The sequence below is a fragment of the Streptomyces lydicamycinicus genome, assembly GCF_000829715.2.
In the GTDB taxonomy this organism is placed as follows: Bacteria; Actinomycetota; Actinomycetes; order Streptomycetales; family Streptomycetaceae; genus Streptomyces; species Streptomyces lydicamycinicus.
In genome coordinates this window covers 286,270-342,345 of sequence record NZ_BBNO01000010.1, presented here as the reverse complement: position 1 = coordinate 342,345, position 56,076 = coordinate 286,270, and the positions used below count along the sequence as shown (strand labels likewise).

The window sequence follows — 56,076 nt, the reverse complement described above, 5'->3', positions numbered from 1 at the left end:
AAACGAAAATATTTCGTTTCGTAATGGAGGCCGGTAGACTCCCGACGTGGCCGAACGCACCGAGAGCAACCAGACCGCGCCCGCCGAGCGGCAGCCGTCCCGCGGCCGGCCGCGGGACGCCGAACGCGACCGGGCGCTGCTGGCGGCCACCCTCCAGGTGCTTCAGGAGAGCGGCTACGGCGGGCTGACCACCGCGGCCGTCGCCAAGCGGGCCGGGGTGTCCACCGCGACCCTCTACCGCCGCTGGCGCTCCAAGGAAGACCTGGTCGTGGGCACCGCCGTCAGCTGGGCCAGCGACCTCGGCCCGCAGCCGGACACCGGCAGCCTCCGAGGCGACCTCGCCGTCCTGCTCCGCGACAAGGCGGAGACGCTGGAGGGCCCCGGCGGCCGGCTGCTGCACATCCTGATCGGTGAGGCCGCGCACAACGAGGCGCTGGCCCGGGTCCTGGACTCCGCGATCGTCCAGCCGGTCCGCGACCGGGCCGCCGAGGTCGTGCGCCGCGCGGTCGCCCGCGGCGACATCCCGCCGCTGGAGAACGCCCATGTACTGGCCGATCTCGTCGTCGGCTCCATGGTCAGCCGCCTCTTCCTGACGCCCGACGTGACGTACCAGGGCGCGACGGACGGGCCCACGTCCGGCGAGGCGGCGATCGGCGAACTCCTGCCGTTCCTGCTGCGCGCCCTGGGGGCACCGCCCGGCTGAGGCCGTCCGGGCCGCCTCCCCGCCGGGAGCGGCGTCCGTCGCCCCGCTCGTCCGGATCTCAGGAGACCGCGGCGATACGGGTGAGAGCCTCGGTGAGCGTCTCCGGTGCGCAGCCGAAGTTCAGCCGCGCGAAGCCGTTGCCCGAAGGGCCGTAACGGTGACCGGCGTTGAGGGCGACCCGGGCGGCGGTGAGGAGATGCGCGCTGGGGTCGTCGCCCCGGCCGAGCGCGCGGAAGTCGAGCCAGGCCAGAAAGCCCGCCTGCGGCTGCCGGTAGCTCACCTCGGGCAGCAGCTTCCCCAACAGGTCCGCCAGCAGCCGCCGGTTGTGATCGAGCGCCTCCAGGACATCGGCGAGCCAGGGGCCACCGTCGTTGAGCGCGGCCACCGTGGCGAGCACGCCCAGGTGCCCGGTGCGGTACAGCGAGTGTGGCGACAGCCGGTCCACATACCGCTTCGGCGCCGGATCGGCGGTGACGACGACGGCGGCCTTGAGCCCGGCCAGATTCCAGCCCTTGCTGGCCGACAGGAACGAGAACCCCCAGCGCCTCGCCTCCTCCGACACCGACAGGAACGGCACGAACTCGGCGCCCGGCAGGACGAGCGGGGCATGGATCTCGTCGGACAGCACATGGACGCCGTACCTGTCGGCCAGCTCGGCGAGCGCCACCAGCTCCTCGCGCCGGTGCACCAGGCCCATGGGGTTGTGCGGATTGCACAGCACATAAGCCGTGGCGTGATCGGCGAAGGCCCGTTCCAGGGCGTCCGGGTCGAGCCGCCATCCTCCTGGACCCTCGATCAACGGCGCCTCCACGACATGCGCCCCGACCTCACGTATCCACCAGGAGAACGGCTCGTACACCGGCGGGCTGATCACCACCCGGTCGCCCGCGCTGACGACCCGGCGCAGCACCTCGACGACACCGATGCCGACGTCGGCGACGGTGCGCACGCCATCGGCGTCGATGTGCCAGCCCCAGCTGCGCCGGGCGTAGTTGCGCACCGCCTCCGCCAGTTCGCGGGTCGGCGCCGCATAACCGGTGTCCGACCGGTCGACCGCCTCATGGAGGGCCTCGGCGACCGGCTCCGCCAGCGGGAAGTCCATCTCCGCGACAGGGAGGGGCAGTACGTCGTCCGGGAAGGTCCGCCATTTCGCACTCCGGCGCTTCCTCAGTTCGGTGAGCGGGGGGATCGAGAGGTTGCCCATGGGGACTCCTGAAGGTGGCCTGGTCTGCCGTCGCCCCTCGATGATCGGCCGGGCGGGAGGCCGTCCGCTTCCGATAAATTGCCGAGCAATGCCGAAAAACCGCCACGCCCCGCGCCTGGTCACCGGCCTGCGGCCGCTGCCCGCCGGTACCGGCGTCGACGCGCACCGCCATGACGAGCACCAGATCGTCTACGCGGGCCGTGGCGTACTGTCCGTCACCACCGGGGCGGGCAGCTGGATCGCCCCCGCCACGCGGGCCCTCTGGATCCCGGCCGGAACCGTTCACGAGCACCGCGCCCATGGCGACACCGACCTCCACCTGGTGGGACTGCCGGTGCGGGACAACCCGCTGCGCCTGGACCGGCCCGCGGTCCTCAAGGTCGGCCCGCTGCTGCGCGAGCTGATCCTCGCCTACACCGAGCGGCCCGACGGCCGCGGCGCCGAACGCCGCCGCCTGCGGGCCGTCCTGCTCGACGAGCTCCGCCGCTCGCCCGAGCAGCCGCTCCACGTGCCCGCCGCCACCGATCCGCGTCTGGTCGCGGTGTGCGCCCTGCTCCGCGCCGACCCGGCCGACCAGCGGACCCTGGCACAACTCGGCGCCACCGCCGGGGTCAGCGACCGCACCCTCACCCGGCTCTGCCGCACCGAATTCGGTATGAGCTTCCCGCAGTGGCGCACCCAGCTGCGCCTGCACCACGCCCTGCGCCTGCTGGCCGAGGACACCCCCGTCACCGTCGTGGCACACCGCTGCGGCTGGGCCTCCAGCAGCGCCTTCATCGACGTGTTCCGCCGGGCCTTCGGCCACACCCCCGGCGCCCACCGCGACCGGCACTGACCACCTGGACCGAGCCGGTCCCGCCCCGGCCCCCGCACGCCTCGTACGCCATTCCGGTGACCGTCCGCGCGACCGTGGAATGAACCCCGGCCGTCACGCGTTGTAGCGGATCATGAAGGCAATCATCGCGAACAGCTACGGCGGCCCCGAAGTCCTCACCTACACCGACCACCCCGATCCGAAGGTGGGCCCGGACTCGTTCCTGATCCGGGTCAAGGCGGCCGGGGTCAATCCGGTGGACTGGAAGATCCTCGCGGGCTATCTGGACCCGATGATGGACGGGCACTTCCCGCTCATCCCCGGGTGGGACGTGGCGGGCGTGGTCGAGGCGGTCGGCGCGGACGCCACCGAGTACGCGGTCGGTGACGAGGTCATCGGCTATGTCCGCAAGGACGAGGTGCAGCACGGCACCTTCGCGGAACTGGTCGCCGCACCGGTCCGGACCCTGGCACCCAAGCCGGCGTCGCTCAACTGGCAGCAGGCGGCCGGGCTCCCGCTCGCCGGACTGACGGCCTATCAGGCACTCGACCGGGTCGGTGTGACGGCCGGCGAGACCGTGCTGGTGCACGCCGCCGCGGGCGGTGTCGGCTCCCTCGCCGTCCAGATCGCGGTCGCCCGGGGAGCCCGCGTCATCGGCACGGCCAGCGAGCGCAACCACGAGTTCCTGCGGTCCCTGGGCGCCGATCCGGTCACATACGGTGACGGCCTCGCCGCCCGGGTCCGGGAGCTCGCCCCCGAAGGCGTCGACGCGGCCGTGGACTTCGTAGGCGGTGGCGTCGTCGACGTCTCGCAGGAACTCCTCAAGGACCGCGGCCGGGTGGCCTCCATCGCCGACGGCGAGGTCAAGGTCAAGGGCGGCCACATGGTGTGGGTCCGCCCGGACACCGCCGACCTGACCGCCCTCGGCGCCCTCGCCGACGCCGGCAAGCTGACCGTGCCGGTCGCGTCCGCCTTCCCCCTGTCCGAGGCCGCCGAGGCCTTCCGCCAGAGCATGACGGGCCGCACCCGCGGCAAGATCGTGCTGGACGTGTCCTGAGGTGAACCGTCGACCGGCCCTACCCCTCCCCGTCCTGCCTCCGGTCCACGTACTCGAAGACCGAACCGTCCGGGTGGCGGGCGACCAGGTTGCGGCCGATCGGGGTGGGGAGGGGGCCGGCGATGATGTCGGCGCCGACCGCCTTCAGGTCGGCCACCGCTTCATCGACGTCCTTGACGGCGAGGGTTGCCGTGATCTTGCGCAGCACCGACAACTCCGCCTCGGGGCCGCTCATCAGGAAGAAGCATCCGACGGCCGCGACGGCCACCCCGCCGCGCTGGAAGCGGATCGCCTCGGCGCCGGTCAGGCGTTCGTAGACGCCGATCGCGGAATCGAGATCACCGACGCACACCCGCAATGAGGTCCCCAGAATGTCCATACGGGCCACCCTAGTTGGGGGACCTGCCGGGACGCGATCACTTGGCCATGATCAGACCGCTCTTCGCCGCCCCCCGGGACAGCACGATCTCCCGGATGCTGTCCCGGGCCCGTGCGTAGTCGCTGCGTCCGGGCCGGTCGGCCAGCGCCGCATTGAGGTTGACGATGTGGAAGCCGTCGTTCACATCGGTGAGTTGGGGGAGGAACTCCGCCTTGCGGACCGTCCAGCGCCCGCCGGGAGTGGTGGGACCGGCGAAGGTGAAGCGGGCCATCGAGCTCTGGTTGCCGCGGCCGTCCGGCTGGTCGCTGTGGTTGAACATGTGGCCCGCGAGCTGGTCGCCCATCCCGTAGACGACCCAGGTGCCATTGACCTTCTCGTAGGGCTGCGGGACATGGGCGTGGGTGCCCAGGATCAGATCGATGTCAGGCCGTCCGCCGGTGCGTGCGGCGGTCAGCGCGCGGGCCAGGGTGCGCTGTTGCTCGTCCGGCGGCTGCTGCCACTCCGTGCCCCAGTGGATGCTGACGACCACCACGTCCGCACCGGCCCGGCGGGCCGCGCGGGCGTCGGTGAGGATCTTCTCGCGGTCGATCAGATTGACCGTCCAGGGCGCCTTGCCGGGCAGGGGTATGCCGTTGGTGCCGTAGGTGTACGAGAGCTGGGCGACCTTCGCGGGACCGGCCCGCAGCAGCGTGACCCGGGAGGCCTCGGCGGCGGAGCGGGCCGAGCCGGCATGGCGCAGACCGACCGCGTCCATGGCGCCGAGGGTGCGGTGCACCCCGTCGACCCCGTCGTCGAGGGTGTGGTTGGAGGCGGTGGAGCAGGAGTCGTAGCCGGCGTCCTTGAGGGCGGCGGCGACCTGGGGCGGGGACTTGAAGCTGGGGTAGCCGGTGAACGGCCCGCCGTCCCTGCCGTAGATCGTCTCCATATGGCAGATCGCCAGGTCGGCGCCGGAGACCACCGGCTTCACCCCGGCGAACATGGCACGGAAGTCATGGCCGTTGCCGTGCGCGTCGTCGCCGGACCGCCGGATGATCTCGCCGTGCGGCAGTACGTCGCCGGTGGCCAGGAGGGTGAAGCCGGCCGCGGCGGAGGCCCGGGCGCCGCCGGGTGGGGCGGACGGCGCGGAGCGGGTGGGGCCGGTGGACTGCTGGGTTCCGCAGCCCACCGCCAGGAGGGTCAGCGCCGCTATCGCGGCCAGGCGTCGTTGAGGGGTCACGCCCCATCCATATCGGGATTAATAGGATTTATCTGCCGGGGAGGGGGTGCGGCTGGGCCGTCGGAGGGAGGGGCGGAGGGGGGGCGGACCCGGCCCGGCGGCGAGCCGGCCGGCCGGGCCCCGCCGTCAGACCCGGCAGAGGATCTCGCCGTGCAGGACGCCGAACCAGCCGTCCTCGTCGGCGCCCCAGGACCGCCAGGCCCGCGCGATCCGTTGCAGCTCCGCCGCTGTGGCGTGTCCGCCGGCCACCGCGAGCTGCGCATACGAGGAGCTGACCGTGCGGTCCGCCCACAGCTCGCTCCACCAGGACCGCTCCGCGGGGGTGCGGAAGAGCCAGGTGGCGGCCGTGGCGGTGATCGCGTCGGGGGTGAAGCCGGCCTGCCGTGCCCAGGCGTGCAGCCGGCGTCCGGCGTCCGGCTCGCCCCCGTTGGCGCGGGCCACCCGCTGGTACAGCCGCTGCCAGTCGGTCATCCCGTCGGACTCCGGGTACCAGGTCATGGCCGCGTAGTCCGAATCGCGGACGGCGACGATCCCGCCCGGCTTGGTGACGCGGCGCATCTCGCGCAGTGCCTGGACGGGATCGCCCACGTGCTGGAGGACTTGATGGGCGTGCACCACGCAGAAGGTGTCATCGGGGTAGTCCAGTGCGTGGACATCCCCGACCGCGAAGTGGACGTTCGTCAGCCCGCGGCCGGCGGCCGTGGCGCGCGCCTGCTCCAGGATCTCCGGGGCGTACTCCAGGCCGGTGACCTGGCCGTCCGGCACCAGTGCGGCCAGGTCGGCGGTGATGGTGCCGGGGCCGCAGCCGATGTCCAGGATCCGCATGTGCGGACGCAGTGCGCCGAGCAGGTAGCCGGCCGAGTTGGCGGCGGTGCGCCAGGTGTGGGAGCGCAGTACGGACTCGTGGTGGCCATGGGTGTAGACGGCGGATTCCTGCGGCATGGTCGGCTCCTTCGCATGCGTCGGAGGGCGACCGGACGGCGCGCGGCGGCACCCCCGGTCGCCGTCCGGGCGACCGCCCGCACCGCGCTGCGGCCGCCCCTCGGCGTGGTGATCACACCGTACGCCGCCATCCCGAATGATGAGAGTGGGGTCTCATTATTCGGGCAGCAGGCGGTAGACCGTCAGCGCCTCCTTCTGCTTGTCGATCGTCAACTCGCTCGGCGCGTGGGCCACTTCGCCGTCGAAGGCCAGCGTGGTGCCCGCCGGAAGGTCGCTGATCCGCAGCCGGGAAAGCCGCGCCTCACCGAGCACCGGGGTGCTGCGCGGGGTGCCCGACAGGGCCGCGAGGAGTAGCCGGGTGCGGGCCAGCCGGCCGCCGTGCACCACCCGTACATCGAGCACGCCGTCCGCCAGATCGTGCCGCCGCACCGGCGCGAACCCCAGCCCCCGGTACTGGCAGTTGCCGACGAACAGCAGCCATACGGCGCGCCGCTCACCATTGATCCGCAGGGTCAGCGGCTCGGCGGTGCGCAGCACCTCCCAGGCCGCCAGCACCCCGGCCGGCCAGGCCCCGATCCGGCCCGCCCACCGCTCGCGGATCCGCACCAGCTCCGGATACGCGCCGATCGAGAAGGTGTTGAGGAACTGCCGCCCCTCCAGATGCGGCCCGGCCCGGAAGCGCGCCGCATCCACCGCGACGGCCTCCCCGGTCTCCACGGCGCGGGCCGCCGCCGCATAGGTCTCGATCCCCAGGTCGTACGCGAAGTGGTTCAGCGTGCCGCCGGGCAGCACCGCGAGCGGCAGCCCGTGCCGTACCGCGACCGCCGCCGCGGCGTTGACGGTGCCGTCCCCGCCGAGCACGCCCAGCGCACCACCCAGCGCTCTGGCCCGTTCCGCGGCGTCTTCGAGGGCCTTGTCCAGCGACGGCCCGTCCGGCTCGCCGCACACCGTCACCTCGGCCTGCGGCAGCACCCCGTGCACCTCCTCGGCCCGGTCCGGGCGGGGGCCGGAACGCTGCCCCGCCCCCTGGTTCGCCACCACGACCAGTCCGCGGCCGCCCGGCAGCGCGGGCGCCTCCGCACGCGGCCGGGCGGGCGGTGCCAGCTGGGCGCGGGTCGGTGCGAAACCGCGCACTGCGAACGCGGCGCCGGCCCCCAGCGCGGCCCCCGCCAGCACATCACCCGGATAGTGCACGCCCGTATAGACGCGGGAGAACGCCACCGACGCGGCGACCGGCGCCAGCGCCAGCCCCCACCACTTGTTCTCCATGGCCACCCCGGTCGCGAACGCCACCGCCGAGGCCGCGTGCCCGGAAGGGAAGGACGAGGTGAGGGGCTGGCGGTGCAGCTGCCGAATCACCGGCACCGTGTCCAGCAGCGGGCGCTGCCGCCGGACCGAACGCTTGCCGAGGGTGTTCACCGTCGCCGAGGCCACGGCCAGCGAGGCCACTCCGCGCAGCGCGGCCCGGCGCATCGGCCGGCCCCCCAGCGCGGCCGCACCGGCCGCGAGGCCGAACCACAGCAGCCCATGGTTGGCGCTCCGGGTCAGCCGGGGCAGCACCCGCTGCGCGCCCGGCCATTCGCGCGCCGCAATCAGGTCGAAGGTCCGCCGGTCGAGATGGGTCAGTAGCGATCGCATGCGCCACCTTGTACCCCAGACTGCCTGGAACAGGCAGGATCCCGCAGCGGAGGCCCCGCGCGCGGCGCCGCGGAGCGTCCGGCCCCGGGCGGCACACCGGCTGCCGGGCCCCGGCGGGCTGTGCTTCCATGCCCGGATGATCAGGAGACGCCATGACAGCGACCTCGACGCCTGTGTGGCCGTCCTGGCCGAGGTGCACACCCACAGCGGCTATCCGCACCACTGGCCGGACGACCCGGCGCGCTGGCTGACCCCCGACGGGCTGACCGCCGCCTGGGTCGCCGTGGCGGACGGCACGGTCGCCGGTCATGCGGTGCTGTGCGGCCACGAGGTGAGCCGGCTCTATGTCGCACCCGCCGCACGCGGTGCGGGCCTCGGCGGCAGGCTGCTGCGCGCCGTCGAGGCGGAGGCGGCGGCCCGCGGCCTGCGGCCCGTACTGGAGGTGAAGACCACCGACACTGCGGCCATCGCCCTCTACGAGCGGCTGGGCTGGCTGCGCCGCGGCACCGAGCGGCAGGACTGGGGCGGCGGCGAGGTGGTGACGGTGCATCGCTACGCGGCGCCGCCGGCACACCCGGCGGATTGAGCAGCGGTCCCACCCTCCGCTGACGTGTCGCCCCCCGTCGCCACCCCCGGGATCTGCCAAGGTGGACGTGCCGCCCTTCATGTGATGGGCCCATGATCGACCCGCAGTCGTGGAGTGGAGGTACGGATGCAGCGGACCGCCCGGGATCCGCGGCACGAGCCGGACCCGGATCCGCCGGTGGGCCTGCCGGTCCTCCCGGAACTCGCCGCACACCTCTCCGCGGCCGCCGACCGCAGCGAAGCCGAACCCCTGGGCGGCGCCGCGCCGCTGCGCACCGCCGCCTGCGGCTACTGGGAACGCCGCGGTCTGATCACCACCCCCGACCGGGTGCTCGCCGCCCCCGGCGCGCCGGCCCTGCTCCTCGCGCTGTACGCGGCGGCCGGCGGGGCGGTGGTGCTCCCGCGGCCCTGCTCCGCGTCGTACGCACCCCCCGCCCGGCTGCTCGGCCGGCCGCTGCACCTCGCCCCCGTACCGGCGGAATCGGGCGGGGTGCCCGACCCGTTCGCGCTGCTGGAGACCGTCCGCCGGGCCCGGATGGACGGCGACACCCCCCGCGTGCTGGTCCTGTCCGTCGCCGACGACCCGACCGGCACCTGCCCCGCGCCGGAACAACTGCACGAGGTCTGTGAGGCGGCGGCGGACGAAGGGCTGTGGGTCATCAGCGACGAGACCCGTCGCGATCTGCTGCACGATCCGCATGACACCGTGGTGCTCAGCCCCGCCGAGATGCTGCCCGACGGGGTCGTGGTGCTCACCGACCTGCGGGCCACCCTGGTGCCCGACTCCTGGCCCGCCGCGCTGGCCCGCTTCCCCGGCACCGACCGGGGCGCCGCCCTCCAGGCCGCCGTGCTGGACGCGCTCGCCGCAGTCCGTACACCGCTTCCGGGGCCGCTGGGCTGCGCCGTCGCCCATGCACTCGGCGAGCCCGAAGAGGTGCGCGCCCGGACGGCCACCGTCGCCCGGGTGTACGGCGTACTCGCCGCGGCGCTCCACCACACCGTCTCCGAGGCCGGCGCGGTCTGCCGTCCGCCGCATTCCGGCAGCCATCTGTACGCCGACTTCGAACCGTTGCGCCGCCCCCTCGGGGCCCGCGGGATCGTGGAATCGCACGCGCTGGAACGGAAGTTGGCGCCCTGGGCGGCGCGCGGCGGACACCGTTTCGGTGACGCGCCGGGCGCCCTGCGGGTACGGCTCGGCGCCGAGGTGCTGCTGGGCGCCGACCGGGAGCAGCGACGGCGTGCCCTGGCGGCCCCCGATCCGCTGGAACTCCCGCACATCACCGAGGCGTTGACCGCCTTGTCCCGCGCCCTGGCCGGACTCACGACGTCCGCGGGCGGCTGACCGCCGCCGCCCGGCGCCCGCCCGCGCCGCCACCTCGCTCCCACTCCGCCCCGGTTCCGTCCACCGAAAGGAGCCCCTCGATGACCGAACAGACCGAGCGCTCCCTCGCCGAGCAGCCCTCCGACACCGAGCGACTCCCGCCCGCCGCTCCCGGCGACGGCGGTGGACCGGGCGGCGGAGGGGCCGGGGGAGCAGCCGGGGGAGCGGCCGGAGGAGCGGGCAACCCCGCGGGCCCGGCCACCGGTCAGGCCACCGCAGAGGGGCCGGTCCTCCCACACGCCACCGCGGACGCGTCGGTCCTCCCGCACGCCACCCCGCCCCCGTTGGCCCCGCCCCGCCCGCTGGGCGAACCCCGCACCTGGCCACGCGACTTCACCGACCGGCTGACCGCGCCGCTGCCCGGCGTCCGTGCCCTGGCCCGGATCGCCCGGGAGGGCAAACTCCGCCCGCCCCCCGAGACGCTCCCCGAGATCCAGCAACTCCCCTTCGCACCGGGCCCGATGCCGGCCGCCGGCCCCACCACCCTCGCCCTCACCTGGGCCGGGCACGCCAGCTGGATCATCCGCGTCGGCGGGCTGACCGTACTGACCGACCCGGTCTGGTCCCGCAAGATCCTCGGCACGCCCGCCCGGGTCACCCCCGTGGGCGTCCGTTGGGAGGACCTGCCGCCGGTCGACGCCGTCGTCATCAGCCACAACCACTACGACCACCTCGACGCCCCGACCCTCAAGCGGCTGCCGCGGCACACCCCGCTGCTGCTCCCCGCCGGACTGGCGCCCTGGGCCCGCCGGCGCGGCTTCACCCAGGTCACCGACCTCGACTGGTGGGAAGCGGTCGAACTGCCCGCCCCCGGCGGCCCCGTACGCTTCGACTTCGTCCCCGCCCACCACTGGAGCAAGCGGACCCTGACCGACACCTGCCGCTCCCTGTGGGGCGGCTGGCTGCTGACCGCGCCCGACGGGCGGCGGATCCACTTCGCGGGGGACACCGGCTACGGCCACTGGTTCGAGGAGATCGGCCGCCGCTACCCCGGTATCGACCTGGCGCTGCTGCCCATCGGCGCGTATGACCCGCGCTGGATGCTGCGGCCGGTGCACACCGACCCCGAGGAGGCGGTCAAGGCCTGTCAGGACCTGGGCGCCCGCGCCCTGGCCCCGATGCACTGGTCGACCTTTCTGCTCTCCGGCGAGCCGCCCCTGGAACCGCTGCACCGGGTCCGCGCCGCCTGGGCCACCACCGGCCGCCCCCGCGAGGACCTCTGGGACCTGCCCGTCGGCGCCTCGCGGGTGCTGGCCGAAAGCTGAGCGCCGCCGCCGGGCGGAACGGGCGGCCCGCGGACGGGCCTTCGGACGACGGGACCTACGACCCGCCCTCGCCACCGGCCGGCCGGATGCGCCGCCAGACGGTCGGCGCCGCGCCCAGCAGCACGGTCAGCGCGATCGCCATGGCCACGCCCTGCCACGCACTGCGGAACAGCGACCCGCTCAGCAGCCCGATGAGCTGATACGTCGCCGCCCATGCCAGACATGCCGGAAGGTCACCACGGACGAACCGCCGCAGCGGCATCGCCGCGAGCAGACACGCCAGCATGACCGGGATCCGCCCGGCGGGCACCAGACGGGACAGCACCAGCACCAGCACCCCGTGCGCCCGCAGCTGGTGCTGCGCACGGGCCAGCCGGTCCGGCGCGGCGCGGGCGCGCAGCCGCGCCAGCCAGCGCGAACCGTGGGGGGAGTGGCTGCCGCGCCGCCCGAGTGAATAGAGACCCACATCGCCGAGGAACGCCGCGGACGACGCCACCACGAAGACCATCAGCAGGGCGAACGGCGCGGTGTGATGGAAGGCGACCACCGCCGCCGAGCTGACCAGCGCGCCCGTCGGCACCACGGGCACCAGCGACCCGAGCACCACCAGCAGGAACAGCGACGGATAGCCGACCACCTGCTGGGTCGACTCCGGCGGCACGCTCCGCACCAGCTCACCGACGAGCGTCATCACACGACCTTCGGCCGGACCGACTCGCCGTGCCCGAGCCGGTGCACCGTCACCTCCGGCGCCAGCCGCGCCAGCTGCCGCTCGAACTCCTGGCCCGGTGCGTGGAATTCATGCGGCCGGACGGCATCCAGCCCGATCGGCCAGTACGTGCCGTAGTGCACCGGGACCGCGCAGCACGGCGCCAGCCGCGCCGCCGCCTGCGCCGCCCGCCGTGCGTCGAGATGCCCGTGCCCGAGGAACGGCCCCCAGCCGCCCACCGGCAGCAGCGCCACCTCACACGGCCCGACCTCCGCCGCCATCCCCTCGAACAGCCCGGTGTCGCCCGCGAAGTACGTCCGGGCCGCGCCCCGTACGACATAGCCGAGCGCCGGGACCCGGCGCGGTCCGTAGGGCAGCCGCCGCCCGTCGTGCGCGGCGGACACCGCACGGACCGTCACCGCACCGGCCGCGCACTCCTCGCCCGCCCGCAGCTCGGTGACCCGCAGCGCCCGGGCCGCCGCCACCCGCCGCAGCCCCGGCACCGCGGCCGTCGCCCCGCGCGGCACCACCAGCCGGGTCCCCGGCGCGAGCCGGGCCAGTGAGGCGGGGTGCAGATGGTCGGCGTGCAGATGCGAGACCAGGACGACATCGGCCCGCGCGGCCTCGGCCGGCGGCAGCGCGCCCCGCCGGCGCCGCAGATGCGCCAGCCGCCGCGCGAACAGCGGATCCGTCAGCACCCGAACCCCGGAGTCCTCGACCGTCACAGTGGCATGCCCCCACCAGGTGACCTCCACCGACACCGAGCACCTCCCGTCCCGACACGCCGGCCCGTTCCGCGGGCGGCCGTCTCGCTTCCCGTGTGCGGTTCTCCTGCTTCCCGTGTGCAGTCCCCTCGATCTTGCACCCTCCGGCCCGGAATCCGGCCGACGGGGGAGCGGCCGGCCGGGCGCACCTCTGGCACTGACCTTCCCCCGGCACCTGGTGCCATGCTGGCGGCAGGCCCGTGGAGCCGGGCGGGCCGGAGGGTGAGGTGGCACGGCGTGCGGATGCCGAGGTGGAGAGCGCTCAGCGGTGCCCTGTTCCGGGTGCTCGCGGTCTGGCTCGTGTCCAGCCTCACCCTGCTCGTGCTCGCCGGGCTGCTGCCCGACTTCCGGCTCCAGTCGCCGGGCGGTGACAGCCTCACCCGCACCGCCGTCACCGCCGCACTGGGCGCCGGCGCGTTCGGCCTGCTCAGCGCCCTGGTGTGGCCTCTTCTCGTCCGCGCCCTGCTGCTGGTGCCGGCCCTCTTCCTCGGACTGCTGGTCTTCTTCCTCAACGGCTCCCTGCTGCTGCTCGCCCTCGATCTGATCCCCGAGGGGCGCGGACAGGCCGCACCGGAGACCGCGGTGATCGTGGCGGCCGCGATGTCCGCGGCCTCCTCGGCCACCTCCGCCTTCCTCGCGGTACGCAACGACGAGGCCTACCACCGCCGACTGGTCCGGCTCGCCGGCCGCCGCGGCCGCCGGGCCCGCCCCGCCGCCGGCCCGGCCACCCCCGGCACGGTCTTCCTCCAGCTCGACGGCGTCGGCCACGACCTGCTGCGCGAGGCCGTCCGGGGCGAGCGGCCGCTGATGCCGACCCTCGCCCGCTGGACCCGCGACAGTCACCGCCTCACCCCCTGGCGCACCGACTGGTCCAGCCAGACCGGCGCCAGCCAGCTCGCCCTCCTGCACGGCAGCAACGAGGATCTGCCGGCCTTCCGCTGGTACGAGAAGGACACCCGCACCGTCATCGTCAGCAACCGGCCCAGCAGCGCCGCCGCACTCCAGCGCCGCGCCATCGAGCGCACCGGCGACGGCGGACTGCTCGCCTACGACGGCGCCAGCCGGGGCAACCTCTTCAGCGGCGGCGCCGACCAGGTCGCCCTGGTGATGTCGGTGGCGGCCAGGCGCGGCAGACACAACCGTTCCCGGGCCGGCTACTTCGCCTACTTCTCCGACCCGGCCAATGCCACCCGTACCGCCGTCTCCTTCGTCGCCGAGGTCGTCCGCGAGATCGTCCAGTCGCTGCGCACCCGTTTCCGACGCGAACTGCCGCGCGTCAAGCGCGGCGGCCTCTATCCCGTCATCCGGGCCTTCGCCACGGTCGTCGAGCGCGATGTGGTGGTCGCGGCCGTCATCGGTGACCTGCTCGCCGGCCGCACCGCCATCTACGCCGACCTCGTCGCCTACGACGAGGTGGCCCACCACTCCGGACCCGCCCACCGGGATGCGCTCCAGGTCCTGCGCAGCCTCGACCGGGCCCTCGCGCTGATCGCCGGGGCCGCCCGGCACGCACCGCGCCCGTACCGCATCGTGGTGCTCTCCGATCACGGTCAGAGCCACGGCCCGACGTTCCTGGAGCGCTACGGGCTGAGCCTGGGCGATCTCGTCCGCGCCGGATGCGGGCTGCCGGTGCCGCGCCGCGCGGGACGTACGCCGAGCGGAGCCGAGGCCAGGGCGGCGGCGCGGGCCGCACTGCACCGGCCCGAGGAGGCGGCGGGGCAGGGCCGGGAGCGGACGGCCGGGCCGGGCTCGTCCCACCCCCTCGTGCTGGCCTCCGGAAATCTCGGTCTGGTGTCGTTCCCCGATGTGCCCGGCCGGATCACCCGCGAGGAACTGGACCGCAGACACCCCGCCCTGCTCGCCACCCTCGCCAACCACCCCGGTATCGGCTTTCTGCTGGTCCGCTCCGCGGTGCACGGCCCCGTGGTGCTCGGCCCGGCCGGTACCGAGCACCATCTCGACACCGGCCGCGTCATCGGCGCCGACCCCCTGGCACCGTTCGGCGAGGGCGCGGCCGACGCGGTACGCCGTACCGACCGCTTCCCGCATGTCGCCGACCTCATGGTCAACTCCGCCTGCGACCCGGCGACCGGCGCGGTACACGCCTTCGAGGAGCAGATCGGCTCGCACGGCGGGCTGGGCGGCGCCCAGAGCCACCCCTTCCTGCTGTGGCCGGTCGAGCTGACCCCGCCGGCTCCGGACGGCGAGCCGCTGACCGGCGCCGAACAGGTGCACCGGGTGCTGCGCCGCTGGCTGGAGGAGGCCGAGGGGCCCCAACTGCCCCTCGGGCCCGCCGCGGACGAACTCCGGCACGGGGTGCGTCCGCCCGAAGGTTTTTCACCCCAGGGCCCCGCGGCGCAGGACAAATCCCGTTGATTTTGGCGGACGCCACCGATCGCCGACGATGAACCCCGCTCGGTAACCCCGGGTGCACAGCGCACGACGAGAGGCCCACCACGCCATGGACGACCGGCACACGCGCCGCTTCGGTCTGGGAACCGCCACCTGCCTAGTGATGGGCAACATCATCGGTGGCGGCATCTTTCTGCTGCCGGCATCGGTGGCCCCGTTCGGCACCGTCAGCCTCGTCGCCTTCGGCGTACTGACCGTCGGTGCCGTCGCCCTCGCCCTGGTCTTCGGACGGCTGGCCGAGCGCCACCCGGACACCGGTGGCCCCTACGTCTACGCGCGCGAGGCGTTCGGCGACTTCGCCGGATTCCTCTCCGCCTGGTCGTACTGGACCATGACCTGGGTGAGCAACGCCGCGCTCGCGGTCGCCATCGTCGGCTATGTCCATGTGCTCGTGCCGGGCCGCCCGTCCGACACCACCGACCTCGCGATCGCCCTCGGTGCGCTCTGGCTGCCGGCCCTCGCCAACTTCGCCGGCACCCGCTACATCGGCCTGGTCCAGACGGTCTCCACCGTCCTCAAGTTCATCCCGCTGCTCTTCATCGCCGTCGTCGGGCTGTTCTTCTTCGACCCGGCCAACCTCGGCTCGTTCCACGAGGGCAGCGGCAGCGCGCTCGGCGGGATGTCCGCGGCCGCCGCGATCCTGCTCTACTCCTACGTCGGTGTGGAGTCCGCCGCGATGAGCGCGGGCGAGGTCCGCGACCCGGAGCGGAACGTCGGCCGGGCCACCGTCCTCGGCACCATCGGCTCCGCGGTGGTCTACCTCCTGGGCACCGTCGCCGTCTTCGGCACCGTCGCCCACGACAAGCTGGTGAAGTCCCAGGCGCCGTTCTCCGACGCGGTGAACGCGATGTTCGGCGGCCACTGGGGCGGTACCGTCGTCGCCCTCGCCGCGGTCGTCTCGATCATCGGCGCGCTCAACGGCTGGACCCTGATGAGCGCGCAGTCCCCGTACGCCGCGGCCAAGGACGGGCTGTTCCCCGCACCGTTCCTGACCAAGCGGCGCGGGGTGCCGACCTTCGGCGTCGTCGCCGCCGGGGTGCTGGCCAGCGCCCTCACGGTGATCAACTACCTGCTCGGCTCCGGCGGCGTCTTCGAGATCCTGGTACTGATCACCACCTTCTCGGCGACCGTGCCCTACCTCCTCGCCGCCGGTGCCCAGGTCTACTTCCTGCTCAGCGGCCGCCGCGACAAGGTCCGCCCGGCCCGCTTCGCCCGCGATCTGACCCTCGCCCTGACCGCCTTCGGCTTCACCTTCTGGCTCGTCGCCGGCGCCGGCTACGCCGCGATCTACCAGGGCGTGCTCTTCCTGTTCGCCGGCATCCTCGTCTACGCCTGGATGGCGGCCCGTCGTACCGCGCGCCGGGAGGAGGCGGAAACCGCGACGACGCCGCCTACGCCCGCGGACCACGAAGCGGTTCCCCCGCCCGCCGCAAGTGCCGCAGCGCCTCCGCATACGACCTGATCAGCCCCGTCTCGTGGTACGGGACACCGATCTCGGCGCAGTACGCCCGCACGATCGTCCGCGCACGCCGCAGATGCGGTGTCGGCATGCTGGGGAAGAGATGGTGCTCGATCTGGTAATTGAGCCCACCGAGCAGGACGTCGGTCAGCGGCCCGCCCCGGATGTTCCGCGAGGTCAGCACCTGCCGGCGCAGAAAGTCGGGCCGGGCGCCGCCCGTCAGCGTCGGCATCCCCTTGTGATTCGGCGCGAAGGTGCATCCCAGATAGACGCCGAACAGTGCCTGGTGGACGAGCAGAAAGGCGAGCGCCTTACCGGGCGACAGCACCAGGAACAGCGCGCCGAGATACAGCACGATATGCGCCAGCAGCAGCCCTGCCTCGCTGCCCCAGTGCTTCATGGTGGGGGACCGCAGCGCCCGGATGCTCGACACCCGGAGGTTGAACCCCTCCAGTGTGAGCAGCGGAAAGAACAGCTGCGCCTGATAGCGGCCGATGAAGCGGGGCAGCCCCTTGGCGGCCCGTGCCTGGTCCCGTGACCACACCAGGATGTCCGGCGCGACATCCGGGTCCAGCTCCTCGTGGTTGGGGTTGGCGTGATGCCGGGTGTGCTTGTTCATCCACCAGCCGTACGACATCCCCACCCCGAGGTTGCCGAACAGCAGCCCGCCGATCACACTCGGCCGCCGCCCGCGGAACACCTGCCGGTGCGCCACATCATGGGTGACCAGCGCGACCTGCGCGAACACCACAGCCAGGAACGCGGCCACGGTCAGCTGCCACCAGCTGTCACCCAGCGCGAAGAACGCCACCCACCCCCCGGCGAACGCCAGCGTCACCAGCGCGAGCCGCACCGCGTAGTAGCCGGGCCGGCGCTGCAACAGCCCCGCCGCCACGATGCGCCGCGACAGCCGTGCGAAGTCGCTGCCCGGGGCCCCCGCCGGACCGGCAGCCGAACGGGCCGCCGGACCGGCAGCCGAACGGAAGAATTCCACCCTCGTCGTCATACCGCCGAGTCTTCTGACCCGGCCCCCGCCCCGACAGCCGGTCCACCCCCGCACCGGACCGGGGGCCAGCACCACCTAGAGGGGTGTGGCTGCCCTCTGGCGGGGCTGCTACCTGGCCGGTCGTGGCGCGCGTGCCATCGGCCCGTTCTTCACCCGGCCGGTATCGACCCGGGCCCGGCGCGGACAGTATCGGCCCGGCCCACGCCAGGCCCCGGCGTGGGGCGGTATCGGCCAGGGCCCGACGCGACCGGTGTGGGCCTGGGCCCGACGCGACCGGCGTGGGCCGGGGCCCGGCGTGCCGGCCACGGGCCCGTGCCCCGGCGGCCGCGCTATCCGCCCGGGGGCCCGCCGGGCTGCCCGGCCGCGCCACCGCCCTCCGCGCCCGCCTGGCTGAAGACGGGCAGTGCCCGTACCAGGTCGGGAGGAAGGGCGAGGCCCTCCTCGGTGGACGGGTTGACCGCCAGCCACAGATCGTCCGCCGGCCAGTTCGCGGCCAGCTCGACGACGGGGATGCTGAGCGCGGCGCCGGGATCTCCCCCGGCCGCCACCAGCGCGTCCTCGGTCGTGAAGACGGGGATGTAGCGATTGCCGTCCTGCTCGATGACCGGCAGCGAGACGGCGCCCTCCGGACGCGGCTCCTCGCCCTCGACCGGCGGCGCCTGCGGCAGCAGGGCCATGCTGTTCGCCAGCTCGACCAGGGCGGCCTGGGTGTCCGCCTCCGTCGCGGACCGCGCTCCCTCGGCGGACGATGCCTCGCTCGGGGGCGCGTTTTCGTCGGGTGTCGGGGTGCTCATGGCGTGTCCTCTCGTCGGTGTTGCTCACCGACCACCCGCTCGGCACGGGCGGACCCGGGTTTGCCGCGGTCGCCGCCGGATGCCGCCCAGCGGCACGGGGCCGGGGCAAGCGTGGCAATACCCCCCAGGCTAGGCCGCCCCCCGTTCTGTGCAACGTCCACCACCAGCGAGGCGGCGGCCCGGCAAGTGAGCAGTGGTGACAGCGAGAGACACAGCCCTCACCGACCGCCTGACGGGCCTTCCCGATCCCGTCCCCGACGGTCACCCGAATGGCGGATCCCCGACCACCGACCGGATCCTGGGGCTACCCCCGCCATGCCCTCTGAGCTGCACGGATACCAGCCGGTCCGGCCGTGCACAGCACCGCTACGGCCGGCGGGCGGCAGCGCACTGGTCCCGCATGACCGCATCACTGGATCCCGCATGACCGCATCAAACAGACCCGCCCATACTGACCCCTGAGGTATCAGGGGATCTCACTGACTGGGTGCCCTGTTCGGCTGTGTGGCCTTCCATGTGGTGGTGCAGATCCCGTCAGGGCTGCTGGGGAGTTGGCTCGGGAGGAGGGGTGGAGTGTTTGCGAGCTATGCGGGCGCCGTGGCGGTGGCCGGCGTGCTCACGCTCGTCTTCTTGTGGGGAGTTGTCGGAGTGGCCGATGCCGTCGAACTCGGCTCCTTGTGGCTCGACTACATGGCGCGCGGCGCAGTGGACCTGGCCGGGTATATCGGCCTGACGTCCGCCCTTTGGCCCCGGCCTGCGCGCCCGTTCCACGACGTTGAGGGCTGACGCCTCCTGTCGGTCCGGTCCCTGCCGTCCTGGGCTGGAGCGGGGCCTGAACGATCCCTTCCGGTCGTGTTCGGTCGTTGTTGTTCAGCGTGCAACCATCACCTCCCGTTGCAAGTCCTCCACATGCAACACGAGTTCATCAGACTGTGGAGGGGATCTCTCTTGCGTAAGCGTCCTGCTGTCGCCGCTGCCGCCGTCCTTGCCGGCGCGCTGTCCTTTCTCGCCGCCGCGCCGGCTCAAGCCGCGGAGTATCACTCGGCGTTGAAGATCCGGGGGGTCCAGTACGACGCGCCCGGTCGGGACTCCAACAGCTGCTCCTCGGGCAACACTCACCAGGAGTACCTGACGATCAAGAACTACTCGTCGTCGGCGACCATCAACCTCAAGGGGTACGTCGTCAAGGACGCCACCGGAAACCGCTTCACCTTCACCGCCAGTCACTACCTTGAGCCCGGGGACTACGTGAAGCTCCGGGGCGGCCACGGCACCGATTCCGACCGGTACAACGTGGTCTACCGCGACAACTGCAACTTCCTGTGGAACAACGACCGCGACACGATCTACCTGTACAAGCCCTCCGGCAGTCGCTCGGACGTCCACTCCTACACGAAGAGCGGGTCGGACTCCGACGGCGACGGCTACATCCGCTATCACCGCTGAGCGCTCATTACCTCGTAGGTAATCGACCCCCACCCCGCCGCCCGGCAAGGTGAAGCCATCGGTTCACGGGCCGGCGCACTCCGGCCCGTGAACCGGTGTCAGGCCGCGATGCCGTTCAGTCGGCACTCGGCACATCAGGCGAGAAGCGGGGAGTTCGAAATGACGCAGCATCAGGAGCAGGTCGTGCAGCAGGCCGCCGTTGCGGGGGACCGGTACGCGGCGGCCGTTGCGCGGTACTTCGAGGCGTGGAACGAGCGGGAGGAGGGGGCGCTGGGGAAGGCCGTGGAGGCGGCGTTCGGGGCGGACGTGACGTATACCGATCCGCTGGCCGATGTCGCGGGGCAGGACGGGCTGGCGGCTGCGATCGCCGGGGCCCATGCGCAGTTCCCCGGTTATGTGTTCCGGCAGGTGGGCGAGGTGGACGGGCACCACGACATCGCGCGGTTCGGGTGGGAGCTGGTCAACCTGGCGGACGGGTCGGCGCCGGTGGCCGGGTTCGATGTGGTGCGGCTGGGGGAGGACGGGCGGATCCGGTCCGTCCTCGGGTTCCTGGACCGGGTGCCGGCTGTGTGAGCCAGCCGGTGGCGCCCGCCCCCTATAGTCCCGCCTTCCGCAGATACGCGGCAGTCTCCGGATCGGCCGGCAGGAAAGTCTCCACCGCCAGTTCGGAGACCGTCACATCCATGGGGGTGTTGAAGGTGGCGATGGTGGAGACGAAGGACAGCACGGTGTGCTTGTGCTCGATCATCATGGGGAGGGCGAAGGGGACGTGCTCACCGAGGGCTGCCGTCTCGCGGCCGCCCGGTGGCAGGGGGTATGCGCTCACCTCGTCGTAGAGCGCGCGCAGGGGAGCGGAGCGCATCAGGGCCAACTGTCGCTCCATCTGGGAGAGAAGGTGGCCGCGCCACTCCCGGTAGTTGCGGATGCGCGGGGCCAGGCCCTCGGGGTGCATGGTGATCCGCATGGCGTTCAGCGGTGGCTCCAGCAGCGCCGGGGCGACGCCCTCCAGCAGCGTGGTGATCCCGCGGTTCGCCGCCTGGACCTGGTAGGTCCCGTCGACCACCAGCGCGGGGAACGGTTCGTAGCCGGTCAGCAGCCGTTCCATGCCGGCGCGCAGGGCGGTCATCGACGGGTCGTCCAGCGGGGTCTCCGGGAAGGTCGGAGCGTAGCCCGCCGCGATCAGCAGGGCGTTGCGCTCCCGTACGGGGACGTCGAGATGTTCGGCGAGCCGGAGCACCATCTCCTGGCTGGGACGGGAGCGGCCGGTCTCGATGAAGCTGATGTGGCGGGCGGAGGAGTCGGCGCGCAGCGCCAGTTCCAGCTGGCTGATCCGGCGCCGGTCGCGCCATTCGCGCAACAGCGCGCCCACACCCGTGGTCGTCTCCGGCGACGACGCCGCAGCAGTTGTCATGGGAGGGACGGTAGCCGAGGGGCGGGAGGTGGCGAGCCGGCCGACCCCTACGGGAGGGCCGGAGTGTCCAGGGGCGGCGGGCCCCACCCCTACGGGAGAGGTGTCTGCCGTGCCGCCGATCCGCGCGAAAGGGCCCCCGGCGTGACACGCTGGGAACGGCGCGGCCGCCGCGGCAGCGGGGGGCTGCCCGAACCGCGCGACGTATCGGAAGCCGGCTCCTCGGCGGCCGGCCCACACGGCGAGAGGTGAGCGTGATGAATGCTCAGGTGGAACCGCTCAGTGACAAGGAGATCGAGGAGCGTCTCGCGGAGCTGCCCGGGTGGTCCGTGGAGGGGGACTCGCTGCGCCGTCACTATCTCTTCCACGGGCATGTCCCGGCCGTCGCCATGGTCGTCCATATCGCGCAGATCCAGGAGGAGTTGGGGCACCATGCCGATCTCACCCTGGGCTACAACCGGGTCGGCGTCGCGGTGAACACCCACAGCATCGGCGGCCGGGTCACCCACCTCGACTTCGGTCTCGCCCGCCGTATCGAGGACATCGCGCCGGGCCACGGAGTGCGCTGACCCCGCAGCCGCTCAGCCGGCGCTGCGGGGCCGCACCACTCGCCCGGCGCGGGCCAGCTCCACATTGAACTGGGCGCCGGACAGCAGCGACAGGTGGGAGAACCACAGCCAGATCAGGAACACCACCGGGCCGGCGAGCGAGCCGTAGAGCCGGTTGAAGGTGCCGACGTACGAGGCATAGAGGGCGAATCCGGCGGAGGAGATCAGCCAGAGAAGCACGGCCACCACACCGCCGGGGGCCGCCCGCCGCACCCCGCGGGAACTGGGCGGCCCGGAACGGAACAGCACCATCGCCAGCACCGTGGCCAGGAGCAGCAGCAGCGGCCACTTCAGCAGGTTCCAGGTCGCCTCGCCCGCCTCGCCGAGCCCCACGGCCCGGCCCAGCGCGGTCGCGATCGGGCCGCTCACCAGCAGCGCCACCGCACTGCTGATCAGCAGCGCCATCAGCAGCAGCGCCGTGCACAGGATGCGCGGCGCCTTGCGCCACGGCGGCCGGTCGTCCTTCGTGCGGTGCATGGCGTGCAGCGCGCGGCGGAACACCGCCAGATAGCTGCACGAGGACCACAGCGCACTGATCAGGGCGCCGCCCAGCACCACCCACGCCGCGGTCTGCTGGTGCGCCATCCCGGCCAGCGCCCGGTGGACGGTCGGGCCCGAGTCGGCCGGGGCGATCGAACTGATCTGGTTGATGAGCTGTTCGGTGGCCGGCGGATCGGCGAGACCGATCAGCGACACCGTGACGATCAGCGACGGCAGCAGCGCCAGCACCGAGTAGTACGTCAGGCTCGCGGCCCAGTCCGTCACATCGTCGTGCCACACGGACAGTGGCGTACGGCGCAGCGCGGTACGGATCTGGGCCCAGGTCGGCAGTGCGGCCGGCTTCCTCGGCCCCGCCGCCCCGAGTGCCCGGTCCAGCTGTGTCGGGTCCAGCCCGCGGCGCATACCGCTCCCGCCCATGTCGTATCCGTCCTCTCCGTCGGTCCGCCCTGCATCATCTCCCGTCCCGGACGCCGCCCACGACACACGGCCGGCCGGTGCCACGCTCAGTCCAGCCCGCGCGCCCGCTTGAACCGCACCAGCCCGTCCGCCAGGTCCAGCACCGGATCCGGGTAGTCGTACGCCGCCCGCTCGGGCCCGGACAGCTTCCAGGGCTGGTGCACCGCCGGGCCCGCGAGACCCGCGAGCTCCGGCACCCAGCGCCGTACATAGTCACCCCGGGGATCGAACCGCCGGGCCTGGACGAGCGGATTCAGCACCCGGTTGGGCCGGGTATCGGTGCCGGTGCCGGCCACCCACTGCCAGTTGAGCTGGTTGTTCGCCATATCGCCGTCCACCAGCAGATCCAGGAAGTGCCGCGCGCCCACCCGCCAGTCCACATACAGCGTCTTGGTCAGAAAGCTCGCCACCAGCATCCGGGCCCGGTTGTGCAGCCACCCCTCGTGCAGCAGCTGCCGCATCCCCGCGTCGACCACCGGATAGCCGGTACGGCCCTCCTTCCAGGCCGTCACCTCGGCGCGGTCGAAGCGCCAGCGGTCGCCCCTCGCGCGGTAGTCGGCACGCGCCGCGTCGGGACGGGCCGCCAGCACCTGATGGTGGAAGTCCCGCCAGGCCAGCTGGCGTACGAACGCCTCGGCACCGGCGTCCCGGCGGGCCGACGCCTTGTGCACCAGCTCCACCGGCGACAGACACCCGAAGTGCAGATACGGCGACAGCCGCGAGGTGGCGTCGCCCGGCAGATCGTCCTGCCGGTCCTGGTAGTCGGCCATGCCCGACCGCTGCCAGGCCCCGAACCGGCGGCGCCCCGCCCGTTCGCCGCCCTCCGGCAGCGCGGGCGACGGCGTGCCGTCCGGGCACAGAACCCGCGCGGACGGCAGCTCCTCGGACCGCACCCCGGCGGGGACCCGTACGGAGCGGGGCGCGGGCAGCACCGACCGCCGCCCCGCCGCCTGCCAGCGCCGGAAGTACGGGGTGAAGACCGCGAAGTGGTCCTTGCCCGGCCCGGAGGGCAGCACCGCGCCGGGCGGCAGCGCCGTGATCACCGCGTCATGGACCACCAGGGCGCGCCCCGCCGACGCCAGCTCCGCCCGCAACCGCCGCTCCCTGCGCAGCGCATAGCCGCTCACCCCGGCCGCGAGATGCACCTCCCCGGCCCCGGTCTCCGCCGCCACCCGGCAGGTCTCGGTGACCACATCCCCCGTACGGATGACCAGCCGACCGCCCCGTTCGCGCAGTCCCGCATCGAGATCCGCCAGCGCATCGGCCAGAAAGGCGGCCCGGTTGGGCACCATGAACCCGGCGTCGGCGATGCCCGTGTCGACGACGAACAGCGGTACCACCCGGGGCGCGGCGCGCAGTGCGGCATGCAGCACCGGCTGGTCGTGCAGCCGCAGGTCGGAGCTGAACAGGCAGATCGCTGCATCCATGCCCTACGTCTACACCGAACGGCGCCGCGCGGGGCGCCGGTCGGGGGCGCCCGCCTGTCGGCCGGGCGGCCCGGCCGTCAGGCGAAGGGCAGTCCGCGCCACGGCGAGGACGGGTCCTGGGTGAGCACGCGGTGCAGATGCACCGCCTCCGCGTACTGCGGCCCGAACCAGCCGTTGTCGAACGCCAGCATCCGGCCCAGGGCATAGCCCGCGGCGAACTCCTCCCACGAGCCGTACACCTCCCGGGCCCGCGCGGCGACCTGCTGCACGGCCTGTTCGGCCTGGTGCGGTGCGCACAGCCGGGCGCCCAGGCCCCAGCGGACGAGACTGACGGCATGCGCATGGTCCAGCGCCACCAGGGACACCACCCGGCCGTCGGGCGGCAGCAGCCCGTCCGTGCGGAACCGCTCCTCGTACCGGGTCACGAGCTCGGGGACGGCCGGCGATTCCGCGGCGTCCCGGGAGCCCGCGCTCGCCGGCTGCTCGCCGGCCGCGTCCTCCGGGTCCCCGGCATCCCGGGCGCGGGCCCGCAGCGCCGTCTCGGTCTCCGCAGGTACGAACTGACCGCCCATCAACTGGTCCAGCCGCTGCTGCCAGGTGGCGGGATCGGTCACCGACCACTGGTCGCGCAGGGTCTGGGCGTCCGCGGCGTGGTCGAGGAAGGCCGTACCGAGTTCGTTCCACGGCACGCTGTGGTGCACCGCGATCGGCGCACCGCACGCCAGCCCCTGCGCGACGGGGCCGTGCAGCGGACCCCCGTAGTGCGTGACGAGCAGTCCGCCGGGCCGCACCCCGACCTGGGCACGGACCCGCAGCCAGCCGGCGCGGTGGCCGGGTGACGCGGCCAGATACGCGGCGCACGGCGTCCCGGGGTTCACCGCGAGGCGCCACTTGTCGTTGGGCCAGTCCTGCGCCAGTTCCTCGACGGAGACACGGTCGAAGAACTGCTGCGGCTGCCACGGCGGCAGCATGCCGCGGGTCAGGACGGGAATGCATTTCGCACCCGCCGTCGGGTCGTCGTAGACGGGCAGCGGGTCCTGACCCTGCTGGGGTACCGCCAGATACAGATCCTCACCGGCGATAGCCGCGACCTGACCGTCCCAGTCCCCACGCGCCGTTGCTTCGCACAGCCGCCGCTCGGTATCCGTCGGCGGCATCCATCCCGGAGTAGCCACAGGCCAAGACCCTACGATCACCCCTTCTCCCGGGGGAACGTGGGGCCGTCGGCCCGCAGGATTGCACGCGCACCACCCGTCACGGAGGCTCGACGCATGAGCGACCACGACCGTCCCGGACCCGGGCACCACCACCGGCACGACAGCGTCCACCCCGACTGGGAGGTGCTCGGCCCGGACCTCGAACGGGCCGCCGAGCTGTACACGCCGGTCTACGAACAGGCCGCGTCCTGGCTGCGCGAGGCCGCTCCCGGCGGAGTGGGCAGAGTGCTCGACATCGGCAGCGGTCCGGGCGTCGTCAGCTGTCTGCTGGCCCGCGCCTTCCCGGACGCCGAGGTGGTCGCGGTGGATGCCACCGGGGCACTCCTGGAGCGGGCCCGCGACCGGGCCGCGCGCCTCGGCCTCGCCGACCGGGTCCACACGCAACTCGCCGAGGTCCCGGACGGGCTCGACGCCCTCGGCGGCGCCGACCTCATCTGGTCGAGCAAGGCCCTGCACCATGTCGGTGACCAGCGTGCCGCGGTCGCCGCCCTGGCCGGTCATCTGCGGCCCGGCGGACTGCTCGCCCTCGCCGAGGGCGGCCTCACCCCGCGCTTTCTGCCGCGCGACCTCGGCATCGGCCGCCCGGGACTTCAGTCCCGGCTCGACGCCGCCGGTGAGGAGTGGTTCAGCGAGATGCGTGCGGCACTGCCGGACACCGTCGAGGAGACCGAGGACTGGCCCGCCTTCCTCGCCGACGCCGGTCTGCGCGCGCCGGGCACCCGCAGCTTCCTGCTGGATCTGCCGGCCCCGCTGTCCGCCGACGCCCGCGCCTATGTCGTGACCACCCTGACCCGTGCGCGCGACATGTACGGCGACCGCCTCGACGAGGACGACCGCACCGCCCTGGCCCGCCTCACCGACCCCGAGGACGCCGCCGGGATCACCCGCCGCCCCGATGTCTTCTTCCTGTCGGCGCAGACCGTCCACACGGCGCGGGCGTAGCGGAGCCGGTTCGGTGGGCCAGGGGCGGAAAGCCCCTGGCCACCGGCCGTGCCGGCCCGGATCAGCCCTGATTCATCGGCTTGGGAGTGATGACGGCGAAGGTCGCGCCCTGCGGGTCGCTCACCACGGCCATCCGGCCGGCGATCATGTCGAAGGGCCGCTGTAGCGCCGCGCCGCCGGCCGCGGTCACCTTCTCGACCGTCTCATCGGTGTCCGCCACCGAGAAGTACGCCAGCCAGTGCGAGGGGGTGTCGGCCGGCATCTGCTCGGACATCGGCTGCATCCCGCCCACCGGACGGTCGTTCACCTGGAGGGAGTAGTAGTTGTCGGCGCCCTCCATGGGGGTGCTCTCGATGCCGAGGGCCGACTTGTAGAACGCGGCGGCGGCCGACGGGTCGGTGGTGTTGAGCTCGTTCCAGATCAGTGCGCCGTGTTCGTTGACGATGCCGGCGCCGGGGAAGTCCCTGGGCTGCCAGACACCGAACACCGCTCCCGTGGGGTCGGCCGCGATACACATCCGGCCGAGCGTCATCACGTCCATGACCGGCATCAGGACCGTGCCGTCGGCTCCCCGCACCGCTTCGGAGGTGGCGTCCGCGTCGGCGGCCGCCAGGTAGGTGGTCCACACGGTCGGCGGTGCGGGCTGGCCGCCCATCTCGACCGCGGCCATGATTCCGGCGACCGGCTTGCCGTTGAGCTCACAGACCGCATAGCCACCGGTCTCCGGGGGCCCGATCTCTCCGGTCCACCCGAAGACCTGCGAATAGAAGTCGATGGCCGCTTGCTGGTCAGGGGCCGCGAGGTCGATCCAGCAGGGCGTCCCGGGCTGATAGGGAGCTGTGACTTCGGGCATCAAGGCCTCCTCGATGGGGCGCCTCCCGCCGTTGGGGCATACGGGAGGAGCAGAACGCGGAGGGGTCGCGGCCCCGGTCGGCACGCCTCGGGAGCCACCCCACACTCACCCTCCACAGTCACCGCCGTCCGCCGAGCCCGCCACTCGGGTACGACTCGGCGCCGCCCGGAGCAGCCGGGCGGCGCCGATACGGGCGGCGGATCAGCCCACGTCGAAGGTGGCCGGGTCCGGGCCGAGGCGGGTGCCGGAGTCGAGGCCGGCGAGCGCGGTGAGGTCCGTGTCGTCCAGCTCGAAGTCGAAGATGTCGATGTTCTCGGCGATGCGCGAGGGGGTGACGGACTTCGGGATGGCGACATTGCCGAGCTGGACGTGCCAGCGCAGCACGATCTGAGCCGGGGTCTTGCCGTGCTTGGCGGCGAGCTCCACGAGCGTCGGGTTCTCCAGGAGCCCCTTGCCCTGGCCGATCGGCGACCAGGCCTCGGTGACGATGTTGTGCCGGGCGTGGAAGGCACGGGAGGCGGCCTGCGGGAACAGCGGGTGCAGCTCGATCTGGTTGACGGCCGGGACGACGGAGGTCTCGCCCAGCAGCCGCTCCAGATGCTCGGGCAGGAAGTTGGAGACACCGATGGCCTTGGCGCGGCCGTCCGCGTAGATCTTCTCAAGGGCCCGGTACGTCTCGATGTACGTGTCCCGGGACGGGAGCGGCCAGTGGATCAGATACAGGTCCACGTACTCCAGGCCGAGCTTGGCGAGGGAGGTGTCGAACGCGCGCAGCGTCGCGTCGTGTCCCTGGTCGGCGTTCCAGAGCTTGGTCGTGACGAAGAGCTCGTCACGGGCGATCCCGGAGGCGGCGAGCGCCTTGCCGGTGCCCTCTTCGTTGCCGTAGATCATCGCGGTGTCGATGCTGCGGTACCCGGCGTCCAGGGCCTGGCCGACGGCGGTGAACGCCTGGTCGTCCTCGACCTGCCAGACGCCGTAGCCGAGCTGCGGCATCGCGACGCCGTTGTTGAGCGTGATGGACGGAACCTTGCTCACGAGGGAATCGATCCTTACGTCGGCTTTCTTCTTCAGGGATGTCAACGATCATCCGTCGGCACGCATTCCCGTGCAGCGGGACGGGATGCGCGCAACGCGGGGCGTTCCCGGGTACGCGCCGTGGGCGGGGCCGGGCGACCGCCCCCGGACGCGGGCGCGGAGCGGGTCGCGGCGGTGAGTTCGCAGAGCGCGAACGACCCGGTGCACAGCACCACGAGTCCGGCGCACAGCTCCAGGGCACCGAGCAAACCCGGAAGCCCCTCGGGGACCGCGGAGGCGCCGGGGGAGAGGCCGTCGGTCACCGCCTGCCCGAGCCACAGACAGCCGCCGCAGGCGAACGCCGCGGCACTGCCGCACCAGGCCAGGAACAGCGGCGTACGCACCCGGAGCCCGGGCAGCAGGCCCGGCAGGACCAGGAGTACCAGCCCGGCCGCGCCCGCGAGGGAGAGCAGGCCGGCGGCCCAGTCCGACGCGGAGCTGATGACCGTACGGGCGGCCACATCGGCCGTCGCGACACCCAGCGTCGAGCCCGCGCCCCACAGCACGTGAACCGTGCCCAGCGCCGCGAGCAGCGCCGCGGCGGGCAACACGAAGATCCGCTGCATCGCCCGGGTGCCGGTGTCCGGCAGCGCGTGCAGCGGGCGGCGCAGCAGGCCGCCCCAGCGCTGGTGTGCGTAGAGCACGAAGGCGCCGAGCAGGGTGACGGTCTCGATGGTGAAGCCGCCGTAGACCACGCCGAAGACCCACGGGGCGAGGAAGTCGCCGGTGGACAGCGGGTTGGCGGCGCCGGTGACAAGGGCGGTGACGCTGCCGCCGGCGAGCCCGGTCATCAGGGGGATCAGCAGTCCGGACGCCATCCACAACGGGAAGGCCAGCAGCCAGGCCGGGGTACGCAGACCGGCCGGGCGGGTGAGGGTGTGGGCCACCACGGCGGCGACGGCGTCCAGGAGGAACGTGACGACATTGGCCGTCACCCAGGCGGCGCGGCCTACGCGGTGGGTGTCCATGACGCCGATGTCGAAGCCCAGCACCCACAGCAGCTTGAGCGTGAGGTACGGGACACAGGCGACGACCGCGATCCGGCCGAGAAACGTGAGACGGCGGGTATCCATGACAGGAGCCTCGCCGCCCGCGGTGCGGCCGGCGTCCGTCCGGCGAACGAGCCCGCTCCGCCGGACGGGGGAGCGCCCGGTGCCGCCCGGCCCCCGCCCCGTCACGTCTGGTACAGCGCGTCCACCTCGACCGTGTAGGCCGTCTCGATCGCCTTGCGCTTGAGCTTCAACGACGGGGTCAGCAGCCCGTGTTCCTCGCTGAACTGGTTGGCCAGTATCCGGAACGTACGGATCGACTCGGCCTGGGAGACCAGGGTGTTGGCGGCGACGACGGCGCGCCGGATCTCGGTCTCCAGGTCCGGGTCGCGCACCAGGTCGGTGGGCGGCATCTCCGGCTTGTCGCGCATGGCCAGCCAGTGGGTGACCGCCTCCGGGTCCAGCGTCACCAGCGCGGCGATGAACGGCCGGTCGTTGCCGACCACGATGCACTGGGCGACCAGCGGATGCGCCCGTACCCGCTCCTCCAGGCCCACCGGCGAGACCGTCTTGCCGCCGGAGGTCACCAGGACCTCCTTCTTGCGGCCGGTGATCGTCAGATAGCCGTCCTCGTCCAGCGCGCCCAGGTCACCGGTGGAGAACCAGCCGTCGTGCAGCACGGCATCGGTCGCCTTGGCGTCGTTGTGGTAACCGTGGAAGACCTGCCCGCCGTACAGCCAGATCTCGCCGTCCTCCGCGATGTGCACGGTGGTGCCCGGGACGGGGGTGCCGACGGTGCCGAAGCGGGTCCGCTCGGGCGGGTTGGCGGTGGCGGCCGCGGTGCTCTCCGTCAGGCCGTAGCCCTCGAAGATCCGCACCCCGGCGCCGGCGAAGAACAGCCCGAGCCGGCGCTCCATCGCCGAGCCGCCCGACATCGCATGCCGCACCCGGCCGCCCATCGCCGCCCGGACCTTGCTGTAGACCACCTTCTCGAAGAACTGATGCTGCATCCGCAGCGAGGCACTGGGGCCGGAGCCGGTCCCGAAGGCCTTGTGCTCCTGCGCCTCGGCGTAACGGACCGCGATCTCAACGGCCTTGTCGAACGGCCCCACCTTGCCGTCGGTCTCCGCCCGCCGCCGGGCCGCGGCGAAGACCTTCTCGAAGATGTACGGCACCGCCAGGATGAACGTGGGCTGGAAGGTCTGGAGATCGGGCAGGAGCGCACGGGCCGCCAGCTCGGGCTGGTGGCCCAGCTTGACCCGGCCACGGATCGCGGCGACCTGGACCATCCGCCCGAAGACATGGGCCAGGGGAAGGAACAGCAGCGTGGCCGCCTCGTCACCCGGCTTGGAGTGGAAGACCGTCTCGTACCGGAGCACGATGTTGTCGGACTCGGCCATGAAGTTGGCGTGGGTGATCAGACAGCCCTTGGGGCGGCCGGTGGTGCCGGAGGTGTAGATGATCGTCGCCGTGGCGTCCGGGGTGACGGCCATCCGGTGGCGGTGGACGACATCGTCCTCGATATGCGCACCGGCCGCGGTCAGTTCGGCCACCGGGTCGGCGTCCAGCTGCCACAGCTTGCGCAACTGCGGAAGCCGGTCGATGACCGAGCCGACGGTCATCGCATGGTCCTCGTGCTCGACCAGACAGGCCGAGACGCCCGCGTTGTGCAGCATCCAGAAGACCTGCTCCGCCGACGAGGTCGGATACAGCGGTACGGACTGGACGCCGATGGACCACAGCGCGAAGTCGAACAGAGTCCACTCGTAGCGCGTACGCGACATGATGCCGACGCGGTCGCCGAACCGGACGCCCTGGGCGAGCAGGCCCTTGGCCAGGGCAAGGACCTCGTCCCGGAACTCTCCGGAGGTGACGTTCTGCCAGTTCCCCGCGTCGTCCTTACGCGCCAGGGCGACGCGATCGGGGTCGGATTCGGCGTGCTCGTAGACGGCATCCGCCAGCCCGCCGACCCGGGGCGCGGTCGCCAAAGGCGGGACGGTGAACTCGCGCAATGACCCAGCTCCTCGTGGTGTTGCTCACAAGGCCGCGACCGTACCCCACCGTGACGGCATGCGGCAGAGCCGTACCACGTCGCGAACATGGCCACACAGGAAATGATCAACTGGAGAAATCGGGTTACTTCGGAGAAGCCGGGACACGGGCCAGCTGGTTCAACGCCGGACGATCACGGCGCCGGGACCATATCTGCACCAAATCTCTGCACGTGACGGTGGATCAGCGGGCTTGTCCGGATCGCCGCCGCCGATCAGGGGAGCTGGAGGCGGTCGCCGCCAGCGAGGATCGCGTCGGCCAGTGCATCCGCCGGGCCCCGCGCGGCGCGGTCGCGCTGTCCGTACACAAGAACGAAATCCACGCCGCCCAGTTCCGGAAGTCCGGCGCGTGGCTGAATCGTGACCAGACCTGGCGGGATCATGCCCCTTGTATGTGCCATTACGCCCAGTCCTGCCCTGGTTGCGGCAATCAGTCCGTTCAGGCTTCCGCTGGTGCAGGTGATGCGCCACTCCCGGCCCGCCCGCTCCAGCGCCTCCAGCGCGCGGGCGCGGGTCAGCGCGGGGGGCGGGTAGACGACCAGCGGGACCGGGCGCTGTGGATCGAGGCGCAGCCGCTCGGCCCCCACCCACACCAGCCGGTCGCGCCAGACCAGCCGTCCGCGCGAGTCCTCCGGCCGCCGCTTGGCGAGCACCAGATCCAGCCGGCCGGCCGCCAGCAGTTCGTGCAGGGTCCCCGACAGCTCGACGGTCAGCTCCAGATCGACCTCGGGGTGCTCCCGCCGGAACTCTTCGAGGACCTCCGGCATCCGGGTCAGCACGAAGTCCTCGGAGGCGCCGAAGCGGAGCCTGCCGCGCAGCCGGGTACCCGTGAAGAAGCTCGTGGCGCGCTCGTTCGCCTCCAGGATCGTGCGGGCGAAGCCGAGCATCGCCTCGCCGTCCTCGGTCAGCTCCACGGCATGGGTGTCACGGGCGAACAGCCGGCGCCCGGCGGCCTCCTCCAGCTTCCGTACGTGCTGGCTCACCGTCGACTGCCGCACCCCGAGCCGGTGCGCGGCCTGGGTGAAGCTCAGCGTCTGCGCCACGGCGAGAAAGGTGCGCAACTGGGCGGGTTCGAACACGGCTCTCCGTCCTTGGCCGGTCCTCGGGTTGTGGACCCCTACGGCGCCTATCGCGGACTGGCATCACAGTGACCACGGTAAGCGGGGTTCCCGATGGCCGCAGCCCACGGCACCCTGGAGGGGCCCGCACGGGCCACTGTGCCCCGTGCCCGTGCCCCGAGTCACCGAACGACCGAAGAGAGACCATGCGCCGCCCCCCTCTGCCCAAGCTCCCCTCCCGGCTGCCCGTGGACGGCTACCTCCTGGCGCTGGTGGGCACCGTCGCCCTGGCCGCGCTGCTGCCCGCCCGCGGGCCGGCCGCCTCCGTCGCCGAGGGGGCCGCCACCGGGGCCGTCGCGCTGCTCTTCTTCCTCTACGGCGCCCGGCTCTCGACCCGTGAGGCGATGGACGGCCTGCGCCACTGGCGGCTCCATCTCACTGTTCTGGCCTGCACCTTCCTGGTCTTCCCGCTGCTCGGCCTGGCCGCCCGCCTGCTGGTTCCCGAGGTCCTGCCGCCCACCCTCTACACCGGCCTGCTGTTCCTGTGCCTGGTGCCGTCCACGATCCAGTCCTCGATCGCCTTCACGTCCCTGGCCCGTGGCAATGTCGCGGCGGCGATCTGCGCCGGCTCGTTCTCCAGCCTCGTCGGCATCGTCGTCACACCGCTGCTGGCCGGCCTGGTCCTGCACGGGAGCGGCGGCGGCTTCTCCGCCGGGTCACTGGTCTCGATCGTCTGCCAGCTCCTGCTTCCGTTCCTCGCCGGGCAGTTGCTGCGGCGGTGGATCGGCGACCGGCTCACCCGGCACAAGAAGGCCCTCGGCCGGGTGGACCGCGGCTCGATCCTGCTCGTCGTCTACGCCGCCTTCAGCGCCGGTGTGGTCCAGGGCATCTGGCACCAGGTCTCCGCGCTGCGGCTGCTGTGCCTGCTGGGGGTGGAGGCAGTACTGCTCGCGGTGATGCTGTCGGCCACCTGGTACGGCTCGAAGCGGCTCGGCTTCCACCGGGCGGACCGGATCGCGATCACCTTCGCCGGCTCCAAGAAGAGCCTGGCGGCCGGCCTTCCGATGGCCAGCGTCCTGTTCGGCGCACAGGCCGGGCTCGCGGTGCTGCCGCTGATGGTGTTCCACCAGATGCAGTTGATGGTGTGCGCGGTCCTCGCGAAGCGCTTCGCGGCCTCCGCGGGGCCGGAGCCGGCGGTGGCGGGCGGCGTCGGGGGAAGCGCAGCGGCGGCGGAGGCCGCGGGGGAGGTGGCGGTGAGCGGGGCGCGGCGGTAGCGCGTCGGGCCGGAGCGGCCTCAGGGCGTGTGCGCAGGGCCCGCCCGGCGTGTTCACGTCCGGGCAGGCCCTGGCTTCGTCCGCCGCTGATCAGCTGTTCGCGCCCCCGCGTACCCGGTCCAGCGGCAGCCCGAGGACCAGTGGGCCGTCCACCGGGGCGTTCTCGGTACGTACGCGGGACAGTTCGGCGTCGGTCAGGGCCCGCCGGTAGACGCGTACCTCGTCCAGCGCGCCGGTGAACTGGACGCGGCTGTCGGGCTTCTGGCCGAGGTGTACGCCGAAGACCGAGCCGCGGCTGACCGACCCCGGGACATCGGGGGCGACGGTGGTCTCGCCGCCGTCCACCGTGAGCAGCAGCCGGCCGCTACTACGGCGCAGCGCCAGATGGTGCCAACTTCCGTCGTTGTAGGCAGCGTTGGTCACCGCCTGGGCGCCGGCGGCCGGTTGGGCGCCGGCGACGGCGGTGAGGCGGGCGACGATCCGGTGATGGGCGGGGTCGCCCGAGACCGAGACCTGCGGGGCCCTGGCGCCCACACCGCCCATCCACAGCAGCGGCTGTTCGCCGGTGGTGGCGCTGTAGCGGAACCACAGGCTGCCGGTGAAGTCGTGGGTTCCCAGGGGCAGGGCGCGGCGGAAGGGGAGACGTACCGCATCGTCGGTGCCGTCGAAGGACAGTGCCTGTCCGAAGCGGCCGTCGGTGCCGCGGGCGCCGCCCAGGACGAGCGCCGGCCGGGCGCCGGGGGCGGTGTCGCGGGTGGTGGGATCCGGGGCGCGCCGGGGGCCGAGCCAGTCCTCGGTGAAGCGGGCGAAGCGGATCTCGTCCCGCGCGTCGACTGCACCACCCTCGTACATCAGGCCGGTGACCTCGGGGGAGATGGCGACCAGATCGGAGTAGCCGGACCAGTCGGTGGTGACCCGGGCGCCGCGGTCGACGCCCTCCCAGGTACGGCCCTCGTCGTAGGACGAGCGAATGGTCATGGTCCGGCGCCGGTCGGGGTCGGCGGGGGCCGCGAACAGGGTGCGGCCGTGGGCGGTGCGCGGGTGCGGCAGACGGAGCGCCGAGCCCTGCACCATCGGCGTGTAGAGGTCGGGGAGGGCGCGGAACGGTGCGGCGAAGGAGTCGCCGCCGTCCCGGCTGACCGCCGCGGTGCGATGGCCCAGGTCGGTGCCGTCCTGTTCGCGGCCGTTGACGTAGAGGGAGCCGTCGGAGCGTTCCAGGAGGGTCATCTCCGAGGGCTTCTGACGGAACGTCCCCTCGGCCGCGACGGGCCAGCTGTCCAGCGCGCCGACCTTCCAGGTGGTGCCGCCGTTGTCGCTGTGGATCAGGGCGGCATGGTTGGCGGTGACCCGGTGGTCCGCGTAGCTCTCGGCGTTCACGCTGAACACCAGCCGGCCCGCGTGCCGTCCACGGGTGAGCTGGATGCCGTGCACGGGCCCGGTGGCGTACCAGGAATTCCACTGCGGAGGACGAATGCCGGCGGTCAGGTCCCGGGGCGCGGACCAGGTCGCCCCGTCGTCGTCGCTGTACTGGAGGTGCGGGGTGCGATCACAGGGGACATCGCAGCTGAGGCCGTCGGTGCGGCCCTTGTTGTAGGTCTCGGCGAGCACGATCCGGCCGGTGCGGCGGTCCACGACGGGCGCCGGGTTGCCGTGGGTGTCACCGTCGCCGTGGTTGATGACCTGGAGCGGCCCCCAGGTCCGGCCGCCGTCGGTGGACCGTTTCAGGACGAGGTCGATATCGCCCGCGTCGCCGCAGTCGTGCCGCCGGCCCTCGGCGAAGGCGAGCAGAGTGCCCCGCGCGGACTGTACGACGGCCGGTATACGGAAGCAGTAGTAGCCCGGGTCCTGGGCGGCCTTGAAGAGGATCTGCTGGTCGAAGCCGCCGGCGGGGGTGCCCGGCGGGCTGTCCGGTGCGGCATGGACGGGGGTGGTCGGCAGGAGGGCGAGGGCTGTGGTGGTCAGTGCGGCGAGCAGGGCCGCGGCGCGGCGGCGGGGTCTGCTGCGGGGGCTGGGGTGTGCGCGGAGAACTGACGTCATGGTCCGGCCTGCCCTTCGAGGCATCGGCGTCGGGTCATCAGGACATCCCACGTCCTATGTGTGCATCGCGACGGAAGCTACTGCCGCGTGCGGACCGCGACAAGGAGCGTGCGTCGGTTCTCCGTCCCGCAGCCGGAATTCACTCTCCCGGCCCGCAGGCGCTGCGCCGGGTGCGCCGGAAGCGCCGACTGCGGTGCGGGGGCCGGGAGTGCCGCGTGGGCCGGGTGCCCCGAATCTGCCGTATGTGCCGGCCGGGCCTCACGGCCGCAGCACCACCTTCCCGAGGTTGGCCCTGGCCTCGATGATCTCGTGCGCCTTCGCGGCCTCGGTCAGCGGCAGTTCGGCATGGACGGCGGCCCGCAGCCGGCCGGAGCCCGCCAGCTCCCACAGCCGTGCCCGGTGCTCCTCGTACAGCTCCCGGTGGACGGTGGAGAAGTGGCGCATCGTCAGCCCGGTGATCGTCTTGGCGCCCGCCAGCAGCTCATACGCCGGGACCGTGCCGCCGCCGGAGTTGAAGAAGATCAGCCGGCCGCCGGGGGCCAGCGCGGCCAGGGCACGCGGCAGCAGCTCACCACCGACACCGTCCAGCACGATGTCGACCGGCGCGCCCCAGGACTCCTGGTCGTACGTCACCACCTCATCGGCCCCCAGTTCCCGGAGGAACTCCGCCTTGGCGGCCGAGCTGACCGCGGCCACCACCCGTGGCACCCCCTGGAGCTTGGCCAGTTGGACGGCGAGATGCCCGGTGCCGCTGGCCGCGCCGGTGATCAGTACGGACTCGGCGCCCCGTGGCGCGGCGGTGCTGAGCGCGGCGAGCGCGACATGTCCGCTGCGCACCAGCGCCACCGCCTGCACGGCGCTCGCCCCGTCCGGTATCCGGCTCGCCAGAAAGGCGGGGGCGAGGGCGAGTTCGGTGTACGAACCGGTGAGGGTGAGCGAGGTGACGCGGTCGCCGGGGGCGAAGCCGGTGACGTCCGGGCCGAGGGCGACGACCGTGCCGGCGATCTCGCCGCCGGGCACGGCGGGCAGCGGATCGCCGCCGCCGTTGCCGTCGCCGCGCACCCGCCGTACGCACGGCAGCGTGACACCGATGGCCTCCGTGCGCACCAGGAGTTCACCCGGGCCGGGCACCGGTGCCGCCGCCTCCTCGACCCGCAGGACGTCGGGACCGCCGTAGGAATGGAATCGGACGCGGCGCATGGGCGGCACCTCCAGGTTCGTCGGCCGGTGGGCACCGGCAGGCTTCATTGGGTTCCCCAACGATAAACACAAACCATTGGGCCTGCCAATGGTTTTTCGTTGGGTCTTCCAATGGGTTTCTCGGTACGGTGGTCCCATGGCCGACACTCCCTACGCCCCCAGCCGTATCCGCGCGCTCCCCAGCTGGCTGCTGGGCCGCGCCGCCGCCCGCGGTCACCGCCTGGTCGCCGACGCGCTGGCCGCCGAAGGCATGCGGATGATGCATCACGCCGTTCTCTCGGCGGTCGCCGAACTCGGTCCGGTCTCCCAGGCGGAACTCGGCCGGACGCTGGCCATCGACCCCAAGGACATGGTCGCGATCGTCAACGACCTCCAGCAGGACGGGCTGGTGACCCGCACCCCCGACCCCAGGGACCGGCGCAAGAACGCCGTCGAGATCTCCGCCGACGGCCGGCAGCGGCTGCGCCGCACCCAGCAGCTCGGCGACGAGGCCAACGCGGAGCTGACCGCGGCCCTGACCCCCGCCGAACGTGAGCAGCTGATCGCCCTGCTGACCCGGATCGCGCTGCCGGCGGGGTGACGCGCGGCCGCCGGCCGTGCCGGGCGCGCGCCTCAGCCCGTGGGGGCCGCCGCGTCCAGGGCGATCCGGTGCTCACCCGCGTACACGTTCATGGAGGTGCCACGAAGGAACCCGACCAGGGTCAGCCCGGTCTCGACGGCGAGATCGACGGCGAGCGAGGACGGCGCCGAGACCGCGGCCAGCACGGGAATGCCCGCCATCACCGCCTTCTGCGCCAGCTCGAACGACGCCCGGCCGGAGACCATCAGCACACCGGAGGACAGCGGCAGCCGCCCCTGTTGCAGCGCCCGCCCGACGATCTTGTCGACGGCGTTGTGCCGCCCCACGTCCTCCCGGATGTCGAGCAGCTCACCGTCCGCCGTGAACAGCGCCGCGGCATGCAGACCCCCCGTCCGCTCGAAGACCCGCTGGGCCGCCCGCAGTCGGTCCGGGAGGGCGCTCAGTGTCTCCGGGTCGATACGGACCGGGGAGTCGGGGGAGGTGTCCAGCGCCCAGCGGGCCGTGGTGCGCACCGCGTCCAGACTGGCCTTGCCGCACAGCCCGCACGACGAGGTCGTATAGACATGGCGTTCCAGACTGATGTCCGGGACCGGAACCCCGTCCGCGAGCCGGACATCGACCACGTTGTAGCTGTTGCTCCCGCCCCCGCTCCCGGCTTCGTCCGGGGCCGCGGTGCCCGCCTCGGTGGCCCCCGCACAGTAGACGATGTTCGCCAGTTCGTCGGCGCTCGCCAGGACGCCCTCGCTGACGAGGAAGCCGGCGGCGAGCGCGAAGTCGTCGCCGGGGGTGCGCATGGTGATCGCCAGCGGCTTGCCGCCGACCCGGATCTCCAGCGGCTCCTCGGCGACGAGGGTGTCCGGGCGGGTGCTCACGGCACCGTCGCGGATGCGGATGACGCGGCGTCGCTCGGTGACCCGTCCCATGTCTGATCAGTCCCGTCCGCACCGGTCCGGTGTGGTCCCGGTGCTGTATGTGCCGAGGGCCGAAGCGGCCCCTGATACGGATCGCCGTGGGTCACCGGTGGCCGTGGCGGCGAGGTGACCTCGACGTTCTCATTCTCCTGCACCTGACGGGTGCGGCGGTGCGCCGCGTAGGGGTGTACGTGCCGTAGTCGCGCACGTGCGGATCGCTTCCGAGCCGGATTCCTCGGCCGTGCGGGCCGCGCGCCCTGGCGAATCCGCCGGGACGGGCGCGGCCCCTCATGCTGACGTGGCGTCAGTTCTTCAGCTCGCGGCCACCGAACGCGCCCGAGCCATCGGCCGTGGACCAGGCCGCCGCCAACCCGGCCTGGTCCAGCGTCCGCCAGTCCGGGGCGTCCTGCACCAGGAACCGGCCCAGCCGCCGTCCCAGCTCGACCATCGCCCGGCCGGTCCGCCCGCGCTCGGTGCCGTATGCGTCCAGCGCGTCCTGCCGCACCGGTACGGCGCGCAGTGCGGCCTCCAGGGCGGCGGCGTCCTGGAGCGCCTTCACCGCGCCGCCGGCCGTGTGCGGGCGGGCGACGGTGGCCGCATCGCCCGCGAGCAGCAGCCGGCCGGCGGTGTAGCGCGGCGCCGTGAAGTCGTACATGGGCTGGATGAAGCAGTCTTCACGTGGCGTCAGTCGGATCAGCCCACCCCAGTACGGCGGGAGCAACTCGCGTGCCACATGGGTGAGATGGCTGTGCAGGGCATCGGTGAGGGTGCCGGGCGGCAGGCTGGTGGGGGAGGCCGACGCCAGGTCGAGGCCGGCCGGCGGGGCGGTGTACAGGACCCAGTTGGCGCGGTGGCCGCCGTGGCCGTCCGGGATGCGGTAGATGATGACGTGGCCGCCGGGGAAGACCACGTAGATGCAGTCCTCCACCGCCCAGGGAGTGGCCGGCAGGCCTGGGAGGTCGAGCTCAGCCAGCCGCTCGGCCGGGATGGCGCCGCGCCAGGCCAGATAGCCGGCGTAGTCGGGCCGTACCTCGGGAAACGCGGCGGCACGGACCGTCGAGCGATAGCCGTCCGCACCGATGACCAGGTCGAAGCGCTCCGTACGGTGGCCGGTGCGGTGCCGCACGCCGTCGCTCGTGCCGTTGCCGCCGCCCTCGCCGTCGTCGAGCCGCAGCGTGGCGCCGTCCGCGGCATCGCTGACCCCGGCCACCCGTACGCCCGACCGGAAGACGGTGTCCTCCGGCAGCCGCCGCCGTAACTCCCGCCAGAGCGGCCCCCAGCAGTACGAGCGGAACGGGAAGGGCAGGGTGGCGAGCCGGCGGCCGAGCGGCGCGGTGCCGTCGCGGAGGTACCAGCGGCGGGTGGTCAGCTGCACCCACGGCATCGCGGTGTCCAGGTAGCCGGCGGCCGCGAGCTCGGCATAACGGGCGTTGTGCACCGCCAGGCCGACGCCGCGGTCCGCGAGGCGCCCGGCGGTGCGCTCAAGGACGGAGATCCGGCCCGCGCCGGCACGATGCGCGGCCAGTGCCGTGGCGCAACCGGCGATACTGCCGCCCACAACGGCGACCTCGGCCCCTGCGATCCGGATGCGATCCGTGTTCATACGGTGGGTGCCCCCTGCACTGTCCGGCGGCCGATGGTCGGTCGGCGCGCTGTGGTCGACGCGGCACATTCTCACAGGAGTTGCCCCCGAGGGGCAGGATGCGTGCGGCGGAGCGGCGGGCCGTCCCTGGACGGCAGGGCATGAACGATCAGCGCGAATCAAGGGAAGACGGAGGGATGGCCGGGCCGTGGTGTGGGTAGGTGCTTGAGCCGGGGCCCGGTCAGCGCCCGCATCCGGGGCCGGCCATTGCCGCGGCCCCGCGCGAAACGGCCCGGTGGCGGGATCTGTGGGGGATCCCGCTACCGGGCGTAGCGCAGACGCCGCCGGCCCTTACCGATGGGGAAGCAACCCCCGACACCGGCGGCGGCGTCCCCTCGCCGGGCCCGGCCCGAACTACTCCGTGGCGCGGCGCCGTTCACCATTCCGGGTGCTCTGCGGTCCGCCCCTTCACCCTGCGGCAGTCGCCCCGGATACCCCTCGTCCGGCGGGTCCCCTTGCCCCGTCCCGCTCCCGTGATCCGTTCCGTTACCAGCCGGCCCGGTCCGGTCCCGGCCATTCGGTCCGATCCGCGAGACCAGCCCAGGTCACCGGCCTCCGGCCGGGTAATGTGCAGCCGATCAGGCATGACGTACCCGAAGCAGGACACCGCACCGGGCACCCGACCGACCACGAATGGCGAGACGCACATGAGCGAAGGGACCGCACCGGCGGCCGGCGAAGCGGCCTCCGTTGCCGACGAGGCGGCCCGTGAGCGGCTGCTTTATCTGCGCGGCAGCATCGACAACCTCGACGCCGCCCTGGTGCATCTGCTCGCCGAGCGCTTCAAGTGCACCCAGCAGGTCGGCGAGCTCAAGGCCCGGCACAGCCTGCCGCCCGCCGACCCCGCCCGCGAGGCCGCGCAGATCGAGCGGCTGCGCCGGCTGGCCGAGGACGCCAAACTGGACCCGGCCTTCGCCGAGAAGTTCCTCAACTTCATCATCGGCGAGGTCGTCCGCCACCACCGCGCGATCGCCGACCGTACGCACGAAGAGGCGACGGCGGAAGCGGCGGGACCGGCCGCGGGCTGAGCCCCGGACAACCCAGGGACGGCATGGCACCGCCCGCGCGGTAACGATCCGCGTGGGCGCTCTCGTCTCCGGTGCGGCGCGCAGGGCCCCCACTACGGAGATCTCGGCTCCGATGACGAAGGTCGTGGCGCCCCCGCCGCTAAGCACCACCCCCGTAGTCCCCTCGACGGCAGTCCCGGGCGCGCCCCCACCCGAAGAATGGCGCAGCTCCTCCTTGACCGGCCGACCCCACGGTCGCCTCACCCAGCTGGCCCCGCCGCCCCCGCCGAGTGACACTCGCCATACCCGACGCCGGACCGTCCCGCAGTGTCGCCGCGCCCACTACCGTCCAGTAACACGGTTCCTCCGGGAGCCGACCGAGCGCCACCACCCTGCCCCTCCGGCCGTGCACCGAGAGCGGAGACACATGATGGCCACCACCCCCGCATCCCCCGCCGATCCGGGGCGGAGCGACCGCCCCGCCCCGACGCTCATACTCAAGCCCGGTACGTCCTGGCAGGACGCCTGGCAGCGCAGCCTGGCCGCGGCCCCCGAGGCGTTCCGCGACGACCAGGCCCTCAACCTCTGGGGCGCCGCCTGGCATCCGGACGGCCACCCGCTGCCCGCCACCAGCCCCGTCGACGGCAGCCCGGTCGCCGGCCCGCCCCGGCTCGACGCGGACGCCGCGCTGCACGCCGTACGCGCCTCCCTCGACCAGCACCGGGCCTGGCGCCAGGTCCCGTTGGCCGAACGCAAGGCCCGGATCTCCGCCACCCTCGACGCGCTGACCGAGCACCGCGAACTGCTCGCCCTGCTCCTCGTCTGGGAGATCGGCAAGCCCTGGAAGCTCGCGCAGGCGGACGTCGACCGGGCCATCGACGGGGTCCGCTGGTACGTCTCCGAGATCGACCGGATGCTCGTCGACCGCACGCCGCTGCCCGGACCGGTCAGCAACATCGCCAGTTGGAACTACCCGATGTCGGTCCTGATCCACGCGATGCTGGTGCAGGCGCTGGCCGGTAACGCGGTGATCGCCAAGACCCCCACCGACGGTGGCCTGGTGTGCCTCACCCTGGCCTGCGCACTGGCCGCCCGGGAGGGCGTCCCGGCGACCCTGGTCAGCGGCAGCGGCAAGGAGCTCTCGCCCTCCCTCGTCCGCTCACCCGAAATCGGCTGTGTGTCCTTCGTCGGCGGCCGGGACACCGGCGCCCGGGTCGCCACCGCCGTCGCCGACCTCGGCAAACGCCATATCCTCGAACAAGAGGGCCTCAACACCTGGGGCATCTGGAACTTCACCGACTGGCCGGCCCTGACGCCGCTGCTCCGCAAGACCTTCGACTACGCCAAGCAGCGCTGCACCGCCTACCCCCGCTTCGTCGTCCAGCGTGAGGCCTTCGCCGACTTCCTCGCCGCCTACCTGCCGGCCGTCCGAAGCGTCCGCTTCGGCCACCCCCTGGCCGTCGCCGGCCCCGCCGATCCGCTCCCCGAGCTCGACTTCGGCCCGCTGATCAACGCCGCCAAGGCCAAGGAACTCGCCGACCTCACCAACGAGGCGATCTCCCGGGGCGCGGTCCCCCTGCACCGCGGCAGCCTGGCCGACGGTCACTTCCTGCCGTCCCAGGACACCTCGGCCTACCTCCCGCCCACCACGCTCCTGGCCCCGCCCCCGTCCTCCCCGCTCCACCACGCCGAGCCCTTCGGTCCCGTCGACACCCTCGTCCTCGTCGACACCGAGGCGGAACTCCTCGCCGCGATGAACGCCAGCAACGGCGCCCTGGTGGCGAGCCTGTCCTGTGACGACCATGAGACGTACGACCGTCTCGCGCCGCAGATCCGCGCCTTCAAGGTCGGCCACGGCAAACCGCGTTCCCGGGGCGACCGTGATGAGCTCTTCGGCGGCTTCGGCAACTCCTGGAGCGGTGCCTTCGTCGGCGGTGAACTCCTTGTCCGCGCGGTCACCGAAGGCCCGGAGTCCGAACGTCTGCCGGGCAACTTCCCCGACTACCACCTGATGCCGTAGCCAGAGCCCCGGACCGGCGTCAGCCGATCCCCTGCCGGTCGGGGGACGAGGCGAACCGCCGGTCGGGGGCCGCCGGCACCGCGCGCTCCACCGCCTGGAGCAGGAGCGTGCGGTGCCGCACCAGCGGCTCCCGCCGCGGTTCCGGTGCGAGCCGCAGCAGATCGTCGATCCCGGCCAGCATCCGGCGGGTGACCTGCGGACTGTGCAGCGCGGCCGCCCGGATCTCGGTCAGCCCCAGGTCCACCAGATCGGCCCAGGCCGGCACGTTCTGCACCAGCCGCACCGCACCCCGGCGGTCCCGGTGGTGCACCGCCCCGAGCGGCCGCCCCACTACCGCCGCGAGGATCTGCACGATCCGGTCCAGACACTGCACGGCCGTGGTCGGGTCGTTCACCGCGGGCGACAGCGCCCGCAGCGCGATGTCCGACAACTGCCGCAGCCCGAGGCCGAGATCCTGGTGAAAGGTGCGCTCCACCCCCACCGACACCGTGCGCCGCAACGCCCACCGGGGCGGCACCGTCTCGCCGTGCACCGCCAGTACCGGCGTCCCCGGCAGCACGAAGTCCCCGATCCGCGGCAGCAGCCGCAGCACGACCCCCTGCCGCCGCGCCACCCGCACCAGCCGTGCCACATGCACATCCCGTACGACCCCGGCCCGGCCGGTGTGCGCGACCCGCCCCGTCTCTGGCGCCAGGGAGCCGCCGTCCTCCGCGCCCTCCTTGCCCGTGCCCTGCCGCGCCAGCATCCGCAGCGTCTCCCGGGTGATCCGGTCGACCACCGGCCCCACCTGCATCAGCCGCAGCGTGGCCGACACATACGCGATGAACAGCACCAGACTGAGCACCACCAGGGCCATCGTCAGCAGGTTCTGCACCACGGGCACCGAGGTGACCCGGCGGATGTCGGTCTCACTCTCGTACGAGGTGAGCACCAGCAGCGAGAACAGGAAGGTCGCCAGGAAGACGGTGAGCGTGAGCTTGCTGATCCGGCTCCGGACGAAGATCCGCACCACCCGCGGGGTGAGCTGACCGCTGGCCATCTGCACCGCGACCAGCGAAATGCTGAAGACCACCCCGATGAAGGTCATCATCGCCGAGCTGATCGTCGTCACGATCGTCCTGGTGTCCTCGGCGACCGACACCAGCTCCCGCAGCGCCGCGTACGCCTTCTCGCGCTGGAGCAGCGCGACGATCTCAAGATCGAGTGCCGACGCCCCCCACCACAGCAGCCCGGCACACACCAGCCCCACCGACGGCGCGAACCAGAAGGTGTCCCGCAGATGCTCCCGTAGCGGCGACAGCGCACGTGGCCTGCGGGGACCAGTGATATGCGCGACATGTCCCTCATTGCCCATAAATCGAGGTTATGTGGGCAGCGGATACGCAGGTGAAGGGCACTCCGAAACCTTGGTATTGTTGTCCATGTCGCCGCGGGGAACGCCCCGTGAAGATCACACCTAGTCCGGGTGGCGGAATGGCAGACGCGCTAGCTTGAGGTGCTAGTGCCCTTTATCGGGCGTGGGGGTTCAAGTCCCCCCTCGGACACCAGCGAAAACCCCTGCTGAGCAGGGGTTTTCTGCATTTCCGGGTGACGGGGCAAGAGATGTCCAAATTGACTGTTCCATACCCTTTGTTTGGGAGTATCCTGAAGACCGGCCTACGGGGCGAGCGAGGGAGTTCGACCGGACTGGCCTCGGGGAAGGGAGCTCTGGCTCTCGCCGAGGACAAGAGGAAAGGTCGGGCTGAGAGGCTGAAAGGTCGTAAGACCGGACGGCGACCCCCAAGCACCTGATCCGGACAATGCCGGCGAAGGGAGCCCACCTCGTAGGTCTTTTGTGTGCCCGGTCAGGCGCTCCGCATCATGTCCGCGCACTTCTCCCCGATCATCATCGTGGTGATGCACGGATTCACGGCCGGCAGGAACGGCATCACCGAACCGTCGGCGACCCGCAGACCCGTGACGCCCTTGACCCGCAGCTGGGGGTCGAGCGGAGTGGCCTGGTCGTCGGTGGCGCCCATTCGGACCGTGCAGGCGGGGTGGTAGACCGTGTTGTGGGTGGTGCGGATGTAGTCGAGGAGCTCGGCGTCGGAGTGGGCGGAGGGGCCCGGGGCGAGTTCGGTGCCCGCCCAGTCGGCCATGGCGGGCTGGGCGACGATCTCGCGGGCGAGCCGGAGCCCGTGGGTCATGACGCGGATGTCGTGCTCGTCGGTGAAGTAGCGCGGGTCCACCTTGGGCTTGTCACGGAAGTCGCGGGTGCGCAGCCGTACGGTGCCCAGGGAGCGGGCGCGGGTGACGTTCGGGGTGAGGCAGAAGGCGTTCTCCGAGGTGGGGTAGCCGCGGCGGTAGGTGTTCATGTCGAAGGGCACCTGGCCGTAGTGGAACATCAGGTCCGGGCGGTCCAGGCCCGGCTCGGTGTCGGCGAAGATGCCGATCTCCCACCACTGGGTGGAGGAGCGGACCATGGGCTGCTTGGCGTCCCACATGATCACGCCCTCCGGGTGGTCCTGGAGGTTGGAGCCGACGCCGGGGGAGTCCACGATCGGCTCGATGCCGGTGGCGCGCAGATGGGTGGCCGGGCCGATGCCGGAGAGCATCAGGAGCTTGGGGGAGTCGATGGAGCCACAGGAGACGACGGTCTCGCGGCGGGCGTGGACGGTGCGGGTGTGGATCAGGTCGGGAGCGAGGTAGTCCACGCCGGTGCAGTGCCGTGCGGAGTCGAAGTTCAGGCGCCTGGCCTGGAGCCCGGTGCGTACGTCGAGGTTCTTGCGGGTGCCCATGACGGGGTGGAGATAGGACACCGACGCCGAGGAACGGGTGCCGTCAGGACGGCAGTTGATCTGGAACCAGTTCGCGCCCCGGATGACGGTCTTGCCGGTGTTGAAGGCGGCGGTCGGGATGCCGGCCGCCGCGCAGGCTTCCAGGAGGGCCACTCCGCACGGGTCGTGGGGCGGGACGGTGCGCAGGACGACCGGGCCGTCGTGGCCGTGGTGGTCTCCCGGGCCGTCGTTGTTCTCCAGCCGCTGGAAGAGCGGGAAGCAGTCGGCCGCGCTCCAGCCCGTACAGCCCATCGCGGCCCACTCGTCGAGATCCTCGGCCGGGGTCCAGAAGGCGATACAGGAGTTGTGCGACGAGCAGCCGCCCAGCACCTTGGCGCGGGCGTGCCGCAGGAAGCTGTTGCCGTTCTCCTGCGGCTCGACCGGATAGTCCCAGTCGTAGCCGGACTCCAGCAGCCCCATCCAGCGGTCCAGGCGCAGCACGTTCTCGTCGCCGACATCGGACGGACCGGCCTCCAGCAGGCAGACGGTGACCGCCGGATCCTCGCTGAGCCGGGCCGCCACGACCGCGCCGGCCGTGCCGCCGCCGACCACGACATAGTCGAACTCGTCCACAGGTGCCTCTTGGGACATCGTGCCGTCTCCAGATCAGGGGGTGGGGTTGCCGGCGTCGCCCGAGGTGCCGCGGTCCGGGTGGACGGCGGCGTGCATGGCCAGGACGCCCGTCTTCTTGCGCTGGACGAACCAGTAGTAGGCGAAGCCGCCGAGCGCCACGACGCCGATGAACAGGAAGGCACCCCAGCGCAGATACCAGTGCTGCGGGCCGGTCGCGTTGTAGACCGCGGCGCGCGGCCAGGCGAGGTTCAGGGACATGGCGATGCCCCAGAGCACCGCCAGGAGGTTCACCGGAATGCCGAACTTGCCGAGCGAGAACTTGCCCTTGGCCGGAGTCCAGTTGCCCCGCAGCCGCTGGATCAGCATCGGCAGGGTGACCGCCAGATAGGCCAGATAGATCATGATGATCGCGATACTGGTGATCACCGAGAAGATCTGCGGCTGATTGACGTTGATGACGAGGATGCCGATCGCCACCAGCCCGATGATGACGGCCGGCAGCACCGGCGTCTGGAAGCGCGGACTGACCTTGGCGAGCAGGGAGGCGGCCGGGAGGTTGTTGTCCCGGGCCATCGCGAACGCGAGGCGGATGCCGGCGGTGTGCACCGCCAGTTCGCACACGGTGATCGCGATGACCACACACCAGAGCACGATCTGCCCCACGGTCGAGCCGAGCGTGGAGAGCACCACGTACTGGAGACCGTCCACCTTCAGCTGTTCGGCCTGGAGATCGGGCACGGACATCAGCGCGAACAGCAGGATCAGTCCGCCGATGAGGAACGACGCGACCAGCGCCCGGAGGATCGCGCGGGGGGCGTTGCGGCCGGGGTCCTTGGACTCCTCGCCGAGAGACGAGGCGGTGTCGAAGCCGTACATGACATAGGCCGAGGCCAGCGACGCGGTCAGGAACGCACCGAAGTAGCCGAGGTTCTCGCCCGCGCCCAGACCGAAGGTGTCGGTCACGACGTCGGGGCCGCGGGTGACATGCGCGGCGAGCAGCAGGATCAGGACGATGGCGGCGACCAGCTCGATCGCCACGCCCGCGGAGTTGATCCGCGCCATGAGCTTGACGCCGAAGGCGTTGACCAGCGTGGTGAACGCGATCAGCACGGTGCCCAGCAGGACGGCGTTCTCGGCCGCGGACTTCCCGGTGCCGTCACCGATGAACTGGAACCACGACGAGATCTGCGGCAGCGTCACCTGGTAGGCCAGCGCCACCGCGGACAGCGAGACCATGGTCGCGGTCAGCATCATCCAGCCGCCGAGCCAGCCGATGTGCGGCCCGCCGAGCTTCTTGGCCCAGTTGTAGACCGATCCGGCCACCGGATAACGGGCGGCCAGCTCGCAGAAGCACAGCGCCACCATCAGCTGGCCGAAGAAGACCATCGGCCAGGACCACCAGTAGGCCGGTCCGCCGTGGGCGATGCCGAAGTAGAACAGCTGGAAGGTGCCGGTCAGGATGGAGATATAGCTGATGCCGGCGGCGAAGGTGTGGAAGTTGCCCAGGGTGCGCTTGAGTTCCGGTTTGTAGCCGAGCTCGGCCAGTGAGTCGTCGTCGTGCGAACCGTCGGCCCGGGTGCCGGGGCGACGGGACTCGGGGCCGGTCACTCGAACCACCTCTGCGGCCGTGGCGCGGTGTTGCGCCAGACGTGCTTGGCCTCCTGGTACTCGGCCAGCCCCGCCGGCCCCAGCTCGCGGCCGACGCCGGACTGCTTCATCCCGCCCCACTCCGCCTGTGGCACATAGGGATGGAAGTCGTTGATCCACACCGTGCCCGCGCGCAGCCGGGCCGCGACCCGGTGCGCCCGTTCGCTGTTCTGCGTCCACACCGCCCCGGCCAGCCCGTACACCGTGTCGTTGGCCAGCGAGACCGCCTCGTCCTCGTCGCGGAACCGCTCGACGGTCAGCACCGGGCCGAAGCTCTCGTCCCGGACGACGGACATGTCCGGGGTGCACTCGTCCAGCACGGTCGGCAGGTAGTAGAAGCCGTTCGACAGCGACGGATCGTCCGGCGGGGAGCCGCCGCAGAGCAGTACGGCGCCCTCTTCGAGCCCGGCCGCCACATACGCCTCGACCTTCGCACGGTGCGCGGCCGAGATCAGCGGGCCGGTACGGGCATGCTCGTCGAACGGTCCGCCGAGCCGGATCCGCTGGGCGCGGGAGACCAGTTCGTCGACGAAGGCATCGTGCAGCTCCTCCTGGACCAGCAGCCGGGCGCCCGCCGAGCAGACCTGCCCGGAGTGCAGGAAGACGGCCATCAGGGCGTAGTCGACGGCGGTGTCGAAATCGGCGTCCGCGAAGACGATGTTGGGGTTCTTGCCGCCCAGCTCCAGCGCGATCTTCTTCACCGTCGGAGCCGCGGCGGCCATGATGCGCCGGCCGGTGAGCAGCCCGCCGGTGAACGACACCATGTCCACCCGCGGGTCCTCGGTCAGCAGCGCCCCCACGGCCGGGCCGGTGCCCAGCACCAGATTGGCGGCGCCGTCGGGCAGTCCGGCCTCGGCCAGCAGCCGCATGAGGTGGACGGCGGTGTGCGGGGTCAGCTCACTGGGCTTCAGGACGAAGGTGTTGCCCGCGACCAGACAGGGGGCGACCTTCCAGGCGGTCTGGAGCAGCGGGTAGTTCCACGGGGTGATCAGCGCGCAGACGCCGACCGGCTCATGGCACACCGTGCTGGCGATCTCCGCGGCACCGGCGTCCACCACCCGGTCGGTGCCCCCGGCCGCGCCGAGGTTGCCGAAGTGGCGGAAGCAGTTGGCAATGTCGTCCATGTCGTAGCCGCTCTCGACCAGCCGCTTGCCGGTGTCCAGCGACTCGGCCTTGGCCAGCACGTCCCGGTCGCGCTCCAGCAGCTCGGCGACGCGCAGCACCAGCCGGCCCCGCTCGGCCGCCGGGGTGCGTGGCCAGGACCCGTCGTCGAAGGCGGTGCGGGCGGCGGAGATCGCCGCCGCCGCGTCCTTCGGCCCGCCCTCGTCCACGGTCGCGACCAGCGTGCCGTCCGCGGGGCAGCGGATCTCACGCACCTGCCCGTCGGCCGCTGCGGTCCACTGACCGCCGATGAACAGCTCCGGCATGGTGGTGCCTCCGGTCTCCGGGCTCGGACGGGGCGGCCGCGGCAGGGCCCGGCCGCCCCCGCCGACGGCGTCAGGCCGCCGGCCGGCCCGCCGTGCGGACCTCGGTGACGATCACTGAACCGAGAGTAAGACGGGCGGTGCGGCTCCGCACGGTACGAGGGGCCGGGGGAGAGGGGAGCGGCACCGGGTGGGGCCGACGGAGTGACCTGTGCGGCGGACGGGACAATGGACGGATGGGCAGCGAGCTGAGCCGGGAGCGGAAGCCGGGGCGGGACCGGGAAGGGACGGCGACGGTGCCGTACCCCGTGCCCGATGTCGCGGCGTACCTCTCCGGCCGCTGGAGCATCGAGCGCACCGTGGACGACCTGCGGAACGGCGTCGAGGGCAGCTTCCGCGGCACCGCCGAGTTCCGGCCCGACGCGACGGGCGAGGCGCTGCTGCACCACGAGGAGGGGCAGCTGACGTGGGGCGGGACGGTGAATCCGGCGAGCCGCACACTGCTTCTGCGGCCCCGCCCGGACGGCACCGCCGCGGTCGGCTTCGCCGACGGCCGGCCCTTCCACGACCTCGACCTCAGGACCGGCCGGTGGACCGCCGTCCACCCCTGTGCCGCGGACCGGTACGAGGCGACCTTCACCGCCGTCGGGCCGGACGAGTGGCATCTGGCGTGGCGGGTCGGCGGCCCGGCCAAGGACCAGTTGCTGTGCTCGGTGTACCGGCGGCTGGGGTGACGGCGGCAGGGGTGCCCGTGGCCGGGCCGGCGGCCGTACGCAACGCACGGCGCCCCCGGAGACAGATGTCCCCGGGGGCGCCGGTGGCCGTTTCGCGGCGGGATCAGGCGGCGGGCAGCTTCCCCCGTCCGAAGAGCTTCCGCTCGTCGTGCAGGGCGAACGGCGTGGTCCGCAGATCGGCGATCTGAATACCGAAGATCTTCAGTTGCAGCATCAGCTCGGTCTTGAGGTCGTAGCCCGCGCTGAGCGCCCACGCCGGGGCGCCGCCACCGGTCGCCGCCGCGGCCCGCCCGGTGAGGTGGACGGACAGATCACCGCCGACGCCCGCCGTGTCGTACAGGAACACCTCGGCACGCGCCCCGATACGGGCCGTCGCGGAGGCCGCGCCCTCGACCCGCGGTGCCGCGCCCTTCGTCTGCTGCCGCGCTTCGTGCAGCGGCTGCCACCCGTTGCCGCGGTCGTACTTCGCGCCGACCGCGAACGAACCGGAGGTGCGCTGGTCGGCGTCGAGGACGATGCGGCCGTCCGCGGTGAAGCGGTAGGTGAAGGTGACCTCGGTGCTGACGACGACGGGAACCGGGCCCACCCAGAAGACGTGCCGTCCGGTGACCGCCGCGATCGGCACCGCTACCTGCCCGGTGTCCGCCTTGCCCTTGACCTTGCCGTGGACCTGCCAGCCGTAGCCGTAGGAGCCGCCGAGGCCGATGGCGGCCCGCTGCGGCAGCAGGTTCAGCCCGCCGCGCTTCTCGTACTGGAAGATCAGCTCGGGCCGGAACGACACCTCGCCGGACAGTCGCGCAGGAGACTTCGCGGTCGCCTGCACGCCCTTGGGCAGCGGCACATTGAGCCCCAGCCGCAGGGTGGTGAGCGCCTTCCGCGCCTCGGGCGACAGCGGGCTGTCGGAGGAGGCGGGGGCCCGGGTACCGGAGGGCACGAGCTGGGTGCGGACCCCGGAGGAGTCGGATGCCGAGGGGCTCGGGGAGCCGGAGGCGGTGGCGTCCGGGCTGCCGGACGGAGTGCCCGGCTCGCCGGACGGACCGGCCGTGCCGCCGCTGTCCGCGCCGGGGCGTTGCTTGACGGTGACACCCGAGGAGAGCGGCTTGACCGAGATCTCGCCGGGCCGCAACGCCGTGCGCTGGTCCACCTTCTGATCGCCGAGCAGCTCCGAGAGCGTGGCGGGGGCGGTGGTCACGCGGACCTTGCCGTCGCGGGAGCCGGTGACCTTGCGGACCTTGAACAGTGCACCCGAAGGGGCGTGCCGGTTGGGCGCGGCGGCGATCACATCCCCGGACCGTACGGTCTTGCCGGCGGACGGCTTGAGCTCCGCCTGCTTGCGGTGCGCGTCGTACGACGAGAGCTGTACGGAGACCGAATTGCCGGACGGGCTGGGCGCGTCGGACGGCCTGGCGACCGCGGCACCGCCCTCCGGGCCGGAGGCCTGGGCATCGTCCGGCACGGCACCGGGCGCCGTCGGCCCGGCGGCCGGTATCCCGGCCGAGGATGTGCGCGGCTTGTCGGGGCCCGAGAGCAGCGCGTGGGTGCCGAGGGCGGCGGGGACGAGTACGCCGACCGCGGCGGCGGGCACCGCGATACGACGCCAGGAAACAGCCATGGGATTCCTTGATGGTGCGGGGGGTGACGGGGAGGGACAGCGGGGCCGCGCACCGAACGCCGGGACGAGTCCGGACGGCTGGGGAAAGTCGTCCAAGTTCGAACATCTGTAGGGGTTCGGGCGGCTTCCTCGTAGCATGGCGACGAATGATCGCTTTCGCCATGGGGAAAGACACCGAGTCGGGAGGGGACGGGTGGAGACTTCCACAACGGTGCCGGAGTCCGCCGCCGCGCTGCATGCCGGCATCGATGCGCTCACCGACGAGGTCATCGATGGCCTGCGGTCCCAACTCCCCTCCTACGCGACGGTGTCGGCGGACCGGCTCCGGCCGAGAGTGCTGGCGTCGCTGCGCAACGGCCTCTCGCTCGTGCAGCGCTGGGCCGAGGAGCGGCGGACCGCGCGGGGCGCCGGCCGCGGCGACGGCTCGGCGTACGGCATCCCGGAGACACATCTCGACGAGGTGACGTCCCTGGCCCGCTCGTTGCCCGTCGAGGACATCATCTCGGCCTACCGGATCGGCACGGATATCGTCTGGCGGCGGTTCGGCGAGGAGATGACGGCCCGGGGCGGGACCGCCGAGGACCTGCTGCCGATCGCCGAGACCCTGCGCGCCTGGGTCGACGCCAACACCCTGCGGATCGTGCGCAGCTGCCGGGTCGGCCTCCAGGGCGACGACCCGACGGCGGAGCGCCGGCATGCGGCCATGGTCCGCGCCCTGCTGCTCGGCGAGGCGCGGTGGGACAAGTCCCTCGGTGCCTGCGACGCCGGGCGTACCGGTGACGGCCCGGCCGACGGGCACCGGCCCGACGGCCATGCCGACGACGCGGAGACCGTGGACGGCTCCTACGAACACAGCGCCCTCCGCCTCCCCTTCCGCGCGCGGCTGCCCGAGGTCTCCCCGCCCGGCGAACCGGACGGTGCTCCCGCCGCCGTGGGCCATGCCGGCCCCGGTGACCGCGCATTCCACCGGACCGTCGCTCTGCTGCGTCCCTGGCTCGCCCTGGACGAGGCGGGGCGCCCGCTGGTCACGACCGTGGACGGGGATGTGGCGGGACTGCTGGTAGGACGCCCGGCCGGGCTGTGCCGCAGCCTGATTCTGGGACTCGGCGCCCCGGCATCCGCCTCCGGGGTCGCCACCGAATTCACCCGGGCCACCCAGGCGTTGCGGGCCGCCGCCGGATTCGGGCTCGTCGGCGCGTACACCCGCGAGGAGCTGGGGCTGCGGGCCACGGTCGTGGCGCTGCCGGCCGTGGGGGAACAGCTGGTACGGCTCCGCCTGGCCCCGCTGGGCGAACGGGGAGAGGACGGCGCCCAGTTGGCGGAGGCTGCGGCCGCCTATCTACGACAGGGCCTGCGCCTGGAGGCTGCCGCGCGGACCCTCTACGTCCACCCCAACACCCTGCGCAACCGCCTGCGGCGCTTCGAGGAGATCACCGGCACCAACCTCCGTGACCCGGCCGATCTGGCCGAGGTCTGGTGGGCGCTGACCCACCGCCGGTTCCACGGGCCGACGGACTGAGGCGCCCGCCGCAGCCGCCACAAAAGAAGAACCGGATGCCGGACGGGTTGCCTATATTCCTGTCCATGCCCGAGATACAGCTGCTCCGTCCAGGCCACGCCCCCGCGCTGCTCGCCTTCGAGCAGGAGAACCGGGCCTACTTCGCCGCGTCCGTCCCCGACCGGGGCGATGACTACTTCGTCCGGTTCGACGAACGGCACCGTGCCCTGCTCGCCGAACAGGCGGCCGGCGTCTGTTACTTCCACGTCCTGGTCGGCGCCGAAGGCGAGGTACTGGGGCGGGTCAACCTCATGGATGTCGCGGAGGGCAGCGCCGAACTCGGGTACCGGATCGCCGAACGTGCCACGGGCCGGGGGCTGGCCACCCGGGCCGTACGGGCGGTGTGCGACCTTGCCGCCACCGGCTACGGGCTGACCAGCCTGTATGCCGTGACCACTCTCGACAACGGGGCATCGCGGGCCGTGCTGGCCCGCTCGGGGTTCACCGTCGTCGGCGAGAGCCGGCGCTGCGGCCGCCCCGGTCTGTCATATCGCCGCAGTCTTGCGGGGGTCACCGCGCCGCCCGGTGCGCCGACCGCCTGTTAGGGCATCTCCCGGCACGGGATCATCCGGTGGTCCGAAGCTTCGGACCACCGGATGACCGCCGCACATCTGCCGCCACCGGCCGCCGGTACGACCTCAGTTCTTGACCGCCCGCAGCGCGTACAGCAGCGGAACGATCGGCTCCGACGGCGGAAGACGCCACCAGCCGTTCTCGCCCGGCACCATCGAGTCGAATCGTTTCCAGGGCAGCAGCTCGGTCTCCCGGACCAGTTGGACGGTCAGCCCCGCCCCGACCACGGCGGAGATGACCTCCCCGAGGCCGTGCCGCCACTCATAGCTCGTGGTGGCTCCCTGCACCGGCGGACCGTCGGTGTAGGTGCACGGCGTATCGCTCCTGAGGGGACCACGGCCCCCTAAGTAGTCGTTCCGGAGCCGCAGTTCCTGCTGGTCCGGGCCACCGGCCGGCCCCAGGGAGTCCAGCAGCGGGTGGAATTCGACCAGATAGAACGTCCCACCGGGGCGGAGCAGGGAGCTGACGATGCCCGCCCAGGCGGTCAGATCCGGCAGATAGCACAGGGCTCCCTTGCCGGTGTAGATCACATCGAAGCGTCGTGCACCGAGCGCCTCCGGGGCCCGGTGCACATCCGCCTGGACGAACTCCATGGTCCGGCCGGCCTCCTCGGCGAGCCGCCGCGCCTCCGCGACGGCCGCCGCCGAGAAGTCGAGGCCCACCGTGCGCGCACCCCGCTCCGCGAAGGCCGCCGTCTCGGTGCCCAGATGGCACTGCAAATGCAGCACGTCCCGCCCGGTCAGCTCGCCGAGATCCGTCCACTCGAAGGGCGCGAACCAGTCCTCGGCGGTACGGGAGCCGTCCAGCCCGTAGAACTCGCTGGCCACATGAACCGGGGTGCGGGCGTCCCAGTTGGCCTGGTTGGCCAGCACCATCTCCTCGGCGGTGGGCGGAATTCCCGGACGGGGCGTCAGTTCACTCTTGTTCATGGTCATCCGTCCCTTCTACCCGCCGGCCGGGGCGCCCACCAGTAGGGACGGCGAGACGACGGGCGCTCCTACCCCTCCCCGGCCGGCGTCGTCCACACCTCCCCGTCGAGGACATTGCGCATCCCCACCCACACCATGTTCATCAGCCGCAGGGTGATCCGCTCCGGGGGCTCGTCGGGATGCAGCACCATCCAGTCGGTGAGCGAGTCCGCCGCCCCGACCAGGGTGTACGCCACGAAGTCGGCCTCGTCCTCGGCGCAGGCGGGCCCGGCGCGCTCCGCGCTACAGGTCCGGACGACTCCGGAAACCTCGGTCAGCACCGCCTGCCGGCTCTGCGCCAGCTCCGCGGCTATCGCCGGGCTCAGCTCCGATGCCTGGCGGTGCAGCACCACCCAGCTGTCCGGGTGTTCGGTGACGAAGGTGAAGAACGCCAGTAGCCCCGCCCGCAGCCGCAGTTCGGGGGAGGGCGCGGGGCCGGCGGCGGTCCGGAACGCGGTCATCAGGCGCTCGGTCTCGCGGCGCAGACAGGCGAGGAACAGTCCTTCCTTGGAGTCGAGATACAGATAGACCATCGGCTTGGAAATTCCGGCGAGTTCAGCGATCTCGTCGACCGAGGAGGCGTGGTAGCCGCGCTTGGCGAAGACCCCGATCGCCGCGTCGATGATCAGCTGCTCCCGGACCGGCCGGGGGAGGCGTCGCCTGCGTATGTCGCTCATTCGTGCCACCTTACCCCCACCTTACTGACGAGTAAGTTTACCTGGACGTCAGGTTGCCGGGGGTGGGCGTCACCGCTCGGCGTCGTGATCGGCAGGTGTAAAGCGGGGTGACGGTGGTAGGCGACCTCACGCAACGCCCCATTCCGCAACGGCAGTTGCTCGGGTGCCTGCCGAGGCGGAGCGGATGCGGTAGGGCCCGGGTTGTGCTCCTGGGCCGGGCCCGGGCCGCGGCGGGGGCGTGCCCGGCGCTGGGTGTCGCCGGAATATGGAACGGGCCGCCGCCTGCGAGTGGCGTGGTGGCGGCCCGTACCCCCGCCTCGAACGGTCTTTCGGCCGCACGTCATGGCGCTCCGTCACCTCACCACTGGACCCGAGGAACACCTGTCGCTCGTCTGCAACAACCGCCCTCCGCTAGGTATGTTGGGGACTGCGGGGCGTGGTCGTACAATCACGCAACGATCGGCC

At 72.5% G+C, this 56,076-nt stretch carries 49 protein-coding genes and 1 tRNA gene; 21 read left to right on the top strand and 29 right to left on the bottom strand.

The features are described 5' to 3' along the window. Positions 1–46 precede the first annotated feature (46 nt). On the top strand, positions 47–703 hold the full coding sequence (locus TU31_RS32310; protein WP_042161213.1) for a TetR/AcrR family transcriptional regulator: 657 nt from the start codon (positions 47–49) through the stop codon (positions 701–703). A gap of 58 nt (positions 704–761) precedes the next feature. On the opposite strand, the gene TU31_RS32305 is transcribed toward TU31_RS32310, so the two are convergent. Next, positions 762–1,907 (bottom strand): MalY/PatB family protein, encoded by a 1,146-nt coding sequence (locus TU31_RS32305; RefSeq protein ID WP_042161211.1) that lies wholly within the window; start codon positions 1,905–1,907, stop codon positions 762–764. Positions 1,908–1,995: 88 nt separating this feature from the next. Here TU31_RS32305 and TU31_RS32300 point away from each other — a divergent pair, with 88 nt between their 5' ends. Further along, positions 1,996–2,742: an AraC family transcriptional regulator gene (locus tag TU31_RS32300; protein WP_042161209.1), complete on the top strand. Its 747-nt coding sequence runs from the start codon at positions 1,996–1,998 to the stop codon at positions 2,740–2,742. A 112-nt stretch (positions 2,743–2,854) separates the two neighbouring features. Continuing rightward, positions 2,855–3,778, top strand: coding sequence for an NADP-dependent oxidoreductase (locus tag TU31_RS32295; RefSeq protein ID WP_042161207.1), 924 nt, complete (start codon positions 2,855–2,857; stop codon positions 3,776–3,778). Between the two features lie 19 nt (positions 3,779–3,797). On the opposite strand, the gene TU31_RS32290 is transcribed toward TU31_RS32295, so the two are convergent. From TU31_RS32290 to TU31_RS32275, 4 genes are all read right to left on the bottom strand, one after another. Beyond that, a complete protein-coding gene (locus TU31_RS32290) occupies positions 3,798–4,157 on the bottom strand; it encodes a VOC family protein (protein WP_042161205.1) in 360 nt (119 codons plus the stop codon). 37 nt (positions 4,158–4,194) lie between these two features. Further along, complete coding sequence (locus TU31_RS32285; RefSeq protein WP_042161204.1) at positions 4,195–5,373, bottom strand: CapA family protein; 1,179 nt, start codon at positions 5,371–5,373, stop codon at positions 4,195–4,197. Positions 5,374–5,499: 126 nt separating this feature from the next. Further along, a complete protein-coding gene (locus TU31_RS32280) occupies positions 5,500–6,315 on the bottom strand; it encodes a class I SAM-dependent methyltransferase (RefSeq protein WP_042161203.1) in 816 nt (271 codons plus the stop codon). Positions 6,316–6,471: 156 nt separating this feature from the next. Beyond that, complete coding sequence (locus TU31_RS32275; protein WP_042161201.1) at positions 6,472–7,953, bottom strand: bifunctional phosphatase PAP2/diacylglycerol kinase family protein; 1,482 nt, start codon at positions 7,951–7,953, stop codon at positions 6,472–6,474. Positions 7,954–8,089: 136 nt separating this feature from the next. On the opposite strand from TU31_RS32275, the gene TU31_RS32270 reads away from it, so the two are divergent. The 3 genes from TU31_RS32270 (at position 8,090) to TU31_RS32260 (ending at position 11,184) form a co-directional block, all read left to right on the top strand. Further along, positions 8,090–8,539 carry a GNAT family N-acetyltransferase gene (locus TU31_RS32270; RefSeq protein ID WP_042161199.1) on the top strand — a complete coding sequence of 150 codons (450 nt, stop codon included), beginning with the start codon at positions 8,090–8,092 and terminating at the stop codon, positions 8,537–8,539. Positions 8,540–8,665: 126 nt separating this feature from the next. Further along, complete coding sequence (locus TU31_RS32265; protein ID WP_042161196.1) at positions 8,666–9,880, top strand: aminotransferase class I/II-fold pyridoxal phosphate-dependent enzyme; 1,215 nt, start codon at positions 8,666–8,668, stop codon at positions 9,878–9,880. A gap of 80 nt (positions 9,881–9,960) precedes the next feature. Further along, positions 9,961–11,184 (top strand): MBL fold metallo-hydrolase, encoded by a 1,224-nt coding sequence (locus tag TU31_RS32260; protein WP_107070799.1) that lies wholly within the window; start codon positions 9,961–9,963, stop codon positions 11,182–11,184. Positions 11,185–11,239: 55 nt separating this feature from the next. Here TU31_RS32260 and TU31_RS32255 read toward each other — a convergent pair whose 3' ends face one another. After that, positions 11,240–11,875 (bottom strand): DedA family protein, encoded by a 636-nt coding sequence (locus TU31_RS32255; protein WP_042161194.1) that lies wholly within the window; start codon positions 11,873–11,875, stop codon positions 11,240–11,242. Next, a complete protein-coding gene (locus TU31_RS32250; RefSeq protein ID WP_042161193.1) occupies positions 11,875–12,654 on the bottom strand; it encodes an MBL fold metallo-hydrolase in 780 nt (259 codons plus the stop codon). Before TU31_RS32250 ends, TU31_RS32255 begins: the two co-directional genes overlap by 1 nt. A 246-nt stretch (positions 12,655–12,900) precedes the next feature. Between TU31_RS32250 and TU31_RS32245 the strand changes: the two genes are divergently transcribed. Both TU31_RS32245 and TU31_RS32240 read left to right on the top strand, forming a co-directional pair. Next, positions 12,901–15,033 (top strand): phage holin family protein, encoded by a 2,133-nt coding sequence (locus TU31_RS32245; protein WP_042161192.1) that lies wholly within the window; start codon positions 12,901–12,903, stop codon positions 15,031–15,033. An 85-nt stretch (positions 15,034–15,118) separates the two neighbouring features. Next, positions 15,119–16,531, top strand: a complete 1,413-nt coding sequence (locus TU31_RS32240; protein WP_042161191.1) for an amino acid permease — start codon at positions 15,119–15,121, stop codon at positions 16,529–16,531. Here the strand turns inward: TU31_RS32240 and TU31_RS32235 are convergent. Together TU31_RS32235 and TU31_RS32230 are read right to left on the bottom strand one after the other, a co-directional pair. Beyond that, complete coding sequence (locus tag TU31_RS32235) at positions 16,461–17,534, bottom strand: fatty acid desaturase family protein (RefSeq protein ID WP_042161190.1); 1,074 nt, start codon at positions 17,532–17,534, stop codon at positions 16,461–16,463. The two genes, TU31_RS32240 and TU31_RS32235, sit on opposite strands and share 71 nt — an antisense overlap. A gap of 329 nt (positions 17,535–17,863) precedes the next feature. After that, the gene (locus TU31_RS32230) at positions 17,864–18,328 is read right to left on the bottom strand and encodes an SseB family protein (protein ID WP_042161188.1); all 465 of its coding nucleotides are present in this window, start codon (positions 18,326–18,328) and stop codon (positions 17,864–17,866) included. A gap of 573 nt (positions 18,329–18,901) precedes the next feature. Here TU31_RS32230 and TU31_RS32225 point away from each other — a divergent pair. From TU31_RS32225 to TU31_RS32215, 3 genes are all read left to right on the top strand, one after another. Continuing rightward, positions 18,902–19,114 carry a hypothetical protein gene (locus TU31_RS32225; RefSeq protein ID WP_245698934.1) on the top strand — a complete coding sequence of 71 codons (213 nt, stop codon included), beginning with the start codon at positions 18,902–18,904 and terminating at the stop codon, positions 19,112–19,114. A gap of 123 nt (positions 19,115–19,237) precedes the next feature. Beyond that, positions 19,238–19,774 (top strand): lamin tail domain-containing protein, encoded by a 537-nt coding sequence (locus tag TU31_RS32220; RefSeq protein WP_370682779.1) that lies wholly within the window; start codon positions 19,238–19,240, stop codon positions 19,772–19,774. A 159-nt stretch (positions 19,775–19,933) separates the two neighbouring features. Then, the gene (locus TU31_RS32215; protein ID WP_042161184.1) at positions 19,934–20,347 is read left to right on the top strand and encodes a nuclear transport factor 2 family protein; all 414 of its coding nucleotides are present in this window, start codon (positions 19,934–19,936) and stop codon (positions 20,345–20,347) included. Positions 20,348–20,369: 22 nt separating this feature from the next. On the opposite strand, the gene TU31_RS32210 is transcribed toward TU31_RS32215, so the two are convergent. Continuing rightward, entirely contained in the window at positions 20,370–21,185 is an 816-nt protein-coding gene (locus tag TU31_RS32210; protein ID WP_042161182.1) for a helix-turn-helix domain-containing protein, read from the bottom strand. A 254-nt stretch (positions 21,186–21,439) separates the two neighbouring features. Here TU31_RS32210 and TU31_RS32205 point away from each other — a divergent pair, with 254 nt between their 5' ends. Continuing rightward, on the top strand, positions 21,440–21,751 hold the full coding sequence (locus TU31_RS32205) for a 4a-hydroxytetrahydrobiopterin dehydratase (protein ID WP_042161180.1): 312 nt from the start codon (positions 21,440–21,442) through the stop codon (positions 21,749–21,751). Between the two features lie 12 nt (positions 21,752–21,763). Here the strand turns inward: TU31_RS32205 and TU31_RS32200 are convergent, their stop codons facing one another. The 3 genes from TU31_RS32200 to TU31_RS32190 all read right to left on the bottom strand — a co-directional run bounded on the left by TU31_RS32200 (position 21,764) and on the right by TU31_RS32190 (position 25,331). Continuing rightward, positions 21,764–22,708: a YihY/virulence factor BrkB family protein gene (locus TU31_RS32200; protein ID WP_052719130.1), complete on the bottom strand. Its 945-nt coding sequence runs from the start codon at positions 22,706–22,708 to the stop codon at positions 21,764–21,766. A gap of 86 nt (positions 22,709–22,794) precedes the next feature. Beyond that, on the bottom strand, positions 22,795–24,174 hold the full coding sequence (locus TU31_RS32195; RefSeq protein ID WP_042161178.1) for a cryptochrome/photolyase family protein: 1,380 nt from the start codon (positions 24,172–24,174) through the stop codon (positions 22,795–22,797). A 77-nt stretch (positions 24,175–24,251) separates the two neighbouring features. Further along, complete coding sequence (locus tag TU31_RS32190; protein ID WP_042161175.1) at positions 24,252–25,331, bottom strand: DUF1266 domain-containing protein; 1,080 nt, start codon at positions 25,329–25,331, stop codon at positions 24,252–24,254. A gap of 114 nt (positions 25,332–25,445) precedes the next feature. On the opposite strand from TU31_RS32190, the gene TU31_RS32185 reads away from it, so the two are divergent. Next, positions 25,446–26,333: a class I SAM-dependent methyltransferase gene (locus tag TU31_RS32185; protein ID WP_042161174.1), complete on the top strand. Its 888-nt coding sequence runs from the start codon at positions 25,446–25,448 to the stop codon at positions 26,331–26,333. Positions 26,334–26,394: 61 nt separating this feature from the next. Here TU31_RS32185 and TU31_RS32180 read toward each other — a convergent pair whose 3' ends face one another. From TU31_RS32180 to TU31_RS32160, 5 genes are all read right to left on the bottom strand, one after another. Beyond that, entirely contained in the window at positions 26,395–27,186 is a 792-nt protein-coding gene (locus tag TU31_RS32180; protein WP_042161172.1) for a VOC family protein, read from the bottom strand. A gap of 201 nt (positions 27,187–27,387) precedes the next feature. Next, positions 27,388–28,221, bottom strand: coding sequence for an aldo/keto reductase (locus TU31_RS32175; protein WP_042161169.1), 834 nt, complete (start codon positions 28,219–28,221; stop codon positions 27,388–27,390). Positions 28,222–28,262: 41 nt separating this feature from the next. Beyond that, positions 28,263–29,333 (bottom strand): hypothetical protein, encoded by a 1,071-nt coding sequence (locus tag TU31_RS32170; protein WP_042161166.1) that lies wholly within the window; start codon positions 29,331–29,333, stop codon positions 28,263–28,265. A 101-nt stretch (positions 29,334–29,434) separates the two neighbouring features. Further along, the gene (locus tag TU31_RS32165; RefSeq protein ID WP_042161164.1) at positions 29,435–31,237 is read right to left on the bottom strand and encodes an AMP-dependent synthetase/ligase; all 1,803 of its coding nucleotides are present in this window, start codon (positions 31,235–31,237) and stop codon (positions 29,435–29,437) included. 278 nt (positions 31,238–31,515) lie between these two features. Then, on the bottom strand, positions 31,516–32,379 hold the full coding sequence (locus TU31_RS32160) for a LysR family transcriptional regulator (RefSeq protein WP_042161162.1): 864 nt from the start codon (positions 32,377–32,379) through the stop codon (positions 31,516–31,518). A 185-nt stretch (positions 32,380–32,564) separates the two neighbouring features. Between TU31_RS32160 and TU31_RS32155 the strand changes: the two genes are divergently transcribed. After that, positions 32,565–33,632, top strand: a complete 1,068-nt coding sequence (locus TU31_RS32155; RefSeq protein WP_042161160.1) for a bile acid:sodium symporter family protein — start codon at positions 32,565–32,567, stop codon at positions 33,630–33,632. A 90-nt stretch (positions 33,633–33,722) separates the two neighbouring features. Here the strand turns inward: TU31_RS32155 and TU31_RS32150 are convergent, their stop codons facing one another. Both TU31_RS32150 and TU31_RS32145 read right to left on the bottom strand, forming a co-directional pair. Beyond that, positions 33,723–35,669 (bottom strand): sialidase family protein, encoded by a 1,947-nt coding sequence (locus TU31_RS32150; RefSeq protein ID WP_042161157.1) that lies wholly within the window; start codon positions 35,667–35,669, stop codon positions 33,723–33,725. Positions 35,670–35,927: 258 nt separating this feature from the next. Further along, positions 35,928–36,869, bottom strand: coding sequence for a quinone oxidoreductase family protein (locus tag TU31_RS32145; RefSeq protein ID WP_042161461.1), 942 nt, complete (start codon positions 36,867–36,869; stop codon positions 35,928–35,930). Between the two features lie 136 nt (positions 36,870–37,005). Here TU31_RS32145 and TU31_RS32140 point away from each other — a divergent pair, with 136 nt between their 5' ends. Then, the gene (locus TU31_RS32140) at positions 37,006–37,449 is read left to right on the top strand and encodes a MarR family winged helix-turn-helix transcriptional regulator (RefSeq protein ID WP_042161155.1); all 444 of its coding nucleotides are present in this window, start codon (positions 37,006–37,008) and stop codon (positions 37,447–37,449) included. A 32-nt stretch (positions 37,450–37,481) separates the two neighbouring features. Here TU31_RS32140 and fdhD read toward each other — a convergent pair whose 3' ends face one another. Next, complete coding sequence (fdhD, locus tag TU31_RS32135; RefSeq protein WP_042161153.1) at positions 37,482–38,372, bottom strand: formate dehydrogenase accessory sulfurtransferase FdhD; 891 nt, start codon at positions 38,370–38,372, stop codon at positions 37,482–37,484. 292 nt (positions 38,373–38,664) lie between these two features. Then, the gene (locus tag TU31_RS32130) at positions 38,665–39,963 is read right to left on the bottom strand and encodes an FAD-dependent monooxygenase (protein WP_042161151.1); all 1,299 of its coding nucleotides are present in this window, start codon (positions 39,961–39,963) and stop codon (positions 38,665–38,667) included. 686 nt (positions 39,964–40,649) lie between these two features. Between TU31_RS32130 and TU31_RS32125 the strand changes: the two genes are divergently transcribed. Together TU31_RS32125 and TU31_RS32120 are read left to right on the top strand one after the other, a co-directional pair. After that, positions 40,650–41,030, top strand: a complete 381-nt coding sequence (locus TU31_RS32125) for a chorismate mutase (RefSeq protein ID WP_042161459.1) — start codon at positions 40,650–40,652, stop codon at positions 41,028–41,030. 409 nt (positions 41,031–41,439) lie between these two features. Further along, the gene (locus TU31_RS32120) at positions 41,440–43,029 is read left to right on the top strand and encodes an aldehyde dehydrogenase family protein (protein ID WP_042161149.1); all 1,590 of its coding nucleotides are present in this window, start codon (positions 41,440–41,442) and stop codon (positions 43,027–43,029) included. A gap of 19 nt (positions 43,030–43,048) precedes the next feature. Here the strand turns inward: TU31_RS32120 and TU31_RS32115 are convergent, their stop codons facing one another. Further along, the gene (locus tag TU31_RS32115; protein ID WP_042161147.1) at positions 43,049–44,383 is read right to left on the bottom strand and encodes a DUF2254 domain-containing protein; all 1,335 of its coding nucleotides are present in this window, start codon (positions 44,381–44,383) and stop codon (positions 43,049–43,051) included. A 105-nt stretch (positions 44,384–44,488) separates the two neighbouring features. Between TU31_RS32115 and TU31_RS32110 the strand changes: the two genes are divergently transcribed. Beyond that, positions 44,489–44,576, top strand: a tRNA-Leu gene (locus TU31_RS32110). 297 nt (positions 44,577–44,873) lie between these two features. Here the strand turns inward: TU31_RS32110 and TU31_RS32105 are convergent. Genes TU31_RS32105 through TU31_RS32095 form a run of 3 tightly spaced genes read right to left on the bottom strand, consistent with a single transcriptional unit; the run spans position 44,874 to position 49,492 of the window. Further along, the gene (locus tag TU31_RS32105) at positions 44,874–46,436 is read right to left on the bottom strand and encodes a GMC family oxidoreductase (protein WP_042161145.1); all 1,563 of its coding nucleotides are present in this window, start codon (positions 46,434–46,436) and stop codon (positions 44,874–44,876) included. Between the two features lie 15 nt (positions 46,437–46,451). Next, on the bottom strand, positions 46,452–48,035 hold the full coding sequence (locus TU31_RS32100; protein ID WP_042161142.1) for an APC family permease: 1,584 nt from the start codon (positions 48,033–48,035) through the stop codon (positions 46,452–46,454). After that, the gene (locus TU31_RS32095; protein ID WP_042161140.1) at positions 48,023–49,492 is read right to left on the bottom strand and encodes an aldehyde dehydrogenase family protein; all 1,470 of its coding nucleotides are present in this window, start codon (positions 49,490–49,492) and stop codon (positions 48,023–48,025) included. The genes TU31_RS32100 and TU31_RS32095 overlap by 13 nt, the downstream gene beginning before the upstream one ends. A gap of 233 nt (positions 49,493–49,725) precedes the next feature. On the opposite strand from TU31_RS32095, the gene TU31_RS32090 reads away from it, so the two are divergent. Beyond that, positions 49,726–50,223: a DUF6314 family protein gene (locus tag TU31_RS32090; RefSeq protein WP_078886077.1), complete on the top strand. Its 498-nt coding sequence runs from the start codon at positions 49,726–49,728 to the stop codon at positions 50,221–50,223. 103 nt (positions 50,224–50,326) lie between these two features. Here the strand turns inward: TU31_RS32090 and TU31_RS32085 are convergent, their stop codons facing one another. Then, a complete protein-coding gene (locus TU31_RS32085; protein WP_042161138.1) occupies positions 50,327–51,835 on the bottom strand; it encodes a hypothetical protein in 1,509 nt (502 codons plus the stop codon). Between the two features lie 193 nt (positions 51,836–52,028). On the opposite strand from TU31_RS32085, the gene TU31_RS32080 reads away from it, so the two are divergent. Beyond that, complete coding sequence (locus tag TU31_RS32080) at positions 52,029–53,354, top strand: PucR family transcriptional regulator (protein WP_245698933.1); 1,326 nt, start codon at positions 52,029–52,031, stop codon at positions 53,352–53,354. Between the two features lie 65 nt (positions 53,355–53,419). Continuing rightward, a complete protein-coding gene (locus TU31_RS32075; RefSeq protein WP_042161134.1) occupies positions 53,420–53,938 on the top strand; it encodes a GNAT family N-acetyltransferase in 519 nt (172 codons plus the stop codon). A 93-nt stretch (positions 53,939–54,031) separates the two neighbouring features. On the opposite strand, the gene TU31_RS32070 is transcribed toward TU31_RS32075, so the two are convergent. Both TU31_RS32070 and TU31_RS32065 read right to left on the bottom strand, forming a co-directional pair. After that, positions 54,032–54,901 carry a class I SAM-dependent methyltransferase gene (locus TU31_RS32070; protein WP_042161132.1) on the bottom strand — a complete coding sequence of 290 codons (870 nt, stop codon included), beginning with the start codon at positions 54,899–54,901 and terminating at the stop codon, positions 54,032–54,034. A 62-nt stretch (positions 54,902–54,963) separates the two neighbouring features. Then, a complete protein-coding gene (locus TU31_RS32065; protein WP_042161130.1) occupies positions 54,964–55,611 on the bottom strand; it encodes a TetR/AcrR family transcriptional regulator in 648 nt (215 codons plus the stop codon). Positions 55,612–56,076 lie beyond the last annotated feature (465 nt).

Bases quoted from the DNA above. Each gene is read 5' to 3' on its own strand.
- TU31_RS32305 (WP_042161211.1), bottom strand. From the start codon at position 1,907: ATGGGCAACCTCTCGATCCCCCCGCTCACCGAACTGAGGAAGCGCCGG.
- TU31_RS32300 (WP_042161209.1), top strand. From the start codon at position 1,996: ATGCCGAAAAACCGCCACGCCCCGCGCCTGGTCACCGGCCTGCGGCCG.
- TU31_RS32295 (WP_042161207.1), top strand. From the start codon at position 2,855: ATGAAGGCAATCATCGCGAACAGCTACGGCGGCCCCGAAGTCCTCACC.
- TU31_RS32290 (WP_042161205.1), bottom strand. From the start codon at position 4,157: ATGGACATTCTGGGGACCTCATTGCGGGTGTGCGTCGGTGATCTCGAT.
- TU31_RS32280 (WP_042161203.1), bottom strand. From the start codon at position 6,315: ATGCCGCAGGAATCCGCCGTCTACACCCATGGCCACCACGAGTCCGTA.
- TU31_RS32275 (WP_042161201.1), bottom strand. From the start codon at position 7,953: ATGCGATCGCTACTGACCCATCTCGACCGGCGGACCTTCGACCTGATT.
- TU31_RS32270 (WP_042161199.1), top strand. From the start codon at position 8,090: ATGATCAGGAGACGCCATGACAGCGACCTCGACGCCTGTGTGGCCGTC.
- TU31_RS32265 (WP_042161196.1), top strand. From the start codon at position 8,666: ATGCAGCGGACCGCCCGGGATCCGCGGCACGAGCCGGACCCGGATCCG.
- TU31_RS32260 (WP_107070799.1), top strand. From the start codon at position 9,961: ATGACCGAACAGACCGAGCGCTCCCTCGCCGAGCAGCCCTCCGACACC.
- TU31_RS32255 (WP_042161194.1), bottom strand. From the start codon at position 11,875: ATGACGCTCGTCGGTGAGCTGGTGCGGAGCGTGCCGCCGGAGTCGACC.
- TU31_RS32245 (WP_042161192.1), top strand. From the start codon at position 12,901: ATGCCGAGGTGGAGAGCGCTCAGCGGTGCCCTGTTCCGGGTGCTCGCG.
- TU31_RS32240 (WP_042161191.1), top strand. From the start codon at position 15,119: ATGGACGACCGGCACACGCGCCGCTTCGGTCTGGGAACCGCCACCTGC.
- TU31_RS32235 (WP_042161190.1), bottom strand. From the start codon at position 17,534: ATGACGACGAGGGTGGAATTCTTCCGTTCGGCTGCCGGTCCGGCGGCC.
- TU31_RS32230 (WP_042161188.1), bottom strand. From the start codon at position 18,328: ATGAGCACCCCGACACCCGACGAAAACGCGCCCCCGAGCGAGGCATCG.
- TU31_RS32220 (WP_370682779.1), top strand. From the start codon at position 19,238: ATGCAACACGAGTTCATCAGACTGTGGAGGGGATCTCTCTTGCGTAAG.
- TU31_RS32215 (WP_042161184.1), top strand. From the start codon at position 19,934: ATGACGCAGCATCAGGAGCAGGTCGTGCAGCAGGCCGCCGTTGCGGGG.
- TU31_RS32210 (WP_042161182.1), bottom strand. From the start codon at position 21,185: ATGACAACTGCTGCGGCGTCGTCGCCGGAGACGACCACGGGTGTGGGC.
- TU31_RS32205 (WP_042161180.1), top strand. From the start codon at position 21,440: ATGAATGCTCAGGTGGAACCGCTCAGTGACAAGGAGATCGAGGAGCGT.
- TU31_RS32200 (WP_052719130.1), bottom strand. From the start codon at position 22,708: ATGGGCGGGAGCGGTATGCGCCGCGGGCTGGACCCGACACAGCTGGAC.
- TU31_RS32195 (WP_042161178.1), bottom strand. From the start codon at position 24,174: ATGGATGCAGCGATCTGCCTGTTCAGCTCCGACCTGCGGCTGCACGAC.
- TU31_RS32190 (WP_042161175.1), bottom strand. From the start codon at position 25,331: ATGCCGCCGACGGATACCGAGCGGCGGCTGTGCGAAGCAACGGCGCGT.
- TU31_RS32185 (WP_042161174.1), top strand. From the start codon at position 25,446: ATGAGCGACCACGACCGTCCCGGACCCGGGCACCACCACCGGCACGAC.
- TU31_RS32180 (WP_042161172.1), bottom strand. From the start codon at position 27,186: ATGCCCGAAGTCACAGCTCCCTATCAGCCCGGGACGCCCTGCTGGATC.
- TU31_RS32170 (WP_042161166.1), bottom strand. From the start codon at position 29,333: ATGGATACCCGCCGTCTCACGTTTCTCGGCCGGATCGCGGTCGTCGCC.
- TU31_RS32155 (WP_042161160.1), top strand. From the start codon at position 32,565: ATGCGCCGCCCCCCTCTGCCCAAGCTCCCCTCCCGGCTGCCCGTGGAC.
- TU31_RS32150 (WP_042161157.1), bottom strand. From the start codon at position 35,669: ATGACGTCAGTTCTCCGCGCACACCCCAGCCCCCGCAGCAGACCCCGC.
- TU31_RS32145 (WP_042161461.1), bottom strand. From the start codon at position 36,869: ATGCGCCGCGTCCGATTCCATTCCTACGGCGGTCCCGACGTCCTGCGG.
- TU31_RS32140 (WP_042161155.1), top strand. From the start codon at position 37,006: ATGGCCGACACTCCCTACGCCCCCAGCCGTATCCGCGCGCTCCCCAGC.
- fdhD (WP_042161153.1), bottom strand. From the start codon at position 38,372: ATGGGACGGGTCACCGAGCGACGCCGCGTCATCCGCATCCGCGACGGT.
- TU31_RS32130 (WP_042161151.1), bottom strand. From the start codon at position 39,963: ATGAACACGGATCGCATCCGGATCGCAGGGGCCGAGGTCGCCGTTGTG.
- TU31_RS32125 (WP_042161459.1), top strand. From the start codon at position 40,650: ATGAGCGAAGGGACCGCACCGGCGGCCGGCGAAGCGGCCTCCGTTGCC.
- TU31_RS32120 (WP_042161149.1), top strand. From the start codon at position 41,440: ATGGCCACCACCCCCGCATCCCCCGCCGATCCGGGGCGGAGCGACCGC.
- TU31_RS32115 (WP_042161147.1), bottom strand. From the start codon at position 44,383: ATGGGCAATGAGGGACATGTCGCGCATATCACTGGTCCCCGCAGGCCA.
- TU31_RS32105 (WP_042161145.1), bottom strand. From the start codon at position 46,436: ATGTCCCAAGAGGCACCTGTGGACGAGTTCGACTATGTCGTGGTCGGC.
- TU31_RS32095 (WP_042161140.1), bottom strand. From the start codon at position 49,492: ATGCCGGAGCTGTTCATCGGCGGTCAGTGGACCGCAGCGGCCGACGGG.
- TU31_RS32090 (WP_078886077.1), top strand. From the start codon at position 49,726: ATGGGCAGCGAGCTGAGCCGGGAGCGGAAGCCGGGGCGGGACCGGGAA.
- TU31_RS32085 (WP_042161138.1), bottom strand. From the start codon at position 51,835: ATGGCTGTTTCCTGGCGTCGTATCGCGGTGCCCGCCGCCGCGGTCGGC.
- TU31_RS32075 (WP_042161134.1), top strand. From the start codon at position 53,420: ATGCCCGAGATACAGCTGCTCCGTCCAGGCCACGCCCCCGCGCTGCTC.
- TU31_RS32070 (WP_042161132.1), bottom strand. From the start codon at position 54,901: ATGACCATGAACAAGAGTGAACTGACGCCCCGTCCGGGAATTCCGCCC.
- TU31_RS32065 (WP_042161130.1), bottom strand. From the start codon at position 55,611: ATGAGCGACATACGCAGGCGACGCCTCCCCCGGCCGGTCCGGGAGCAG.